The sequence below is a fragment of the Lacunisphaera limnophila genome (genome assembly GCF_001746835.1).
Classification (GTDB): domain Bacteria; phylum Verrucomicrobiota; class Verrucomicrobiia; order Opitutales; family Opitutaceae; genus Lacunisphaera; species Lacunisphaera limnophila.
On the sequence record NZ_CP016094.1, the window covers coordinates 919,453 to 977,123 of the forward strand.

A 57,671-nucleotide genomic window follows, 5' to 3' on the forward strand; every position below is an offset into this window, starting at 1 on the left:
CGGTGAGCGTGTCGATGCCCAGGCCACCGATGATGAAGTCGTCGCCGGCACCCGTGGTGATGGCGTCGCCGCCGCCGATGGCGAAGTCGGTCGAGACCGCCGACCGGAGGTCACCCTCGACGAAGTCGAGCGTGCCGTGGTCGCCGATCACCAGGTTGTTGCCATCGCCCGCGGCGATCGTGTCCGTGGCGGCGCCACCGATGATGAGGTCGTTGCCCGAACCGGTCGTGATGGTGTCATTGGCCCCGAAGGTCGCCTGGAGGCTGCGCGCCAGGTCGTACCGGCCGCTGGCGGTATAGTAGACCTCGCCATGGTCGCCCAGGACCACGTTGTCCCCCGCGCCGGCGGTCAGCGTGTCCGTGCCCAGGCCGCCGATGATGAAGTCGACCCCGGCGCCCGCGGTGATGGTGTCGTTGCCGCCGACGGCGAAGTCGGTCGAGACCGCCGAGCGGAGGAGGCCCTCGTCAAAGTCGAGCGTGCCATGGTCGCCGATCACCAGGTTGGCGCCGTCACCCGCGGTGATGTCATCGCCGGCCGCGCCGCCCAGGATCAGGTCGTTGCCGGCCCCGGTCGTGATGGAGTCGGCGGCACCGGCGGAGGCCTCAAGGGTCCGCGCCAGGTCGTACTTGCCGGCGGCCGTGTAGGTAACCTCGCCATGGTCGCCGAGGACGACGTTGTCCCCGGTCCCGGCGGTGAGGGTGTCGGAACCGAAGCCACCGATGATGAAGTCGACGCCGGTGCCCGCGGTGATGATGTCGTTCCCGCCGATGGCGAAGTCGGTCGAGATCGCCGAGCGGAGGAGACCCTCGTCGAAGTCGAGCGTGCCATGGTCACCGATCGCCAGGTTGGCGCCGTTGCCCGCGGTGATGTTATCGCCGCCCGCGCCGCCCAGGATCAGGTCGTTGCCGGCCCCGGTCGTGATGGTGTCGGCAGCACCGATGCTCGCCTGCAAGGTGCGCGCCAGGTCGTACTTGCCGGCGGCGGTGTAGGTGACCTCGCCATGGTCGCCCAGCACCACGTTGACGCCCTCACCGGCGGTGAGCGTGTCGGAACCAAGGCCGCCGATGATGAAGTCGTCGCCCGCGCCGGTGGTGATGTCGTCGTCCCCGCCGATCGTGAAGTCCGAGGAAATCGCCGAGCGCAGGAGACCCGCGTCGAAATCGAGCGTGCCGTGGTCGCCAAGGACCAGGTTGTTACCGTCACCCGCCGTGATGGTGTCACCGGCTGCGCCGCCCAGGATCAGGTCGTTGCCCGCTCCGGCCGTGATGGTGTCGGCGGCACCGGCCGTCGCCTCAAGGGTCCGCGCCAGGTCATACTCGCCGGCGGTCGTGTAGGTGACCTCACCATGATCGCCGAGCACCACGTTGTCGCCCTCGCCGGCGGTGATGGTATCCGTACCCAGGCCGCCGATGATGAAGTCGTCGCCGGCACCCGCGGTGATGGTGTCGTTGCCGCCAATCGCAAAGTCGGAGGAAAGCGCCGAGCGCAGGAGACCCGCGTCGAAGTCGAGCGTGCCATGGTCGCCGAGCACCAGGTTGTTCCCGGCACCGGCGGTGATGGCGTCGTTGCCCGCGCCACCCAGGATCAAGTCATTGCCGGCCCCGGTCGTGATGGTGTCGGCAGCGCCGGCGGAGGCCTCAAGGGTACGCGCCAGGTCGTACGCGCCGGCGGCGGTATAAGTGACCTCGCCATGGTCGCCCAGCACCACGTTGACGCCCTCACCGGCGGCGAGCGTGTCGGAACCGAGGCCGCCGATGATGAAGTCGTTGCCGGCACCCGTGGTAATCTCGTCGTCCCCGCCAATCGTGAAGTCGGAGGAAATGGCCGAGCGCAGCAGGCCGGCGTCGAAGTCGAACGTGCCATGGTCGCCGATCACCAGATTGGCGCCGGCGCCCGCGGTGATCTCGTCGCCGCCCGCGCCGCCCAGGATCAGGTCGTTGCCGGACCCGGTGGTGATGGTGTCGGCGGCACCGGCCGAGGCCTCAAGGGTCCGCGCCAGATCATAAGCGCCGGCGGCCGTATAAGTGACTTCGCCATGATCGCCGAGCACCACGTTGACACCCTCGCCGGCGGTGAGCGTGTCGGAACCGAGGCCACCGATGATGAAGTCGTCACCGGCACCCGCGGTGATGGTATCGTCGCCGCCGATCGTGAAGTCGGAGGAAAGGGCGCTGCGGAGGACCCCGGCGATGAAGTCGAGCGTGCCGATGTCGCCGATGATCAGGTTGTCGCCCTCGCCCGCGGTGATCTCGTCGCCGGCCGCGCCGCCGATGATCAGGTCGTCGCCGGCGCCCGCCGTGATGATATCACTGTCGCCGTCGGCCGGGGCGAGACTGCGGGCCAGGTCGTAGCCACCGTCGCTGGCGATGATGATCTCGCCGCTGTCGCCGAGGACCAGGTTGTCACCCTCGCCGGCCTCGATGATGTCCGCCGCCAGACCGCCGACGATGATGTCGTCGCCGCTGCCCGCCGTGATGAGATCGGCTCCGCCGACCGTCATGTCGAGCGAGGTCACCGTGATGGCATCACCCGTGCCGCGTTCAATTTGACCGTGGTCGCCGAGGATCACCGCAAAGCCGTCGCCGGCCTCGATGATGTCGTCGGCGTCGCCGCCGAGGATCCAGTGCGTGCCGGAGCCGGTGACAATCAGATCGAAGGAGCCGGTGGTGGCGTCCAGCGTGGTCGCGTCAACCAGCGTGGTGCCGGTGACGTTGACCCGGCCCTGATCGCCCACGAGGACGTTGGTGCCGCCGAGGGTGGTGATGCTGTCGGCGCCGAAGCCGCCGATGACGATGTTGTAGCCGTCGCCGGCCTCGATCAGGTCGCTGTCGCCGGTGCTGGTGGTCGAGGCCACCTGGCTCAGGATCCCCGCCGTGAAGGTGATCGTGCCGTGGTCGCCCAGGACCACGTTGGTGCCGTCGCCCGGGGTCAGGAGATCGCCGGCAATGAGGGTATCGGCCGCGCCGCCACCAAGGAGGTAATCCGTGCCGGTGCCGGCACCGCCGATGATCAGGTCGAGGTAATCGCCGGAGGAGGATTCGATGACAGTGAAGAGGAAGGAGGCGGTCTCGATGCGGCCTTCGTCACCGAGGACGACGTTGTCGCCTTCCCCGGCGTTGACGCCATCGGCACCCGCGCCGGCGATGATCAGGTCGGCGCCGAAGCCGCCGGTGATGAGGTCGTCGCCGCCGATGTCGAGGTCGCCGGAGGTGACCCGGGTCGTGGTAAGGACGGAGCCGTTGAGCGCGCGGAGGATCGCGCCATGGTCGCCGAGTACGGTGTTGGCGCCCTCGCTGAACGCGAACGGACCGACGCCGACGGTGAGCTGGTCGTGGCCGCCACCGCCGAGCACCACGTCGCTACCCGAGGCCGTGAAGATGATATCGTTGCCGTCAGCCGTGGCATCGGCGCTGACCAGGCTGGTGGCGTGGCCGGCGGTGAAGTCCACCTCGCCCTGGTCGCCGAAGGCGACGTTATCGCCCTCGCCGGCGTCGATGAAGTCGTCACCCCGGCCACCCAGGACGAAGTCATCGCCCGTGCCGGTGTAAATCTCATCCATGCCGCCGGAGGCGGAGGTTGCCTCGAGGTTGACCGTGAGGGCGCCGCTGAAGGTGGCGCTGCCGGTGTCGCCGAAGACGATATTGTCACCGTGGCCGGCGGTGATGAGGTCCGCGCCCTCGCCGCCGAGGATAGTGTCGTCGCCATCACCCGTGGTGATGATGTCGTCACCGCCGTCGGCCGGAGCGGTGGTCGCCATCGAGACCGGCAGACCGCCCTCGATGGTCACGGTGCCGGAATCGCCGAAGACGATGTTCGAACCCTCGCCGGCGTCGATCGTGTCATCGCCCATGCCACCGAGGATCACATCGAGGCCGGCTCCGGTCGTGATCTCGTCGTCATCGCCGGTGGCCTCATCGGTCGAGGTGGCGGTGATATCGTCCGTGGCGCTGTCGCGAGTCACATCGCCGTGATCACCCAGGACCACGTTATCACCATCACCCGCCGTGATCGTATCGAGACCGAGGCCGCCGATCAGGGTGTCGAGGCCCGCGCCGGTGGTGATCTCGTCGTTGCCGCCAATCGTGAAGTCGGTGGCCGTGAAGGTGAAGGCCGTGGCGGACGTGATGCTGAAGTCGCCATGGTCGCCGGCGACGGCGTTATCGCCCTCGCCCGCCGCGATGATGTCACCGGCCTCGCCGCCGAGGATGAAGTCGCGCCCGCCGAGGGTCGTGATCGTGTCCACATCGCCATCAACCGAGACCATCGAGACGGCGTCGGTGACGATGTTGGCCGCCAGGGTGAGGGTGCCATGGTCGCCGAGGACGACGTTGTCCCCTGCCCCGGCCTGAATGTTGTCAAGGCCGGTGCCACCGAGGATCAGGTCGCGGCCGCTGCCGGAGGTGATCGTGTCGCCGCCGCCACCGGTAAGGAGGGACTCGACGAGGGTGACGAGGCCATCCGTCAGCGTGACCTCGGCATGATCGCCGACCACGGTGTTGTCGCCCTCGCCGGCGGCGAGGATGTCCGCGCCGAGGCCGCCCAAGATGTAATCGGAACCGGTACCACCGGTGATGGTGTCGACGTCGCCGGTCGCCGAATCGACGGTGAAGGCGAACAGGTCGTCGCGGATGATGCCGTCGGTCAGGTCGTCCGGACCGCCGCCGCCGAGGATGGCGACCGCGTCGCCGTTGGTATCAAGGTAATGGACCCGGCCGCGGTCGCCGAAGAGGATGTCACCGCCGCTGCCACCCTCGATGGTGTCACTGCCGGCACCGCCGAAGATCACCAGCGGGAGGCTGGAGGCGGACGCGTCGACCGTGTCATCGCCATCTTCGGTGTTTAGGACGAAGAAGCCGTCAACCAGCGCGTCGAGGGTGACGGTGACGTCGTCGTCGCCCGTGTTGGTATTGAGGGTGGTGGTCGTCCGGGTGCCGGAGCGGGTGTCGGAGCCGGTCACGACGATCACATCGTCGCCGCGGCTGGTCCAGATGGTTACCCCCGGGGTGAAATCGCCGTCCGAGGCCGCGGCCTGGTAGGTGATGAGGGCCGGCGCCATGCCGCTGATGGAGTTGGCCGTGATCGTAAGGGCGGTGTCGCCCACGGTGGCCGCCTCGTCGCTGACCATGAGGAGATTACGGCCGGAGTCGGCGTAGAGGTTCAGCGTGCCGGTGATCAGGTCGAGGTGGCCGGTGAGGAAGTCGGTGCTGGTGCCGGTGGTGAGGGCGGCGGAGGAGGAGACGTAGATCCGGTCGTCGCCATCCTGGGTATTGAGGGTGGTGACCGCCGTGGTGCCCTGCACGTTGAAGACATCGTCCCCGGAGCCGAGGTCGATGTTCAGGGTCTCGATGCTGGTGTAGTCGATGCCCGCCGCCATGCCGAGGCCGCGGAGCGTGGAACCGGTCAGGGTGCCGGTGTTGCCGGCGGTGTCGTTGCGGTCGTCGACGTTCACCGTGTCGGTGCCGCCGCCGGTCAGCGTCAGGAGGGCGGAGATGTCGTTCAGGTGGCCACCGGTCGTCGGCATGTCGCTGCCAATATTGACGGTGTTGGTGTCCGTCCCGGTGTAGACGTTGGTGGCACCGGCGATGGTGCGGATGTTGGTCGTGTCGTCGCCGGCGTTCGTATAAAGGTTGGTCGTGCCGACATGCGTGCTTTCGATGCGGAAGGTGTCGCCGCCGGAGCCCAGCCGGATGTTCAGGGTCTCGATGCTGGTGTAGTCGATGCCGTTGCCCAGGCCGAGACCGGTCAGCAGGGAGGCGGTCAGATTGCCGGTGTTGCCGAGGGTGTCGCCGGTGTCGTCGACGTTCACCGTGTCGGTGCCGCCGCCGTCAAGGGTCAGCAGGTCGAGGCCGGAGATCGCGTTCACATTGCCGCCGGTGGTGGGCATCAGGCTGCCAACGTTGACGAGGTTGGTGCCGGTGCCGGTGGTGAGGTTGGTCAGGCCGGCGGTGGTCCGGATGTGGACGGTATCGTCGCCGTTGTTGGCGTTCAGGTTGGTCGTGCCGGCGTGAGTGCTCTCGATCGTGAAGGTGTCGCCGCCGGCGCCGAGGTGGAGGTTGGCGGTGGTCAGCGTACCGTAGGTGATGACGCCGGTCATGTTCAGGCCGCTCAGCACCGTGGAAGTCAGGTTACCCGTGTTGGCCAGGGTATCGCCGGTGTCGTCGACGTGGAGGATGCCGCCGTTGGCATTGCCATGGACATACAGGTTGGCGCCGATGCTGTTGACGTTGCCGCCGGTGTCACCGAGGCCAGCGTTGGTACCGACGTAGACGTTATCGACCCCGGCGCCGGTGTTGATGGTCGTCACCCCGGCAATGGTGCGCACATTGATTCGGTCGGCACCATTGTGCGAGTGCACCGTGGTCGTACCCGTGTGCGTGCTCTCGATGGTGAAGATGTCGTCGCCCGAACCGAGACTGATGTCGAGCTCCTCAATGCTGGAGTAGCTGATGCCGGAGGACATGCCCAGGCCGGTCAGGAGCGTGGAAGTCAGGTTGCCCGTAATGTTGGCGGCCGAGTCGGAAGTATCGTTCACGTTCACCGTGTCGGTGCCGCCGCCGGTCAGGGTCAGGAGGGCGGAGATGCCATTCACGTTGCCGTTGGTCGTGGGCATCGCGCTGCCGACGTTGACCGTGTTGGTGTCGGTGCCGGTGGTGACGTTGGTGGCGCCGGCAATGGTGCGGATGTTGATCGTGTCGTTGCCGGCGTTGGCGTTCAGGTTGGTCGTGCCGACGTGCGTGCTCTCGATCCGGAAGGTGTCGCCGCCCGAGCCCAGGTCGACGTTCAGGGTCTCGATGCTGGCGTAGGTGATGCCGGAGGCCATGCCCAGGCCGGTCAGGGCCGTGGCGGTCAAATTGCCGGTGTTGCCCGCCGTGTCGCCGGTGTCGTCCACGTTCAACGTGTCGGTGCCGCCGCCGGTCAGGGTGAGGAGAGCCGAGATGCTGTTCACGTTGCCACCGGTGGTGGGCATCGTGCTGCCGACGTTCACCGTGTTGGTGTCGGTGCCGGTGGTGATGTTGGTGGCGCCGGCGATGGTGCGGACGTTAATCGTGTCGTCGCCGGCGTTGGCGTTCAGGTTGGTCGTGCCGGCGTGCGAGCTCTCAATCGTGAAGGTGTCGCCGCCGGAGCCGAGGTGGAGATTGACCGTGGTCAGCGTGCCATAGGTCAGTGTGCCGGTCATGCCCAGGCCGCTCAGGACCGTGCTGGTCAGGTTGCCGGTGTTGCCGAGGGTGTCACCCGTGTCGTCGACGTGGAGGATGCCGCCGGTGGCGTCGCCATTGACGGTGAGGTTGGCGCCGATGCTGTTGACGTTGCCGCCGGTGTCACCCGCCCCGGCGTTGGTACCGACGTAGATGTTATCCGCGGCCGCCCCGGCGTTGATGGTCGTCACGCCGGCGATGGTGCGGACGTTCACGCGGTCGGCGCCGTTGTGGGTGTTCACCGTCGTGGCGCCGGTGTGGGTGGTCGCGACCGTGAGGGTGTCGGCGCCCGAGCCGAGGGAGACGTTGAGGGTGTCGACGCCGTAGTAGTTGATCCCGGCGATGCGCTGGGTGGTAGTGATGGCACCACCGGTGAGGGAGGCGGTGTCGAGGTCGAGGGTCACAGCCTCACCGGCCAGCGCGCCCTGGAAGTTGATGATGAACTCGTCGCCCACGCGCTCGGCGAAGGCGGAGCGATTGCCGTAAACGGAGCCGAGGGCCGTGCCGACGGTGCTGTCACCGTGAATGGTCGTCTGCTGCTCGGCGAAGTGGGCGCGGAAGAGGGCCCAGAGGGCGCCGGTGATGTCGTCGTCGGAGGCGTTCCAGGCCAAATCGGTCGTCCACTTGCCCTCGTAGCCGAGGCGGAAGGTACCGCCGGTGGCATCCACCCGGAAGCTGACGGCCTGGTTGACCGTGGCGAGGTCGGAGGTCATCTCGAGGCCGGTCAGGGTGGTGCGGGTGAGCAGACCCGTGTTGCCGTCGAGGTCGCCGCGGTGGTTGACGTTGGCAACATCGGTATCGGCGCCGCCGTCCATGGTCAGGTGGGCGGCAAGGCTGGTCAGCACGCCGGTCGCATCGGTGGCGGAACCCACGTTAAAGGTATCGTCGCCGGCGCCGCCGAGGAGGATGGTGTGGCCGGAAATAGTCCGGACATTGATGGTGTCACCGCCGCCCCCGGCGTCCAGGACCGTGCGGCCGGGCCCGGTGTTCTCGATGGTAAAGGTGTCGGCGCCCGAGCCCAGGTTGATCACGAACTCATCGAGATCGGAATAGTCCACATAACCCTCGCCGCCACCGCTGGCGGTCATGCCGAGGCCGGAAAGGCGGGTCGCCGTAAGCGTACCGGTATTGGTGACCGTGCTGCCCTCATTGCGGACCCAGAGACGGTCGATCGTCAGGTCCTCGTCCACCAGAAGGTTCACGTTGCCAACGTCGGGGAGCGGGCCGGTGTCTTCGCCCGGCAGGCCGATGCCGGCCTCAAGCGGCGGAACGCCATCGCCGACGCCGCCGACGATGGTGATAAAGGAGTCGATCGCAGTCAGCTCGTAGACCGGCGTGAAGGTCACGGTGTCAAGGATCGGGTCGCCGCTGCCATCGACTTCCGCCTCACCGCTGCTATTAACGCGAATGACCTGGACCGGGTCCGGCGCCCCGCCGAGGTGGATGGTGTCGGAACCGAGGCCGCCGACCACCTCGACCTCGAGGCCGAGGGGCGCGCCGAGGATCCAGATGTTGTCGTTGCCCTCGGCGGCGTAGATCGCGAGGCGCTCGATGTTCGTGAAGGTCACGTTCAGGCCCATGCCGTAAATGCCGGTGGGCGTGAGGATGATGGTGTCGGAGAACTCCGTGGCGATGGCCACGATCGTGTCGGTGCCACTGCCGCCATCGATCCTGACCGGCGCGTTGACGGCGTAGCTGACGTTGTTGGCACCGCCGCCGGTGGAGACATTAGTGGCGCCGCGCTGAGGGTCGTAGCCCTCCGGACCCTCGGAGGAGCCGGCCAAGGCGAAGGCGCGGATGGTAAAGGTGTCGTTGCCGTCGCCGCCGTCGAGTTCGAGGACCGCGCGGTTGTGGAAGATGACAAAATAGTCTTCGCCCGTGCCGCCGACGATCGTGAGCTTCTTGCTCACGCCGTGGCTGAGCAGGCCACGCGTGGTGGCCAGGAGGTCACCGGTCTCAAAGCCTTCGCCGGTGAAGCTGTTGCCGAAGACCTGGCCGATCCGGTAGAGGTCGCCGTCGTTGCCACCGTTGATGACGGTGATCGCGCTGTTGTCGTCGATGGCAAAGTCGTTGTCGCCGGCCAGCGCGTTGATCGTGAGCGTGCCGTTGATGTAGTTGGTCAGCGTGCTGCTGATGAACTCGTTGTAGTTGACGCGTTCGTAGGAGGACAGCTGGTTGTCGTCGACGTCGTACTGGAGCAGCACCACGAAGTGCTTACGGAGCAGGAAGGTGTCGGACCCCGGCGTGCCGTTCATGGTCAGGTTGTTCGTGCCGGCCGTGCCGGTGTCGCGGACATTGATCAGGGACGAGCCGGCGCCGGAGAACCAGATATGGAAGTGATCGCTGTCCTCGTTGCCGTCCAGGTTCAGGGTGGCGCCGATGGGGTTGGTGCCGACGGCATGGTCGGAATTGACGGTGATGGTATCATCACCCGCGTTGCCGTCGACGTTGGTCAGCGTGGAGGTGCTGACAATGTCCAAGGTGTCGTCGCCAGCGCCGAGCTCGAGATTCAGGGTCTCGATGCTGGAGTAGCTGATGCCCGCGGTCATGCCCAGGCCGGTCAGAGCCGTGGCGGTCAGGGTGCCGGTGTTGCCGGCGAGGTCGCCGGTATCGTCGACATTCAGTGTGTCCGTGCCGCCACCGGTCAGAGTCAGGAGGCCGGCTAGGCTGTTCAGGTTGCCGCCGGTGGTCGGCATCGTGCTGCCCACGTTGATGGTATTGGTGTTGGCGCCGGTATTGACGTTGGTGGCACCCGTGGTGGCCTGGACGTTGATGGTGTCGTTGCCGCCGTTGGTATTAAGGTTGGTCGTGCCGGCGTGCGTGCTGGCGATGGTGAAGGTGTCGCCGCCGGATCCGAGGTGGATATTGACCGTGGTCAGCGTACCGTAGGTCAGCGTGCCGGTCATGCCAAGGTTGCTCAGCACCGTGTCCGTGAGGTTGCCGGTGTTGCCGGCCGAATCGCCGGTGTCGTCCACATGCAGCGTGCCACCGTTCGCATCGCCGTTGACCGTGAGGTTGGCGCCAATGCTGTTGACGTTGCCGCCGGTGTCGCCGTTGCCGGCGTTCGTGCCGACATAGAAGTTGTCTGCCCCGGCCCCGCCGTTGAGGGTCGTCACGCCGGCGATGGTGCGCAGGTTGATGCGGTCGGCGCCGCCGCCGCTGTTGACCGTCGTCGTGCCGACGTGGGTGCTGATGATGGTGAAGGTGTCGTCGCCGGAGCCGAAGGTGAGGCCGAGGGTCTCAATGCTGCTGTAGGTGATGCCGCCGGCCATGCCCAGGCCGGTGATCGTCGTGCCGGTGAGCTGGCCGTCGGTCTTGGCGCCGCTGCCGGAGTCATTGAGGTTCACCGAGTCGGTGCCGCCGCCGTTGATCGTCAAGGCGCCATCAAGATTGTCGACCACGGCGCTGGAGTTGCCGAGATTGACGGTGTTGGTGCCGGTGCCGGTGTTGACCGTGGTGGCGGCGCTCAGCGCCCGCAGGTTAAAGATGTCGTCGTCCGCGTCGCCGTTCAGGGTCAGGGCGGCGGTGGACGCGGTGATGGTGACGGTGTCGTTGCCCGCACCGCCACTGAGGGTGAGCGAGGCGGAGTTGCCGTTGGCGGTGAAGGTGTCGGCGCCGGCGTCACCGTAGATGCTCGTGGCGACCGCGGTGCTGTTGATGGTGATGGCGTCGTCGTTGTCACCGGCGTTGAGCGTGAGGGTCTCGATGCCGGAATAGTTCACCACCTGGCTGCTGCGGCTGACGCTGCTGCTGGTGACGGTAAGCGTGTCGGCGCTGGTGGTGCCGTTGATGACCAGGGTGTCGGCGGCGCCGGCGGTGTCGGCCACGTTGGTGATGCCGCCGGTGGTGTTAAGGTTGATGGTGTAGGCGTCGTTGCCGCCCGCGCCATCGAGGGTGGCGGTGCCGGTCCAGCTGCTGACGCTGAAGGTGTTGGCGCTGCTGCCGCCGGTGAGGGTGGCGACCTCGATGCCGGTGAGGCTGAGGGAACCGCCGGTGCTGCGGGTGAGGGCGGTGTCGCTGAGCGTGAAGTTGGCGTTGTTGCTGGCGATGACGGTGTCGGTGCCGCCCTTGCCGTCGATGGAACCGCCGTTCGTCCAGCCCGAGATCGTGAACGAGTTGTCGTCCTCGTTGCCATAGAGTTCGGCGACCTGCATGCCACTGAGCGTGATCGTGACACCGCTCTCGATGATCGCGGTGTTGGTCAGCGTCAGGCTGGTCGCGGTCGTGGCGCGGATGGTGCCGGTGCTGCCCGAACCATTGAAGGTGGCGGTGCCAGTCCACGGATTCGGGTCGATGTCGGAATCCGTCCCGGAACCACCCAGGCTGGTGGTCTCGAAGACGGCATTCGCGGCACCGTCAAGCACGACGTTCTTGATGGAGTCGTTATCAAAAGTGAGGGTTTGGCTGTTGGCGCCGTCACCGTAAGTCAGGCTGCCATCGGTGAGGACATACTCGGTATAGCCCGGGGCCCGCACCGTCGTGTTGCCGTTAGCATGATCCTTGATCCGGCCCTCACCGTCGCCGGCATAGTAGGTGCCGCCGGCCGCGCCAAACTCGACCCAGTCGTCATTGGTGCCACCGTAGACGAGGGCGGTGCCGGAACCGACGATGAAGTGGTTCTTGCCGGAGACCGCCTTGCCGACGTTGATATCGACCGGAAGGTTCAGCGCCGGATCGACCTTGATATAGGTGTTCGAGGCGGCGGTGTCGGTGGCGACGATCTTGGTGACGTTGTCGAACTCCTTGGTGAAGCCCAGGGCATCGACCGTGACCTTCTTGCCCGTGGAGGTGCCGTTGCCAGCCGAGGTCAAGTTATAGCTCTCATCCGTGGCCGCCCCGTAGGCGGCACCGCGCAGGTAGGCATCGGCGCCGACGTTGAGATAGAGCGTGTTGCCCACCATGCGGGCGAGGTCCGGCGGCGGCGGGGGCGCGGGCACGGCCCCGCGCGTGCCGAAGGTCTTGCTCCAGGTGCCGCCGATGACGAGAGCGGGCACATTGATCCGGTAGGTTTTCCACGGGGTCCAGATCTTGATCGTGAACGCGGGCGTGATCTGGAGGCTGATGTAGACCGAGAGGCTGACGGTCCCATCGCTGGCGAAAGTGAAGTTGCCGCCGGCGCTGAGCTTGATGCCGAAGGCGCCGAAGGTGGCGCTGATGCTGCCGGAAACGGTGGCGACGCCGCTGAAGCTCTTGCTAAAGGAAACGGACACCGTGCCGGCGAAGCCGAAGATGTCGGGATTGAGGAACGTGACGCTGGCGGTGGCGGTGAAGCTGAACTCGCTGGAGCCGTCGGTCAGGATGGTCAGGTTGCCGTAGAAATTCAGGCTGAAGAACCCGAAGAAATCGAGGCTGAGCGGGCTGCCCGAGGGGATGACGATGCTGAACCCCGTAGAGGAGATGGAGATGGTGAGGGAGCCAGACGCCAGGGTGAACCCCATGATGTTGGCGGCCACGCTGGCGCCGATCGTGACCGAGTTGGCCGCGATGCCGCTGTTGGCAAAGTCGGTGGTGTTGATCTGCAAGGTGAACGTGCCGGTGAGGGACATGACGCTGGCCACCGGGCTCATCGTCACGTTGGTGTTCGTGCCCAGCCGCAACTGCAGGTTGAGCACGATACCGCGCTCGTCGCCGATCGTGCCGCCGTTGTCGGCGGTGATGATGCTCGCCGACCCGGTGACGTTGAGGCCGACGCCAAACACGCTCAGGGTGGCGTAGAGAGTAATGCTGGTGGAAGTGGGGCTGACCGTCAGGGCAAAGGTGCCACTCAGGCTGAAGGTGGAGAAGAGTTGGAGCTGCCCTGTGATGACAATCATCGTTCCGCCCGGCGCGATGGTCTGGTCGGCGAGGTTGGACAGGCCGGTCACCTCGTAGTTGGTGGACTTGGTGTTGATCGCGAAAAACAGCGTGCCACTGAAAGAGAAGCCGTAGGTCGAGCCCGCCGCGCTCTCGATCGAGAGCGTGAGCTGCGCCTGGAACCCGGTGTTGTCGCTGTCGAAGTTGCCGGTGGCGCGGAGGGTGCCGAGGAAACCGATGCTCAGCGTGGCATCGAATTCGATGTTGATGTTGGTGCCTGACTTCTGGAAATAGAAGTGGCCCGTGAAGGTGAAGGAGCCCAGCAACGTGAGCGTGCCGCTCATGTCGAGCATCACGGTGTCGGCGTCAATGGTCGCCGTGCCGGCATCGCCCGGGTCATCCTGACTGACATCGGTCGAGTTGACCTTGAGGCTGATGGTCGCGCTGTAGGTGATGTCGATCGCGGCGAGGTCGTCGTCGGATTCGAGGGTTACGACCAGGGAACCGACCGTGCCGCCCTCGTCCGTGCCGATGGTGCCGGGATTGTCCACGACGAAGAGCAGGTCCCCATCCACGTTCAGGGTGCCGAGGACCGGCAGGGTCATGATTGCGTTCACCGAGATGAGCGTCTTTTCGTTCACCCCCGAGCCGGACTTCTTGAAAATGAATTCGCCGATGAGCACCAGCTGGCTGCCGACGCTAATTGTGCCCCGCAGTTCGATCTGCACGAGATTGTCCTCAAGCACCAGTTGCTCGGTGTCGCCCAGCGTGACAAAATTTAAGGCCACTGCACGGGGCACCGTGTAGTCGGTGTCGTAGGTATTGAAGGCCAGGTAGATTTCGGCCTCGATCGCTACCCCGAGGTCCGCCTCGAGCGCGTCGAGGTCGATTTCTACCTCGAGGAGACCGACGGCACCTTCATCGGTAATTTCCAGGAAACCGTTCACCCCGATGGAGCCGAGGGCCACAAACTCAAGCTCGGCGTTAATCTGCAGCTGGACAAAGGTGTCCACCCCGCCGGAGCCGTCATCCTCCTGGGTGATGATCAGGAGGAAGTCGCCCTCGAAGGTTAGGCCGGCCGCGGCCAGGCTGCCTTCCGCCGAGATGATGTAGTAGTCCTGGGCAGTCGCGAGGTCACCCAACGTGACCGTATCATCGCTGGTCATCAGCTTGCCGTCTGGGCCCGCCGTGAGATCGAGATCGCCCTCGGCAATGGTCGGGTCGCCGCCGATCAGCGGCGCGGCCTGCGGGATGATCACCCCGAGCGGTCCGGTGTAGCCGGCGTCCCCGGTGATATACTCGGGCACCTCGATCTCCACGATCTTGCCGGTGGTGTTGATGATCAGGAAAAACTGGGCTTCAAACTCCAGGCCGGTGCCTTCCGGGAGATTGTCGGTCATCTCCATGTCCAGCCGCGCCGCAATGCCATCGTCGTTGATGCGCATGAAGCCGGTGGCGGTGAGGGCAAGAAGGGTGTTGCCGCCCGGGGCCAGCTCCACCGAAACGTCAAAGATGAGAGTGAGGCCATCCGAGTTGATCTCGATGGACACAAAACCATTCATCTTGAGGAAGGCGTCAGCCGGCTCACTGCCCGGCGCCCCGACGGAGAGATTGCCCTGCAGGGCGAGGGAGAAGGAATTGGCGCGGATATCGAACGTGGCTGTGTCGCCGTCAAAGTACTCCACCTCGACATCCTCCGCGAGATCGTCCGTGGTGTTGATTTGGAGGGTGACGGTGGCGGTCACGTCGATGCCGTAGTCCTTCAGGGTGTCGGGCTTGAAGAGCACTTCCACGGCACCGACCAGCTCGAGTTCGCCGTCATCGACGTTTTCAAAGATGGAGATGTAGCCGGCCATCTCGCCGAACTGCTCACCGAGCGGGTTGGGCGTAGGCGAGACAATGCCGACCTGGGCGTTGAACTTGAGCCGCACCCCCGTGGAGCCGATGAGGTCGACTTCCATGTCCACCGTGCCATCCACCTGGACGACCATGGCCCCACCCACGACAAACTTCACCGAGCCGCCGAACTCCAATTTGAGGGTGGCCTGCTCCGCGTCGGTGTAGTCGTCGGAATTCCACACGATGGGATTATCATCCCCGTCGAGCCGCAGTACCGCCCGGCCGGTGTCAGGGTCGATGTCACCCACCAGGGTTCGGACCTTCAGTGTCGCCTCGATTTCGAACTGCTTCGTGCCGGAGGCCGGGCCGTAGGAACCGTAGAAGGCGAAGCTGAAGTCGCCGTCACCGACGTTGGTCAGATTCGCATAAAGACCGGCGTTCAGCTTCACGCTGCCGCCGCCAAAGGTCAGGGCGCCGGCGAGCAGGATGCGGCCCTCGGTGTCGAAGCTGACGACCATCTCGCCATAGAGGGCTTCCGGCTGGGCGTAAATGGAGTAGAAGTCCGCCTTGATCGTGATGGTCATCGGCTGGCTCCACACATCGACCGACGCGCCCTCGGAATCGGGGGTCAGGGCCAGGGTCGCGGCCTTCAGGTTTTCCACCCAATCCTCCATGTCCATGGGCGCCACCGCACTATCGGGATTATTGGCGACGGTCTTGAGGGCGTCGAGGTCCACGTCGCCATCTTCCGTCTCGTAATCCTGGTCCAGCGTGTGGGCGAACTGCACACGACCGGCGAAGGCACCGAGCGTGAGGCCGGAGATGGGCTCGATCAGAATCGGGAAGGTAGCCCCCACCATCACCTCGAGAGGAACCACTTCCCCATCGATGTAGGCCAAGCCGATGCCGAACTGGACGCCGCCGCGGCCGAGCATCTCGGCCTTCACCGAGAGACCCGCAAAATAGATGGTGTCGATAATCTCGCCCAAACCGGTGTAATCGGGATCGTCCACATCGTCCCCATTCGCATCCACATCGATCATCCCGAGGACGAAACCGCCGCTGACTTCCAGGCCGAAAGCGGTCCCGCTGACGTAGAGCGCCGCGGCGTCGAAGCTCTTGATCGGGAAATCGCCCGCCACCAGGTCGCCGATATCGATGACGAGGTTCTCCACATAGCCGGAGACGGTGAAGAGGCCGGCAATTTTCGCGTCGATCGCCGCGGTGATCCGGAGGTCAAAATCATCGGGGTTCGCCCCGACATCTTCCCACTCCAGGGCGATGTGACGCAGCTTGAGCGGCATCCACGCTGGCCATTTGAAATCCAAATCGGCGGAATCGGGGGCCTCTTCACCGGTCTGGTCTACTTCGGAGACGGTTGTCACGTCGTCATCCGTGTCCATCTCACCGTCGGGGCCGGCGGTCACCGTGTTCTCCTTGAAGGTGCCGCCGAAGAAGACCTCGACTACAAACAGCTCGTCCGCATCCAAGTTCGCCAGATCTCCATCGGCCGTGACGGCAAGGTTGCGGGCGGAAACGGTGATGGGGCCGCCGAGCTCGAGGAGGTTGAGGGTGCCGGACAGCACTTCAGCGGAGAAGATCGGCTCAGCCCCGGTCGCACCGGTGTCGATCGTCACGCCCGTGGCAGTCAGCTCAAGCAGCGGATCATATTCATCCGTATCCGGGTCGTCGGCGATGCCAATGGTGATCGAGCCGCTGATGAGGACGAAGTCGTGGCGGTTGTCGCCGGTGAAGCTCAGCTCAACCACATCGTCCTCGCTTCCGGCATCGATCCCGTCGGGAATCGTGAATTCCACCTCCACATCCGCGCCCGTGTTGTTGAACTCAAGGTAGAAGTCGTCCACCGAGAGGAAGAAGGCGTCGCCCACGTCGACCGTGATGTCGCCCACCGACAGCTTGCCGGCGGAACCTTCGGGCAGGATGATGAAGTAGCCGTTGACATCCTCGATCTCGACTACGCCGAGGGTCAGTCCGCCGTCAGTCACGGCAACCTTGATGACCTCGGATTCGATGTCCGTATCCGGGTCAGTCACGGTCGCCTGCTCGAAGAAGAGAGTGCCCGTCAGCTCGACAGTCAGGCTGCCGGCCTCGATGCCGAGGACGACCGTACCTCCCAGCTGCAGGATGTTGGCGTCAAAGTCCAAGGTCACCTCGTCCGGCTCCGGGCCGGCGTCATCGCCGTCGGGCATCGTGAAGGTCTCCGCCGCAATATCCCCGGCGGTGTTCAGATTCAGGAAAAAATTGGTGACTTCGAAGGTCAGGAAGTCGAGACCATCCAGGCTCACCTCGCCAACCGACAGCTTCATGGCCAAGGTGCCGTCGTTGGTGTCCGCATCACCATCATCCACGCCCTCGTAAATCGCGAACAGGCCATCTACGTCGGAGATGAGAAGCGTGACGCCACCGGCTTCGAGTTCGATCCCGGCGTCCTGGATGCCAACCAGAATCTTGTCCGTGCCCTGCTCGAAGAAGAACCCACCCTGAATGCTCAACGAGAAGCCGCCTACCTCGAGGCCCAGCAGCACGGCACCACCGATCTGCAGGATGTCGTCGGCATAATCCATGGTGATCTCGTCGGGATCCTCGTCGCCATCGTCCCCGTCCGGCACGGTGAAGACCTCCGCATCGATGTCACCGGCGGTGTTCAATTTCAGGAAGAAGTCGGTGACCGTGAAGGTGAAGCCATCGATGCCCGTCAAAGCCACCTCGCCGATCGACAGCTGCATGGCCAGGGTGCCATCGTCGGTGTCCGCATCGCCGTCGGTGCCGTCATAAACCACAAACAGACCGTTCACCTCGGTGATGCTCAGGCCGACGTCACCCGCACCCACGGTCACACTGCCGTTCTGGATGGCGATCTTCATCTTGTCGGTGCCCTGCTCGAAGGAGAAGGAGCCGCCCAAGGTCGCGGTAAAGGATCCGACCGTCAGGGCGAGTTCCACCGTGCCACCGAGCTGGGTTAGGTTCTCGTCGAAGTCCATCGTCACCTCGTCCGGATCCGAGTCGCCGTCATCACCATCGGGCACCGTGAAGGTCTCCTCGTCGATGTCACCGGCGGTATTCAGTTTGAGGAAGAAATTGCTGACCGTGAAGGTGAGCGTGTCTTCAATGCCCGTCAGCGCGATCGACCCGATCGCCAACTGCATGGCCAGAGTGCCATCGTCGGTGTCCGGGTCCGCATCGATCCCATCGTAAAGCACGAACAGGCCGTTCACCCCCGTGATGGCCAGACCGACGTCGCCGACGCTCACGCTCATGCCGGCGTTCTGGATGGCGATCTTCATCTTGCCGGTGGTCTGCTCGAAGGAGAACGAACCATTGATGGTGGCAGTGAATGAGCCCACCGTCAGGGCCAACTCCACCGTGCCGCCCAACAGCGTGAGGTCCTCGGCATAGTCCATCGTGACCGTGTCCGGATCGCCATCTCCATCGTCGCCGTCGGGGATCGTGAACGTTTCCTGCGCAATGTCTCCGGCGGTGTTCAACTGCAGGAAGAAATTGGTGACCGTGAAGGTCAGGGCGTCGTCGATGCCGGTGAGGGCGATCGAGCCGATGGACAGTTTCATGGCCAGCGTGCCGTCGTCCGTGTCTGGGTCCGCATCGGCCCCATCATAGAGCACGAACAGGCCGTTCACATTGGTGATGGCCAGGCCAACGCCGTTCACGCCCACGCTCATGCTCGCGTTCTGAACCGCTACCTTCATCTTGCCGGCGCCCTGTTCGAAAGAGAACGAGCCCGTCAACGAGGCCGCGAATCCGCCCACGTCCAGTGACAGTGACAGAGTGCCGCCGAGGGCAAACAGGTCGTCAGTGAAGTCCAGCGCCACCACGTCGGGGTCGTTATCCAGATCACCGCCGTCAGGGAACGTGAAGTTCTCCTCCACGGCCCCGCCGGTGTTGTTCAGCTGCAGGAAGAAATTGGTGACCGTGAAGGTAAGGCCGTCGATGCCGGTCAGGCTGACTGTGGCGATGGACAATTTCATCGCGACGGTACCGTCCGCCTTGATCAGGATGCCACCCGTGATCCCGGAGGCCTCCAGCGTCAGGCTGTCCTCGCCGCCCACACTCAGGCCGAAGGAAGCCCCGCTGACCCCGATCCGGAGGGTAGAGACATCCGCCTCCTCCGCCGTGCCTTCATCGTAAGTGATGGTCGTGCTTTCGAAAGAGAAGCTGCCGCTGAGGGTGAACTCGAAGCCACCCAGCTCAACGGTCAGATTCAGCGTGCCGGCGATGGCAATGAAGTCGTGGCGGTTGGCGGCGGTGAAATCCAACTCGAAGTCGTCGGGATCACCCGCGTCATCCGGGTCGGTGTCGACGTCGCCCCGGACAATGACCGCAGCAATCTCATGACCAAAGGTGTTCACCTCAAAATTGAAATCCGTGACACTGATTTCCAAGCCAGTTACGCCCTCCAGAGTGGCCGCGCTGATCGATAGGCGGCCGGCGTAGCTGGCGACAGGCACCACGTCATCGTTCATGCCGAACAGGAAGAAACCGTCGGCATCGTCCACCACCAGCTTCAGGCCGTCCGTACCGACCGCGATCTCGAAGCTGACGTTTTCAAAACCAAACATAACCACATTCACCGCTGGATCACCACCGCCACCGTCGGCATCATACGAATACACCTCGAAGGCGAATGTGCCGGTCATATCCATCGCGAAACTGCCCCCGTTGTCGAAGGCGACTGTCATCGTGCCGTAGCCCCGGAAGAAGTTGGTTTCGTTGTCGTCGACGGTGTAGTCGAGGGTCTGGGTGACGCCACCGACCGACAGCTCCTCATTGATCACCTCGCCGGTGGTATTGAACTCAAAGGCGAAATCCGTGGCCTCAAAGGTGAAATCGGTGATGCCGTCGATGGTCAGCTCGTCGAAGGTGATCCGGCCAGCCACGCCGGAAATGTCCGCCACGGCATCATCCAGGAACAGCACAACGAAGCCGACGCCGGTCACGGAGGCGGTGATGTCTCCGACCGTCAGTTCGGCGGTGAGGCCCGATCCGCCCACCTTGACCACCTCGGCGCCATCCACGGTACCGGCAAAGAAGGCCAGGCTGGCATCGTTGAGGGCAAAGGAAGCGCCATCGGCTTCCACGCCGAAATCGATCGTGCCGCCGATGCTGACGAAGTCGGTCTGGGTGGCCCCGAAGTTGAAGGCGGCCGCCGGGCTGTCGCCCAGCCCGTCAAAGGAGACCGCCCCGGTGACCGCCCCGGTCGTGTTGATGGCGAAGGTAAAAGCGGAACCACTGAGGGTGACCCCATCAGGCAGCCCGTCGACATCCAGAGTGGTCGCCGACAACGAACCGGCGACACCGTCATCATTGATGATGAAACCACCGGAAAGGCCGGTGACCCCGATCTTGACCGAACCGGCGGTGAAGGAGGCACTGGTGCCGGAGGCCCCGCCGATGCCGACCTTGAAGACGCTGGTGTTGGGCGTGACCGCCCCGGCATCCCCGTCATGGTCATAAGAGTACTGCTCAAAGTAGAAGGTGCCGGCCACCGCCACCGCCACACCGCCGAAATCAAGGCCAAGGGTCAGGCCACCCGAGACCAGGAAGTACTTCCGCCGGTCGGCGCCGGAGAAGCTTAGCGTATTGCCGCCGGGCATCACCACGCTGGCCACATCGGCATCGGTCGTGTTGATCTCAAAAATCAGCCCGGACAGGCTCCCGAAGGTATAACCGGTCATCGCGAGGCCGCCCACCGTCGCCTTGCCGGCGAAACCCGTGCTGCGGATCAGGAAGTCGCCATCGACATCGGTGATCGCCAGACCGATGCCACCGGCGGTCACGCTGGCCGACAGGTCGGTGACAGTGAAGAGGAGATCATCCGCCTTCCAGGAAAAGGCCAGGGAACCGCTGAGGGTGGCTGAGACCGGGGCGGCGGTGATGGTGAGGGCGATGGTGGTCTCGACCGTAACGGTGGTGCCGGTGGTCGCCACGACCTTGAGGGTGCCGGTGGCACTGTTGCCCGAAACCCCGGTGGCCCCGATGATCTCAAGCGACGTGATCGCCACCTGACCGGACATGCCGGCGCTCGAAATCTGGAAGGTGTGGGTGATCGCGCCGCCGATCGTCAGCTTGGCCGTCCCGGTGCCTAGGGTAATTGTGGCGCTGGTCATGGCCAGGGTCAGGAGCTGGCCAGCCGCGGTGGCTCCATTCGTGTCTGTCACCGCAAATGTAAAATCACCCTGCAGCTTCAAGCCGGCCGAAGTAAGGGTGATATCGGCCTGGCCGGTGAAGCGGATGAAATTGGAGGCACCGTTGAAGTCCACGGAGAACGCGGTGCCACCGATCGTGGTGGACCAGGCGGTATCGCCGCCATTGTTCAACGCGGTCGCCGTGTTCACGGAAAGGATCGCATTACCGGTCCCACCGGTCCCGGTCAGGTTGGCAAAAGAAAAGGTATCGCCGGTACCGGCAGTCAGGCTGGTGATAGCGCTGATGACCATTTGGCCGGCCCCGCCACCCAGGTCATATTCACCCGGGACCCCAACACCCGGGCCGGTGTATTTGCCGCTGACCAGGAAGGCACCCTTGCTGGCCGTCAGGGTCAGGGTCGCCCCGCCGGAGGTAAAGGCGACCGTCGCCGCGGTCTCAAACCATACCCGGAAAACAAACCTGGTTCCGGTCGTATCAAAAGCCGGAGCGTTGCTGTCCGACACATCCAGGTTGCGCTCAAATTTGAAGGTGCCGGTGATCGTCAGTTCACCCAGCGAGTATTCGCCGGTGCCCGTGTCAGCCCGCTTCACCATCGTCCCGTACATCGTCACCGTGGAACCGGCACCCGTGTCGAGCAGCGTCTTGAGGGCCGTGTATTGCGTGTCTCTGGTGGACACCTGCAGACCGGCATCAACGCTCGGATCTAGCAATGCAGTAAAATTGAATCCACCGAACGGCGGATCCCAAGGATCGAGAACTTCTCCCGTAACTCCAACCGTGTAGCTAGTTACCGACTGGGGCGGGCCGTTTCCAGAGGTGAGAGTGATGACGGCAAGATCGGCGGCGCTCGGAACCTCGGGCGCGAGAGGGGCGGTCACGCTCGGGGCGGCCGCGATGGTCTCAGTCACCGGTGCGGTCTCGGATACGACCGTGACGACCTCGGTCGTGGCGGCCGGAACCGTGGTGACCGTGGTGTCCACCAGGCTATCGTCTGATGGCATGACCAGGGAATCCATGTCCCCGGAACCAGCGTTTTCCGTCAGCACTTCGGCGCTCAGGACAGGCGCGGAAGGCTCGTCAAACTTGATCAAACCGTCGCCCACCAGCCCATCACCGGACAACAGCATGCGCTGCTCCAGGGGCTCCAACATGAATTCTCTTTGACGAAAAACGGACATCTAAAGGTCGTGGCGTGGGCGTGGTTTTTGGACCCGGCGATAAACATCGCATTTACCGAAATGCGTCAAGTCCGGCTTTTCGCAAATTTGATACATCACCAAAAAAGTCGGCAAAAGATCTTAAGTCAAAGACCGGATCGACGCGGTCTGGAATCCGATTTTTCGCCCGCCTTGGCACGTTCCCGGCGGTCCTGGGTTGCCCCAAAAATCCCCGACCGGCGGACTCGGCGGACCCGTTCCGGAGGCTCGGGCGCCGTAAAAAAAATGCCCTCAAACGGAGTCGGAGCGTGACAGCGGATGCGCGAGTTCCCTTATTCCGAACCCGTGCAAGCCGTCCAACGATGCCGCCAGTATGAAGGTAATGAGGAAGGATTCTGGCCGCTTTTTACCGAAGCGCTGGCCGAAGCCACCGGGGCCACCCACGTCCTCTTGCTGCGCCGCCAGCTGGAGCCGAACGAGGGCTGGAAGCCCTTTTCCGCCTGGCCGGCCCGCGAGAAATTCCCCCTCGGAGCCCCCTTGGATGACCCCGGCCTGATGGCCACCTTGGAACGGGCGGTGAAGGAAGAACTCGCCGAATTCCGCCCGCCGGCGGACCCCAAATCCCCCCTCCCCGCCGTGTCTTTCGACGGCGGCATGCCCGGCTGGCAGTTCACGGCCCTGTTCCGGCTGCCCGCCCCCGTCCCGGAGGCGGGCGAGTTCGCCCGCCGCGCCGCCCGTCTCCTTGATCTACCCGTACTCTACCGCCGGACCCGCGCCCTGCGCCAGGCCGGGGAGAGCAACCGCGCCTTTGCCCAGACCTTCGACCTGCTGACCCTCCTGGACCGGCAGACCCGGTTCACGCCGGCCGTCATGACGGTCTGCAACGAGTTGGCCCGCCAGACCGGCTGCTCCCGCGTTTCCCTAGGCTGGCGTCAGGACGCCTACGTGCGCATCCGGGCCGTCAGCGACCTCCCCCGTTTCGAGCCCAAGATGGAGGTCGTGCGCCAGCTCGAGACCGCGATGGAGGAGGCCTGCGACCAGGACGAGGAGATCATCCTGCCCGAGCCCGACGACGCGACCTATGTGGCGCGCGACCACCAGCAATTTGCCCGGACCCAGGGCGTGGCCTACCTGGCCACCCTGCCCCTGCGCGTGGACGAACGCCCGGTGGGCGCCCTCCTGCTGGAACGCCAGGACCGCGCCTTCTCCGCGGGTGAGATCACCGCGCTGCGGGTCGTGCTCGACCGGGCCAGCCGGCGGATTGACGAACTCGAACGGCACGACGGCAGCCTGCCGCGCCGCGCCGCCCGGGCCACCCGGGCGCAACTCGCCAAGCTTCTCGGCCCCGAGCACACCTGGTGGAAGGCGGCCGGCGCCCTCACCGCCCTCCTGCTCCTGCTGTCTGTCGTCTGCACCTGGCCCCACCGGGTCGAGGGCAGCTTTGTGGTGCGCAGTGACACGCTGGTGAACCTCCCCGCCCCCTTTGAAGGTTATATTACCGAGGTGCCGGTGCGCGTGGGCGACCCGGTCCGGACGGGCGACCTGCTTATCCGCCTGGATAAGCGGCAGCTCCTCCTTGAGCAAGGTTCGCTGACCGCCGAACTCGCCCGCCATGAGGCCCAGCGGGCCCAGGCCGAGGTCGAACGCCGGCTGGCCGAGATGCGGGCCGCGGCCGCCGCCAAGGAGCAGGCCCAGGCCAGCCTCGATATCGTCCGCTTCCGTCTGAGCCGCGCCGACATCGTCGCCCCGGCCGACGGGGTGGTGGTCGAGGGCGACCTGCGCGAGCGCATCGGCACGCCGGTCAAGGCCGGCGACCTCCTCATGCGCGTGACCCGCATCGAGGCCATGTATGTCGAAATTGAGGTCCCCGAGCGCGACGCCCATGCCGTGCTCGCCAGCCGGCGCGGCGAGATCGCCTTCGCCACCCTGCCCGGTGAACGCCACCCCATTGTCATCGACCGCCTCGAGCCCGTCGCCCGCGTGAAACCCGAGGGCAATGTCTTCGTTCTCCGCGCCCGGATCACCGCCCCCAACGACCGGGCGGTCTGGTGGCGCCCCGGCATGAGCGGCGTGGCCAAGGTGGAGGCCGGGGACCGCCGCATTCTCTGGCTGCTGACCCATCGTCTCGTGGATTACATCCGCCTGAAGCTCTGGCTCTGACGCGATGGCCGACGCCCCGCAGATGTTCAGTGAGTCCTGGCACCGCATTGCGGCCCAGCGCCTGCAGCTGCGCCCCGGCGTCGAGGTGCGCCGCCAGCAATACCGGGGCGAACTCTGGTATGTCGTCCAGGATCCCTTCACCAACGCCTTCTACCGCATCCGGCCGGGGGCCCGGCGCCTGCTGCTGCATCTGACCGGCCGCGCCACCGTCGAGGAGGCCTGGCGCCGCTGCCTACGCGAGGACCGGGAGTCGGCGCCGGGGCAGTCCGAAGTGATCCAGCTGCTCGGCCAGCTGCACCAGGCCAGCCTGCTGCAATCCGACCTCGCCCCGGACAGCCGGCAGCTCTTCGAGCGCCTGCGCCGCCACCAGCAGGCCCAGGTCCGCAGCACGTTGAGCAGCGTGCTCTTCCTCCGCATCCCGCTGTGGGATCCGGATCGTTTCCTGCAACGGCTCCTGCCGCTCGTCCGCCCCGCCTTCGGCTGGGCGGGCTTCGCGGTGTGGGCGGTCGTCGTGCTGCTCGCCGCCAAGACGGCCATCGACCACCGCGACCAGCTCTTCACCCGCGGCCAGGAAGTGCTCGCCCCGGGCAACCTCGCGCTGCTGTTCGGCGCCTTCTTTGTCACCAAGCTCCTCCACGAATTCGGCCACGCCTTCGCCTGCCGGGTCTTTGGCGGGCAGGTGCACCAGATGGGCATCATGCTGCTGGTGTTCAGCCCCGTGCCCTATGTGGACGCCACCGCCAGCTGGGCCTTCCGGGAGCGCTGGCGGCGGGTGTGGGTCGGCGCCGCCGGTATGTATGTGGAACTCTTCGTCGCCTCGCTGGCGGTCTTCGTCTGGGCGAACACCGGCAGCGGGATGACCAACAGCCTCGCCTACAATATCCTCTTCGTGGCCTCCGTCAGCACGCTGCTCTTCAACCTTAACCCGCTGCTGCGCTTCGACGGGTATTACCTGCTCTCCGACCTGACCGAGACCCCCAACCTGCACCAGCGCAGCCGCACCCAGATGTTCAGCTGGGCGGAGCGGGGGCTGTTCGGCCTGGCCGACACCCCGCAACCGGCCTCGACCCGCCGCGAGGCCGCCTTCCTCGGCCTGTTCGGCATCGCCTCCGGCATCTACCGGATCTTTGTCTTCACCGTCATCATCCTGTTTGTGGCCGACAAGTTCTTCGGGCTCGGCCTGCTGGCCGCCGCCGTGGGCGCCTTCTCGCTGCTGGTGCTGCCGGTCTGGAAATTCGGGCGCTACCTGGCGCGGGAGCCGCGGCTCGGCCGGCAGCGCCCGCGCGCCATCGCGGTGACCCTGGGCGCGCTGGCGTTGGTCACGGCCTTCCTGGCTCTCTACCCGTGGCCCCACCACACCTACGCCCCCGGCGTCCTCCAAACCCGGGAACAGGCGCGGGTCTACACCGCCGCCGACGGGTACCTCACGGAGATGACCGCCGTGTCGGGCTCGACGGTGCGGGCGGGCGATCTGCTGGTCCGGATGACCAACCCCGAGCTCGAGTTGCGCCTCGTCTCCGCCGAGGCGCGCGTCCGGCAGGTGCGCCTGCAGGAAAATGTGGCCCTCGAGCAAGGCGGCGCCGGCCTGCGCGTGCTGCAGCGCCAGCGCGAGTCGGCAGAGGCCGAGCTGGCCGACCTGCGGCAACGGCGGGGCGAGCTCGAGATCCGCGCGCCGATGGATGGCGTCTGGGTCGCGCCCCGCGCCGCTGACTTGGTGGGCGAACTCACCTCCCGCGGCCGGCAGCTCGGGATCGTGATCGATCCGCCGGACTTTGAATTCACCGCCATCGTGGCGCAGGACGACTCCGCCCGGCTGTTCGCGTATGCCGGCACCGCCGCCGAGATCCGCCTGCCGGGCCAGGCCGCCCGGCCCATTGCGGTCAGCCAGGTGCAGCTCGTGCCCGGCCGGCAGAACCTCCTCCCCACGGCCGCCCTCGGCTGGTCCGCCGGCGGACCCGTGAAGATCCAGCCCGGGGATCCCGACGGCGTACAGACGGCGGAGCCCTACTTCAAGGCGATCGCCCGGGTCGGCGTGCCGGGTGACGCCGCATTGCTGCACGGGCAAACCGGCCTCATCCGCTTCACCACCGGCACGGAACCCCTCCTGCAACAGGGCTGGCGCCGTTTCCGCCAGCTCTTGCAGCAGCGCTACCAGCTCTGACCGGCCGCGATGACCCCGACCGCCGAGCATGTCCGCACCCGGGTGATGCCCCCGCCGCCCCTGCATGAAGGGGCCGATGCCTGGGTCCACCAAGGGATCGGCTGGTGGCGGCGCCGGCAGTATGCGCGCCCGGACTTCGCCGCGCTGGCCGCCCGGCTGCATGCCGAGCACGCCACGCTCGCCAGTCTGCCTGACAAGACCCTCGACGAGCGCCTGGAATCGCACCGCCGGCAGGTCCGACGCCACCGGCACGACTGCCTCGCCCAGGCCACCGCGGCGCTGCCGATCGTGGCCGAGGCGGCCCGGCGTGAACTCGGCCTTGATCCCTACCCCGCCCAGTTTCAAGGCGCCCTGGCGCTCTTGCATGGCACGTTGGCCGAGATGGCCACCGGCGAAGGCAAGACCCTCACCATCGCCCTTGCCGCCGCCCCGCTCGGCTGGACCCAGCTGCCGGTGCACATCCTCACCGCCAACGACTACCTCGCCCGGCGCGATGCCGCCAACCTGGCCCGTTTCTACGCCCGCTGCGGTCTCGACAGCGGGCGCGTGCTGGCCCCGATGGCCCCCCCGGAGCGCGCGGAAAACTACGCCGCGGGGATCGTCTACACCACCGGCAAGGAACTGCTCGCCGACTTTTTGCGCGACCGCCTGCTGCTCGGTCCCTGGCAGGATGCCGCCCGGCGCGTTGCGCGCCGGCACTTCGGCGCGTCGCTGCCCGCCTCCGTCGGCCGCACGGTGCTGCGCGGCCTCCACCACGTCATCGTCGACGAAGCCGACAACCTGCTCATCGATGAGGCCGTCACCCCGCTGATCATCAGCCGCGAGTCGGAAAATCCCGCACTGGTGGAAGCCGTACAGGCCGCGCACCGGCTGGCCGCCGCGCTCGCGGAAGGCTCCGACTACAAGGTGGACGAACGCCGACGGCAGGTTGAACTCACCGAGGCCGGGCTGGACCGGCTCGCCCGCGAGGCGGGGTCCACCGGCAGCGCGCTGCTTGAGCACCGCCACTGGCGCCGGGAACTGGTCGAAACCGCCCTGAAGGCGCGCCACTTCTACCACCGCGACAAGCAGTACGTGGTGGCCGACGGCACCGTGGTGATCGTGGATGAATTCACCGGCCGGCTCATGCCCGGCCGCCAGTGGAAGCAGGGTCTCCACCAGGCCGTCGAGGCCAAGGAGGGCGTGCCGGTGACCCAGCCCTCCGAGTCGATCGCCCAGCTGAGCTACCAGTCCTTTTTCCGTCTCCTGCCCCGGGTCAGCGGCATCACCGGCACCGCGCGGGAATGCGCCCGCGAGATCTGGGCCGTGCACCGCCGGCCGTTCTGCGTGATTCCCCGGCACCGGCCCGGCCGTTTCCGGCCCGAGGCGACGCGGGTGTTTGCGCGGGCAGCCGGGAAATGGGACGCCGTGGTCGCCGCCATTGCCGAGTGTCACGCCACCGGCCGGCCGGTTCTGGTCGGCACCCGCAACATCGCGGCCAGCGAGGAACTCGCGCAGCGGTTGCGCGAACGCGCCATCCCGTTCCACCTGCTGAACGCCAACCGCCATCAGGAGGAGGCGATGATCGTCGAGCGGGCCGGCGAGCGCGGCTCGGTCACCCTCGCGACCAACATGGCCGGCCGCGGCACCGACATCCGGCTGGGCGAGGAGTCGGCCGCCCTCGGCGGGCTCCTGGTCATCGCCACCGAACCCCATCGCTCGGGCCGTATCGACCGGCAGCTCTTCGGCCGCGCGGCCCGCCAAGGTGATCCGGGCAGCGGCCAGCTCTTCCTGAGTTGTGAGGATGAGCTCCTGACCGACTTTTTGCCGGTCACCATAAACCGTCTGCTCCGGCTCGCGCTTGCCCAACGCTGGCCGGGAGCCCGTCTGGCGGGAGTCGCGGCTTGTCGGTGGGCCCAGTCGCGCGCCGAGCGCGCCGCCTATCGCCAACGGCTCGCGGTTTTCCAGCAGGATCGCTGGATTCAAGACAATTTGAGTGCGGGACGCCCTGATTTTTCACCCTGAATAAGTCGGGAGACTTTCCCTTTTTGCTTCCCTCGGTGGGATTTACCCTGATGCTCCCGCAGTCAAATCCACGTAAAAGCCTACAGGTTTGTCCCTCGCTTGTGATGCATCAACGTCTCCTTCCCGCTGTCCTCGCCCTTGGTCTCGTCACGGTCTCCGCCTCCGGGCAGCCTGATCCGACACCCGCGGGCAACGCCCCCTTGGTCCTGACCATGAACGAGGCCGTGGTCCGGGCCCTCGACGCCAACCTGGAGGTCTCCATCGAACGCCTGAAACCGCAAATCGCGGAGCAGCGCCGGATGCAGGCCCTGAGCGCCTTCGACCCGCGGCTGGACGTCAGCACTGTCGTGGAGTCGCTCGAGCGCCCGCAAAACACCCGCGACTTCTTCGCCACCGGCCGCGCCGTGGAGATCATGAGCGAGGACAACGTCCGCATCGAAGGCAGCCTGGGCGGCCTGCTCCCCACCGGCACGCGCTACAATGTCACGATCCGCTCCTACCAGCTGAAGAACACCCTCAATCGGGAGGCGCTCGCCCGTTTCTATCCCGAGTACACCAGCAGCACCACGTTCACGGTGTCCCAGCCCTTGCTGCGCGGCGCCGGTCTGAAGGCCAACATGGCCGAGACCCGCATCGCCGAGATGGAACTGCGCGGCGCCGAGCAGGGCCTGCGCGGGCGTGTCGACCAGATCGCCACGAGCGTCCTCGACGCCTACATTGAATCGCTCTACGCCCGCGAGCTGGTGCGGGTGATCACCGATCGCATCGCGCTGGCCGAGCAGCTGCGCGTCGAGAATGACAAGCGCCTCCGCCAGGGCCTCATGGCCCCGATCGACGTGATGCAGGCCGAGTCCACCAAGGCCGCGGCCGAGATCGAGCTCATCCGCGCCCAGTCCTTCCTGGTGGAGACCGAGAACCGCCTCCGCGAACTGATCTTCAGCGACTTCGTCGCCGCGGTGGACACGGACTTCGACCTGGTGGACCGCCTCGGGGTGGTTGCCCTGAATGAATCCCTGCCCGCCCTGCGCAACCTCGCGCTGGAGCACAACGCCGAGTACCAGGTCGCCCTGCAACGCGTGGAGGCCGAGAAGCTGCGCGTGCGCCACGCCCGCAACCAGTTCCTGCCCCGGCTGGACCTGCAGGCCTCCGTCGGCCTCAACGGCCTCGGCGGCGACATCGGCACGAGCTTCAGCGATTACGGCGAGCGGACCCAGCCTGACTTCACGGTCGGTTTCGTCGGTTCCCTGCCCATCACCTTCACCGCCGAGCGGGCCCGGCTGCGCGAGATGCTCTTCCGCCTGCGCGAGGCGGAGACGGAGGTGCGCCGCACGACCAACCGCCTCTACGCGCAGGTGCACACCGCCCACACCCGCGTTTCCTCCGCCATGCTGCGCGCCGCCTCCTCGGCCCGCGCCGTGGCCGCAGCCGAGGCCTCCCTCGACGCCGAGCAGAAGCGCCTGGCGAACGGCCTCACCACCAGCTTCAACGTGCTGCGCCTGCAGGATGAACTGGCCCAGGCTCGCGTGAACCAACTCGAGGCCGTGGCCGAGGGCCAGAAGGCGCTCGCCATCCTCTGGGGCGTCACCGGCGTGCTCTTCGAACGCTATCAGATCAACCTCGTGGAAGCGCCCGGCGCCGCCCGCCGCTCATGAAGCTGCTGCCGCTGTTCGCCGCCCTGCTCACCCCGGTGCTCCTGCCGGCGGCGCCCGCCGCCGAGGGCGTGCTCCTGCCGTTCCGGGAAGTGACCGTCAGCTCGGCGGTCCAGGGGATCCTCGCGGCCGTCAATGTCCGGGAAGGCGACGCGGTCGCCACCGATGCCCTGCTCGCGACGCTCATCGACCGGGTCGAGGCCGCCGAGGTGGCCCGCTTCGCCAAGATCCTCGAGCAGCGCGAATTCGCCGCCCTCGGCACGCAGAACCTTTTCCGCGACCAGGTCGTGAGCGAGGGTGAAGCCATCGAGAAGCGCATCGAGCGCGATATCGCGAAACTCCAACACCAGATCGCCCTGGAGCAGCTCGACCGCCGCAAGATCCGCTCGCCCATCGACGGCCTGGTCGTCGAGAAGAAGAAGGAAGCCGGCGAGGCCGTGGACGAGAACGAACCCGTTTTCCACCTCGTCGACATCAGCCGCGTCTACCTCCAGGTGTTTGTCGACGCCAGCGAGGCGCTGAAGCTCAAGGCCGGCCAGCGCCTGCCCGTCGCTTTTCCCGAACACCAGATCCCGCCGCACGACGGCATCATCGACTTCATCGACCCGCGCATCGACGGCGCCAGCGGCCTCGTCCGGATCAAGATCCTCATCGACAATGCCGGGCGCACCCTCATCGCCGGCATGCGCGGCCGCGTGAACCTCGCCGAGGCCTCCGCGCCGACCACCCCTTGAACCATCGTCCGTCCACCACCATGAACAAACTCCCCCGCCTCCTGCTCTGCGGCTTTTTGCTGCTGTCCGTTACCGCCTGCACCTTCGTGCCCAAAACCGGCATGCGGGAACGCCGGTGGCTCAAAAACACCATCGGCTCGGACCTCGTCTACATTGAGGGCGACGTGAAGGCCTACCGCTCCTCGGGCAGCTACTACTACTTCAAGGGCGGCCGCCTGGCGGTCGTCACCCCGAACCTGCTTTCGGCCGACAAGATCACGGCCGGGCAATAAGCCGGCGGGGGCACCCGCCCCCCCCTTTCGCGGAAAATGCCGGCCCATCCCCTGTTCGGGCTGTGGCCGGCAATCGGTTCAGGCTTAATTCGCGGCCTAAACCTCTCTTCCATCTCACTGATCCAAGGCGATTAGCGGCATCCGCTCGCCGGTGAAAAATGCCCGTTGACAGGGGCGGGGTGATTCCCAACCTTCCGCCCTCCACTTTCCAACATGAGCACGACCGAAACGAAGACCCAGACCCTCACGCCGCAGCAGGTTCCCCTGACCAGCCCCCAGCTTTACAGCCGCTTCATCACCGACACCGGCAAGATCCTGCCGCGCAAGTACACCCATCTGTCGGCCAAGGAGCAGCGCGCGATCACCTCGAAGATCAAGACCGCGCGCAACATGCTGACGATGCAATAAGCCGTTGCTCACGCAGCGCCTTCCGCCGGAGCTTCTGCTCCGGCTTTTTTGTGTCCGGCTCCAATCACCCTGGCTTGACCGCGGATAACACGGATCAAGGCACGGATTCCGATCTGACTCGCCATGCGACAAAGCCATCCGCGTTCGTCCGCGTGATCCGCGGATAAAATCCTGGTGTCCGTTTTTCCTTACTGAGTTTTAGTGGCCAATAGTGGTTAACTGCGCTGAACCGATGCCGGCCAAGATCCACGCCCCCACTCCCACCAATCTGCGCCGGCTGGCCGCCGTCCTGCGGCGCGGCGGACTGGTCGCGATCCCGACCGAGACGGTCTACGGGCTGGCGGCCCACGCCTTGGATGCCCGGGCCTGCCGCGCGATCTTCCGGGCCAAGGGCCGTCCCGCCAACGACCCGCTCATCGTCCATGTGCTCGGCCTCGCCCAAGCCGAGGAACTCGCGGAGTTCAATGACGCAGCGCGCCTGCTCACCCGGGCCTTCTGGCCGGGACCGCTGACCCTCGTGCTGCCGAAAAAGCCCGTGGTGCCCGGCATCGTGACGTCCGGCGGAGCGACCGTGGCCCTGCGCGCGCCCGCGCATCCGCTTGCGCGCCGCCTGCTGCGACTCGCCGGCGTGCCCTTGGCGGCACCGAGCGCCAATCCTTTCAGCTACATCAGCCCGACCACCGCGGCCCACGTGCAGCAGGGCCTGGGCGCGCGCATCGCGCACATTCTCGATGGCGGCGATTGCGCCATCGGCGTCGAATCCACCGTGGTCGATCTCACCACCCCGGCCAGACCACGGGTACTGCGACCCGGCGCGATCAGCGCGGCGCAGCTCGCCCGCGTGCTGGGGCGCCCGGTCGTCACCCGGCGGCGCGCCGCCCCTCCCGGCACCACCCTCTCAGCCCCGGGCTTGCTCGAGAAACACTACAGCCCGCGCACACCCTTGCACCGCATGGTACACCCGGGGAAACCGGCCGCCGGCACGGCCGTAATCCGGTTGCGCCAACCGGCCGGTCCCATGCTACCCGCCGTGTATTGGCTCAGCCGGCGCGGCTCCCTGTCTGAAATCGCGCGGAATCTCTATCGGGTGCTGCGTCAGGCCGATGCCGGCGGTCATCGCCGGATCGTGATCGAGCCGCTGCCGCCCACGGCGGGAGGACTCGCCGCGGCGATCAACGACCGGATCGGCCGGGCCGCGGCCAAACGGCCGGCCTAGCGGGCGTCGGGCTCGCCGTCCTGCTTCGCCATCGTCACGTAGTAGTCCTTGTAGGACTTGTCGTAATACTGGGCGTAGTAGTAGCCGGAGACCGCGAGATTCAGGCCGTTGAGCACGGCGCCGAAGCAAGGCACGTTCGCCTCCAGGAGCTTGCGGGCGCTGAACTGCGCGGCCTTGCGGCGGACGCGGTTGAAGAAAATGGTGAAGATCGAGCCATCCACCAGCGGGAGGATGATCAGCGCATCGCTGACCGCGGCCAGCGGCGGGGTGTCGATGAAGACGCGGTCGTAGCGCTTGCGCAGATCGGCGAGCAGGTGCTCGAAATTGCGGCTATTGAGAATCTGGGTCGGGTTTTTCGCGCGGCCACCGGCCGGGATGACATCGAGGTTCGGGTGCACGCCCTTGATCACGACCTGGTCGATGGTGTGGGTGCCGGCGCAGACATCGATGACGCCCTTGATGTTCTCGAGGCGGAAGGATTTATGGATGTTCGGCTTCCGGAGATCGCAATCGATGACGACGACCTTCTCCCCGTGGGCGGCAAAGGTGAGCGCCAGATTCGTGGTGGTGAAGGATTTGCCCTCACCCGGGATGGTGCTGGTGACCAGGATGGCCTGCGCGGCCTTGCTCTCGTCCTTGAGCCGCAAGCTGGAGTGCAGGGTGAGGAAGGACTCGACCACCTGCTTGTCCTGATTGTTGATGACAATCTGCGCCTTGTCCGGCTGGTCCATGCGCTTGATCTCGGGGATGATGCCGACCAGCGGCAGGCCGATCACCGACTCGATGTCGAACGAGCTCTTCACGCGGTCGTCCACGTAGGCGACGAAGAAGGCGAACGCAGTGCCGAGGGCCAGGCCGCCAAGGAAACCGAGGGCCAGGTTCAGCAGGACGTTGGGGGAGGCGGGCTTCAGTGCCGGGCTGGCGCGGTCCACCACGCGGGCGCTTTGTGTCTCGATGGTGCTGCTCATCGAGGTCTCGCGCATGCGGGAGAGCAGCGTGTTCAGGAGGTGTTCGTTGATCGCGAGGTCGCGCTCGAGATTGGAGTACTCCACGGCATCACGGTCGAGGTCGAGCGACTCCTTTTCCTGGCGCGCGAGGTTGGCCCGGGCGTCCTCGTCGTTGCGGCGCGCGGTCTGGAAGTCGGCTTCCACCGTCGCGGCCATGGAATCAATTGCCCGGCCGAGTTCCTTTTCGGTCTGGGTCAGGGAATTGTGCGCCTCGATCATCCGCGGGTGCTTGTCGCGGTAGCGCTCCCGCATCTGGGCGAGCACGATCTTCTGGGCGGCGACCTGCTGCACCAGCTGCACGATCAGGGACTGGCTGGCGATGAAAGGGAGTTCCAGCAGGAGGGCCGGCGTCGCCTTGCGTTCCTGCACCTGGCGCCAGCGGACCTCGGCCTCGTTGAGCCGCGAGGTGGTCTGGGTGACATAGGCGTTCAGCGCCTTGAGCTTCTCGGTGACGATGTCCTTGCGCTGGTCGAGCGAGACCTGCTGGTTCTTCTCGCGGTAGTTTTGGAGGATGATGGCCATCTCCTCGACGCGCTTTTTCTGCTGGTCGGCGCGCTCCTTGAGATCATCCACGGCCTTCATCGAATCCTCGATGCGCAGGCGGGAGTTGTAGGCGATGTACTCGTCGATGAAGAGATTGGCCACCTTCGCGGCCATGAGTTTGTCCGGGTGGGAGAACTGGACCTGCAGCACGAGGCTGAGGCGCACGGGGACGATCTTGCGGTTGAGGTAAACCACCTCGGCGGCGGTGATGGGGACCTCGGCGCCCGGGCTCTTGAACGGAGCCATGAACAGTTCCAGGTCGGCCCCGGTCAGCCGGTCCGCGACCCGCTGCACGATGGCCAGGCTCTCGAGCACCTTCACCTGGGTGTTCAAATCCTCGGCGGAGCGGATCTCGTTGTTGACGACGCTCTGCACCTGCATGACGACGGGGTCGTTGCGGAAGACCTGCACGCTGGCCACCGAGGTGTAGCGGGGGACGCGGGTAAAGGTGAAGATGACCGCGGCCGAGAAGACCAGGGCGAAGACCAGCACGATATACCAGACGCGCTCCCGCAGGATCAGCAGGTAGTCCTGCATGCTGCGGTGCATCTGGCTCTCGCCCTGCCCCAGGACCCCGTAGCCGCCCTGGCCGCCGCCATAATAGGCCGGATAGGCCTCGCCGGGACCCTGTACCTTGTCTGCCTTGGGTGCGTTTTCCATGGGATGCAGGTTAGAGCAGGCGCTCGGGCACGAAGATGACGTCGCCCTTGGTGAGGTACCACTGTTCACCCGAACCTTGCTTCATCAGCTCGTCGACATTGACGGTAAAATTCTCGGTCCGGCCGTCGGTGGTGGTGCGCGACAGGCGCACCTTGCGCAGGTCCGCGATGCGAGACTGGCCGCCGGCACGGGCGATGGCCTCGACCAGGGTCAGTTTCTGCTCCGGCGGGAAGGGCACCGCGCCGGGCCGGTTAACCGCCCCGACCACCTGCACCGTGCTCTCGGAGTACTCCATCACGGTCAGGTTCACCTGCGGGTTGACGAGGTAATCCTTGTCGTAAAGGGCGCGAATCAGCTCCTCGGTCTGGCGCACGGTGCGGTCCTTGACCTCCACAGTGCCGATCAGGGGCAGCGTAATCGTGTTTTCCTGCGTGATGCGCACCACCCGCTCCAGATCCTCCTCCTGGAAGATCTGCACGCGGACCAGGTCGGACGGACGCAGGATGTAGTCGGTGTTAGCCTGCGTCTGGGCGGACAGGGAAACCACCAGACCGAGCATGAGCCCGGCGGTGCGCAGGGTACGGGAGACGAGACGGCTCATGATTGGATTCAGGAAATAAAAAACGGAAGAAGATCAACGACCTTCTTCCGTTGGACAAGGGGAAATCCGACTCAGTAGCGGACGTTGGCGCCGAACGTGAACACGCTGTTGTCGAACTCGGCGAGCGCGGAGGTCGAGCTGTTGTCGCGCATGGCGTAGGAGGCGGAGAAGCTCACGAATTGGTTATACTTGTAACCGACGGAGAGCATGCCGTTGACGAAATCATCATCACGCGTCGAGTACTCGGTGGAATCAACGCTCAGGGAGGCCTGGGCGAACCACTGCTCGGTCAGGTTGCTGGTGACGCTGCCACCCCAACGGAAGGTCTTGGTGGAGTCACCGGTGCCGGAGTTGCCGAAATCGTTGCTCAGGAAGAGCTGGATGCTGGTCTTCTCCGAGGCGGCGAAGCTGAGGCTGCTGTCGACGCCGAGGCCGGTGTCGTCGCCACCCGCATCGAACTCGCGGGTGTTGTAACCAACCCGAACTTGGCCGGTCAGCTTCGGCGAGAACTCGCCGCGCGCGCCGATATTGACGAAGTGGTCGGTGAAATCAGCCGCGAGACCATCCTGGCTGGTGGTGCGGTAACGGTAACCAAAGCTCCAGTCGAGCTTCTCGGTCGCCTCATAGTAGACATCGACGGGCAGGCTCGAGATTTCGTTGTCGGTGTAGGAGGCGACGCTATAGTCGGTGCCGGCGTAGGTGAGGCCGATGGCGAGCGAGGTCTTGGCGGTGAGGTCGAATTCCGCCTTGGCGCCGAGATTGGAAACATCGCGACGGACGATCAGGCCGGCGATGCGGATATCATTATCGTTCTGCGCGATCTGGGCGTAGGAACCGTTCAGGTTGAACTTGGAGCCACCGGTGTCGGTGCTGGAATTGAACCCGACGGAAGAGAGCTCGGCGTCCTGATTGCCGTTGTCGCTGTAGCGACGGATTTCCTCGCGATAGTAAAGGTTGCCCGTGGTGGCGGAACCCTTGCCAAAAACCAGGTCGACGCCCGGCGTAAAGCTGATGATCGAATCATCACTTTCGTTGGCGCTATCAAGGAAAACGTTGTCGTCGAACGCGACCGAAAGACCAGCGGTAACGAAGAGTTCGGCTCCGTCACCCACCGCCATAAAGGGAGCGGCTTTGGCGGAAAGGCTGACAAGGGCGGCAATGACTGCCAGGCGTGCGGTGTGTTTCATAGTGTTCCTAAGTTGGCCCGATGTTAGATCGGTTTTTTATAAGAGATGCAAACCACTGACGTGTTCAAGCCTATACTTTACTTTTACTCGACCTGTTCTTTGCGCCATTGGTGTTCATATATATATTGTCCAGTGTTTTATGATACCTGAAGTCGGATTATCCCGACTCGGATTTCAGGGTGGAAGCATCTATCATTCCACCAGCGACCGGCAGGCCTGTTTTTTGGCCTCGGCTGGCGCTTTCCTGCCGGCCACTGCGCCATCATGGCCGGTTCGGTCTGACTCTCTTGGGGAACCAACCGATGATGACCGGACGGCCCATTGCCAATGACCTAGGGGTTTCCCTGACCGGCCCATACGCCGGCGGCGCTCCCCCCCCGGGAGTCTTAACGGGACACGGCCGCGGCCAATTCAGCGAGCAAGCGCGTATTCTGTGCCGGGGTACCCACCGTCACCCGCAGCCATTCGGGGAGCCCATAACCCTTCACCGGGCGGGTGATCACCCCGCGGCGCTGCAAGGCATCGAACACCGCCAGTCCGTCCCCGACCTTCACGAGCTGAAAATTGCCGTGTCCCGGCACAAACTCCAGACCGAGCGCCTGGAACCCCGCCGCCAGCTGCGCGAGCCCGGCGAAATTCTCCCGCCGGCAGTCCGCGACAAACTCCTCATCGTCGAGCGCCGCCGTGGCGGCCGCCGCCGCGATGGCGTTCACGTTGAACGGCTGCCGGGCCCGCTGCACGATGGCGATGAGTTCCGCCGCCGCGTAGCCGTAGCCGATCCGGAGGGCCGCGAGGCCGTAGATCTTGGAAAAGGTGCGCAGGCAGACCACCTTGCGCCCCTCGGCGATCAGGGGCCGGAGGTCGGGGGGATTTTCCAGATACTCCGCATAGGCCTCGTCCATCACCAGGATGACATGGGGCGGCAGCGCCCGCACCAACGCGCTGATCTCCTCCGCGCTGCTGGCCACCCCGGTCGGATTGGCGGGACTGGCCAGAAACACGAGCCGGGTCCGCGGCGTAACCGCCGCCAGCAACGCCGGCAGATCCTGCCGCAAGCCTGGTCCGAGCGGTACTTCCACCGGCGTGGCGCCGAACATCAGTGTCACCAGCTTGTAGACCACAAACGCGGAACGGTGCATCACGCACTCCTTCCCGGGCGACAGAAACGCATGCCCGAGCAGTTCCAGCAGCTCGTTGGAACCGTCGCCGATCACAAACTGTTCCAGCCCGAGACCGAGCCGCGCCGCCAGTTTCTGCCGCAGGGCATAATAACCGCCATCCGGGTAAAGGTGCGCCTCCGCCAACGCGCGCTGCGCCGCCGCCAGGCCACGGGGCGACGGCCCGCGCGGATTCTCGTTGGAGGCGAGCTTGATGATGCCGGCGGGATCCAGGCCGAGTTCCCGGGCCACCGTCTCGATCGGTTTGCCCGGCTCGTAGACTGGCTGCGTCAGGATGCCGGGGTTGGCCAGCTCGGCGAAAGTCATGCCGCCAAACGATGCGGGTTGCCCGGTCGGTTCAAATCAAATCCTTCAGCCCACCCGGCTCGGCACCCGCACAAACTGCATGCCCGCCGCGATCGCCGCCTCAAAGCCCGGACCCGCATCCTCGAAGACCAGACAGCGCTCCGGCGGCACACCCATCTTTTTGGCGGCGAGGAGGAACATGTCGGGCGCAGGCTTGCCGTGCGCCACATCCTCGGGCGTCACCACCACCGGGAACAGGTCGGCGAGATGCATCAGCTCGAGCGTCGTCTTCACCACCGGCTTCGGTCCGCCCGAGGCCACGCTCATCGGGACCCGGCCGTGAAATTTCCGCGCAAAATCCACCACCGGCTTGATCACCTTCATCTCGGCCTGCATCTCGAGGAACAACTCCTCCTTGTGGTGGAAGACCCAGTCCACGTCGATGGTCAGGCCGTAGTGTTGGGCGAAGACCGCGGCCACCTTCCGCGTCGGCATGCCGCCGAGCGAGTAGAACAGTTCCTCGCTCAACGTGCCCTTGAGCCCGGCCTGCTGCATGGCCCGGTCCCACGCACGGTAGTGCAGCGGCATCGTGTCCACCAAGGTGCCGTCACAGTCAAAGATGTAACCGGCGAAATCGCCGGCCGGGATGTCGAGTTTCATACGGAACGGACAGCCAAGCGCCCTCCGGGTACCGGGCAACGTCAATCTCGGCCCGGGCGCTCCTGCGGGCGCGCGGTTGACCTCCGCCGCCCGGTCACCAAGGATCTAATGATTATGAACAAACTGCTTGGCAAACGCGCGCTCGTGACCGCCGGCGCCCAGGGCATCGGGCTGGCGATCTCCCGGCAGCTGCTCGCCGCCGGCTGCGATGTCTTCGTGCACTACCACCGCAGCACCGCGGGCGCGCAGGAGCTCGCGGCCACGGCTGCCGGGCTCGGCCGCCGCTGCGCGCACGCCAGCGCCGACCTGACCGGGCCGGCGGGTTGCGACTCCCTCGTCGCCACCGCCGTCGGTTTCCTCGGCGGCCTCGATATCCTGATCAACAACGCCGGCTCGCTCGTGGCGCGCCGGTCCCTCGCGGAGGGCGACGAGGCGTTCTGGGCCGAGGTCATGGAACTCAACGTCGGCAGCGCGCGCCGCGTCAGCCGGGCCGCCCTGCCCCACCTGGTCGCCGCCGCCACCACCGGCGGCGGGGCCAGCATCGTGAACCTGGCCTCCCTCGCCGGCCGCAAGGGCGGGCACGCCGGCTCGCTCGCTTACTCCACCGCCAAGGGTGCCATCCTCACCTTCACCCGCTCGCTGGCCGGTGAACTCGGACCCCAGGGCGTGCGGGTCAATGCCCTCGCCCCCGGACTCATCCTCGGCACCAGCTTTCACACCACCCACACGACCCGGCAGTCGGCCGATGCCACCATCGCCGGCATCCCGCTGGGCCGCGGCGGCACGGCGGAGGATGTCGCGCGCGCCGCCGTCTACCTGGCGAGCGAGTACGACGGCTTCATCACGGGGGCCACCCTCGACATCAACGGCGGCGTCTACGGCTGCTGAACGGCCGCCCGGCCCAGACCTCCAACCCGGTCCAATGTGCCTGATGAAATCATCTCGTGGGATCAGGACCTGATGGGCTTTGATTTGCAGTGAAAACAAGGACTCCTCAGTCGCTGTCGATCACCCTTTCCGAAGCGGCGAGTCGTTCGGGGTGGGCGGCGGACCGCGGGAGGGCGAGGGCGATGCCGGCCGCGACGACCGCGAAGCCGAAGGTTCCCCACAGGCAACCGGCCAGGCCCGCCGTCTGGTAGAGCACGCCGGAAAGCAGGCAGCCGATCAGCCGCCCGCCGGCGTTCGCCATGTAGTAGAACCCCACGTTCAGCGCGACCTTGTCGCCGTCGGTGTAGTCGAGAATCAGGTAGGAGTGGATCGCCGAGTTCAGCGCGAACACGGCGCCGAAGAGCGCGAGCCCTCCGACCATCACGGGGCCGGGCGCCAGACCGGCCGCGAGCAGGAGCGGGATAACCGCGGCCACCGCAGCCAGCAGGAAGCCCGCGAGCGCCGCGGTCCCGCCGGCCGGCACCCGTCCGCGCAGCAGGGCCGGGGCCCCGGACTGGATCACGCCGTAGCCGATGACCCAGCTGGCCATGAAGCCGCCGACCTGCGCCCCGCTCCAACCCAGCGTCGTGCTCAGGAACACCGGTACGCCGACCACAAACCAAATGTCGCGCGCCCCAAACAGGAACAGACGCGCGGCGGACAGCACATTGATCGCCCGGCTTTTGGCGAAGAGCTGGGAGAATCCCACCTTCGTCTTCGCCTTGCCCAATTCCGCCGGCAACGATGCCCAGGCGACCAGCCAGACCGCGAGCAGCCCGCCGGCCATCGCCAGCAGGGCCCCCGTGTAGCCGAGCCCCACGAGCAGCCACCCACCGAGAAAGAATCCGACTCCCTTGAGCGCGTTCTTCGAACCGGTGAGCACCGCCACCCACCGGAACAGCGTGCCGCGCGCATCGGCCGGCACGAGGACCTTGATGGCGCTCTTTGAACTCATCTTGGTCAGGTCCTTGGCGATGCCCGACAGCGCCTGGGCCCCCATCACCCAGGCCACCGACCAGGCCTCGGGCCACGCGGGATTGAGCCCGGCCAGCAAACCCAGGGCCGTCACCTGCAGAAAAAGGCCCGCGAGCAGCGTGATCCGTAATCCCATGCGGCTCGCCAACCAGCCCCCCAGCAGGTTCGTGAGGATGCCGCAGAATTCGTACAGGAGAAACAGGAAGGCCAGTTGAACCGGGCTGTAACCCAAGCGCGCGAAGTGCAGCAGCACGAGCATGCGCAGGGCGCCGTCCGTGAGCGTGAAGGCCCAGTAGGCGCCGGTGACGAGGCTGTAGTGACGCAGGTTCACGAACGGAGGCGAAGCGGTCGGTGCCGGATTAAAGCGCGGCCGCGACTTTGCGGGTCAGTTCCGCCATGCGATTGGAATAGCCCCACTCGTTGTCATACCAAGCGTAGATCTTCACGAGACGCTTGTTCACCACCATCGTGGAGAGGGCGTCGATCGTCGCAGAGGCGGGGTTGCCCTTGAAATCGATGGAGACGAGGGGCCTCGTCTCGTAGCCGAGGATGCCCCGGAGCGGACCGGTTTCGCTGGCGGCGCGGAGCAGCGCGTTCACCTCCTCCACCGTGGTGTCGCGTTTGACCTGGAACACGCAATCCGTGAGCGAGCCCGTCAGGAGCGGCACGCGAATGGCGTGACCGTTGAGCCGGCCCAGCAATTCCGGATAGATGAGCCCGATGGCCGTGGCGCTGCCGGTGGTCGTGGGGATCAGCGAGAGTCCGGCCGCGCGGGCGCGACGCAGGTCCTTGTGCGGGGCATCGATGATGGTCTGTGTGTTGGTGGCGTCATGCACCGTGGTGATGGCCCCGTGTTCGATGCCCAGCCCCTCATGGATCACCTTCACCACCGGCGCCAGGCAGTTGGTGGTGCAGGAGGCGTTGGTGATCAGGTGGTGCCGCGCCGGCTCGTAGAGGTGGTCGTTGACGCCCATCACGATATTCAGGGCATCGCCGCCTTTCACCGGGGCGGCCACGATGACTTTCTTCACCCCGCGCGTAAAATAAGGGGCCAGTTGCTCCGGCGTGCGAAACTTGCCGCTGCACTCCAGCACGATGTCCACGCCGTGGGCCGACCAGTCCACCTCGCCAGGCTTGGCGTGCTCGGTGAAGGCGAGGCGGTGCTCGCCGATGCGGATGCCATCCGCCCCGTCCGCCACCGCCTCGCGCGGCCAGCGGCCCTGCACGGAATCAAACGTGAGCAGGTGCGCCGCTCCCTCCGCCCCGGCCTTGGGGTCGTTGATCAGGACCCAGTCGAATTCCGGCCAGTCCCAGGCGGCGCGGAAGGTGAGGCGGCCGATGCGGCCGAATCCGTTGATGGCGATGCGGGCTTTTTTCATGAGGAAACGGGGCGGGCGGCGCGCGGGCGGCGCCGGGCTACCGCCGCACAACCGCAGGAACCGGCCGCGGGCGGTTGCGGGGCGAGGCGGCGGAGCCGGGCCAGATCGTGGCGGAAGACCGGGTTTTCCCGGACGCAATCCTGCAAACAAGCGAGGTTCGCACGCAGTTCGGGCGCCACCTTCGCGGGCAGGGCATAGACCATCCACTTGCCTTCGCGCGTGGCCTCCACCAACCCGCGCGCCCGCAGGTAGGCGAGGTGCTTGGAGATCTTCACCTGCGGCTCATCGAGCACCGTCTGGAAGTGGCACACGCAGAGCGGCCCCTGCCCCAGCACGTGCAGCAAACGCAGACGGGTGACGTCGCACAGGCAGGCATAGATTTCGACCAGCTCCATGCCTGTTCGTATTCCTCGAGAGGCATATGATTCAAGCTTCAATCCGGTCGTTGCCGGATTGTGACACAAACCTCAGGCGCGGCGACGGAGCCGCGGCCACAGCACAGCCAGGCCGCCCAAGGCGAGCAGCGCCCAGGTGGAAGGCTCGGGCACCGGCGTGAAGCGCAGGTACAAATCACCCGTGCCGAAGCCGGCAAACGCCCCGCTCCCGCCACCCACAAACGTATCAAATTTGCCGCCGGCCCAGATGCCGTTGCTCACCAGCAGGGGATTCAACGTCCCGGGCGTCAGCTGGTTGGTGCCCAGGCCGGAGAAATCAATCACCAGCCAGGTCTGGCTGATCTGCCAGAAGGGATCATTCGCGGTCAGCACGGGTTGGGTCGGACGGCTGCTGATCGCGATCAGGCTGAGGTCCACGGTCAGGATCGCGCCCGGGTTGACGTCCAGCACATCGCCGGCGGAGCTGCTGATCGCCACGCGGTCCCATTGCGCGCTGTCGGCGCTGGTCAGCGCGCCGAGTTGCCAATGCAATGTGCTGCCGCCCGCCATCTGCAGGGCCGGGGTGCTAAATTGGCCGAGGGGATCACCCGGGCTGAAGGTCGCCCCGCTGCCGAGCACCACCCCCGTGGTTTCCGTCGTGCTCGAGTGGGACAGGGGCACGTCACCCGAAAGGATCGCGCCGGAACTGACCGCAATGGGATCAGCCAAAATCACACTGCCTCCAGCCAGCAAAACTTCCCCCTGTTGCACCAAGATGCCGCCGCCTCGAAGATCCAGGCCCTGGCTGAACACCGCCTTGCCGGCTCCCGTCTTCCCAATCCCACCCCCGCCATAACCGTCACTAAAAAGCTCGTTGAAGGTGAGTTGGCCGCCCGGGCCGACTGACACGATAACACTGCGCTGGATGTAGACCTCCTCCGCGAAGGTCGCGCTGCCGGTGCCATACAGGCCGAGGGTGGTCTGTCCGCCGTCGTCATTCTCGTTATAGACATCCACATAATGCATGAGCGTCACACCGTCCTTCAGCAAAAGGCTGAGATCATCGTTGTAGCTCGTGCGCGAAGTGCCGACCTCCAGCTCAGGCTCACTGGCGATGCCGAGGGCGTTGTTATTCCCGATGATGAGGGTTCCGTTGGTGAGGTACGTGTCTCCGTCGAAAGTATTGTCGCCGGTCAGGACCAGCGTACCCGGGCCCGTTTTCTCGAAATCGTGCAAACCGGTGCTGCCGGACGAGGAGATCACGCCGGTCAGCGTCAGGGTGCTGGCGCTATTCTCAACCCCGACCGAGCCCGTATTCCCGGATATCTGGATGGTACGGTTCGAAGTGTTGGTTCCGCCGGTGTACAGCACTTCGCCGTCATAGACGGAACCCGGGCCGAGATCCTGGCCGAGTTCCAGGCCGCTTCCGGCGCCCAGCGAACCGGCGGCCAGTTCGTTGTTAAACGTCGCGACCTTCACGCGACCGTCGAACCCGTCGCCGACGATCACTTTCCCGGTGAACGTGTTTGCCCCGGAGAGCGCAACCTCACCTCCAATTTTCACATTCCTGCCCACCCCGGAAATGACTCCGGAAGCAGCCAGGAGGGCCGTGCCAGAATCGTTGATTGTGCCACCATAGAGCCGGCCATCCGTCAGGAGGCTGATCGGGCCGGTCAGCGTCACGGAACGACTCCCGGACATCTCAAATTCAACGTAGATCGTGCCGCCATTGATGCCATTGATCGTGATGGGGTTGTTGACCGTGTAGCTAAAGTTTCCACCGCTGACATAATCGAAGCGGAGCTGCCCTTTGTTGAGGATGCTCGTCCCTGAATCATTGCTGATGGCATCGGGATGGTTGTAGGTCAGGCTGTGGGTATTCGTGATCACGCCGGTCAAATTCGGACTCGCTGTGTTGAGGTAGAAATCACCTGCAAAATCCAAGCCGGCGCTGTTCAGCGCGGCATTGAGGTTGACCGCAAACTGGGAAGAAACTGTGCCGCCGGTCAGAGTCAGTTCCGTGCCGCCCGTGAGCGTATAGTAGTTTCCATCAAAATGCAGGGTGGAGGCCTGAACACCCGAACCCAAGGTGATGGTGGCGGGTGCTCCCGTGTTAAACCAAGCGGGTCGATTGTTGATCCACTGGATGGTATTAATGTCTCCCGCGGAACTGGTCGACCAATTGAACGCGGAAAGGTCCCAAGTACCGTCACCCCCCGCTCCACCGGTCGCTCCATTCGCATCCCAATAAAGGACCTGGGCCCGAAGCATGGCCGGGGCGAAACCGGCCAGCAGGAACAACAGCCCCATGATCTTTCCCGTCAGTCGCATGCGCCATGGCAAATCATGCCCCACCGACGGTCAAACCTGTACCGGTAAATGAGTGGTAAACGTGACCGCTCAGCGCCGGCCGCCACGCATCAGGCGGCTCTTCGGCTTCTCCGGGGCGACCTGCGGCATGCCGCCGCCGTCGAAGATGCCCGAGTAGGTGTAGTTGAAGCCCTCCACCTTCTTCCACTCGATGCTCATGCCGATGAAACGCTCGATGCTGCGGGCGTCGCGCCACGTCTCTTCGGTCACGAGGGTGAAAGCGTCACCGGTCTTCTGCGCGCGGCCGGTGCGGCCGATGCGGTGCACGTAGTCCTCGGGATTTTCCGGCACGTCGAAGTTAATCACGTGCGACACGTCGGCGATGTCGAGGCCGCGGGCCGCGATGTCCGTGGCGACCAGCACCTCGTGCTTGCCCGATTTGAACCCCTTGAGCGCGTCGACGCGCTCCTGCTGGCTGCGGTCGGAATGCATCACGGCACAGGTGTGGCCGGCCTGCTTGAGCCGGCTGGCGACGTAGTCCGCGCCGCTCTTGGTGCGGGAGAAGATGATGACGCTGTGGTACTGCGTCTGCTCGAGCAGGTGGGCGAGCAGGTCGAACTTCTGCGCCTGCACCACGGGGTAGAACGCATGCGTGATCGTCTCGGCGGTGGAACGCTCGCGGCTCACGGAGATCTTGAACGGGTCGCGCAGGGCCCAGGCGGCCAGCTGCTCGATCTCGGGCGGGAGCGTGGCGGTGAAGAACAGCGTCTGCCGCGTCTTCGGCACCTTCGCCACGATGCGCTTCACATCGGGGAGGAAACCCATGTCCAGCATGCGGTCCACCTCGTCGAGCACCAGGGTCTCGATGTGGTCGAGGCGGATCTCACCCTGCTCCATGAAGTCGAGCAGGCGACCGGGCGTGGCCACCAGGATGTCCATGCCCCGCGCGAGGTCGTCGCGCTGTTTGCCGTATCCGACGCCGCCGTAGATCACGGTGGTGCGCAGGTCGGTGTATTTCGAATACTCCTTGAAGGACTCCTCGACCTGCAGCGCGAGCTCGCGCGTGGGCTCGAGCACGAGGCAGCGGATCGGACCGTGGGCGCCGAGGCGCTGGAGAATGGGCAGCGAGAAGGCCGCCGTCTTGCCCGTGCCAGTCTGGGCCGAGCCAATCACATCCTTGCCCGCCAACACCACCGGGATGGCCTGAGCCTGGATCGGCGTCGGGTTCTCGTAACCCTTCTGCTGCACCGCGTAGGCGATGCGGTCGCCAAGACCGAGCGCCGTGAAAGTCGTGTCCATTTTCGGCACCTCGGGCAGCGGCTGGGGGGCCCGGGCCGCAAGCCGGGGGCCGCCGGCGTCGGCCGGGGCTGACCAGCCGCGGCGGCGCGGGGGGCTGCGGCCGCGGGGGCCGGCTTGCGATCCTGACGCGGGTGACTGTCGCGGCCGCCTGGCCGCGCCGGGCGGGACGGGGGGGTGGACTTGGCGGCCTCGGCGGGCTTGGCACCGGGCTTGAAGGTCTGGGTTATCTTGGAGAGGAGCTTGCGGAACATGAAGGGAAGGCGTGCTTATCACGGTCCCCGCCAGGCATTGCAACCTCGCAAAACCAGCCCACGTCGCCCCGGGGTCACTCCAGCTCAGCCCGGATCTGGTCGAGCAGGGTCAAGGACAGGACCTGATCCCCCACCAGACCGACCCGGATCCCTACCCGGGTGAGGCGGGCCGTGACTTTCTCCAGTTTGATCTCGACCCGCTTGTCGAGCGCGGTGCGGTACACCAACTGGGCATCCTGACCGCTCTTCCGCTCCTCGATCCTGGCGAATTCCTGCCGGGCCAGCACCGTCTGCGCCGCGCGGTACACGGCATCGAGGTCGTGCTCCACGTTGGTGGCCAGCTCACCCCGCACGAAGGCCACAGCCCCAGCCCCGACGGCACCGGCCGCGATGACCACGCAACCGCTGAGCGCGGGCCAGACGGCCAACGCCAGCAAGGCGGCCAGCAGGCGCAGGGACGGGAACTTCCGGGCAGGGTGGGTTTGGTTATGCATGATCTCCACCGACCCAGGCTCCGTGGTTTTGTGCACCAAAAAGAATGTCAAAATCCTAGGCCGCGCCATCCGGCCGCTCGAGCACCTCGTTCATGGACTTGCCCAATTCCGCCAGACCATAAGGTTTCGGCAGCACGGCCTTGAAGCCATGAGCCCGGTGGTTCGCCATGACCGGATCGCGCGAATAGCCGCTGGATACGATCACCCGCACCTCCGGATCGAGCCGGCGCAGATGCTCCATCGCCTCGCGCCCACCCATGCCTCCCGGCACGGTGAGATCCATCACCACCGCATCGTAAGCGCGGCCGGCCTCCCTCGCCTCCCGGTATTTGCGCAGCGCCTCGGCGCCGTCCGCCGCCGTCTCGCATTCGAAGCCCAGCCGGTCCATGAAGATCGTGGCCATGCTGCGGATCGGCTCCTCGTCATCCATGAACAACACGCGGGCCCGGCGCGGGGCGGGGGGCTCCGGCTCGGCCGGGCCGGCACCCGCGGCCGGCGTGCCACCCGCGGGCAACCAGCAGCGGAACACCGTGCCCTGGCCCGGCTCGGACTCGGCATGGATATAACCACCGTGCTTGCGGATGATGGAATACACCGTGGCCAGTCCCAACCCGCTGCCCTGGGTCTTGGTGGTGAAATACGGATCGAAGATCTTCGCCAGGTGCTCGCGGGCGATCCCGACGCCGTTGTCCGCCACGCTCAACCGGACGTAGCGACCCGGCGCGAGCGGCAGCACCCCGGCGTCATCGCCACCCACTTCCGCGTTGTCGGCGGTCAGCACGACCAGGCCGCCGCCCGGCATCGCCTGCACGGCGTTGATCACGAGGTTCTGCACCACCTGGCCGAGCTGGCCCTTGTCCGCATTCACGGGCCAGAGTCCGGGGGCGATCTTGAAGTCGGCGCGGGCCTTGGCCCCGTGCAGGGCGAAGGCGGCCGATTCCCGGAGCAGTTCCGGCAGCTCGACGGCCGCCTTCAGCGGCTCGCCCCCCTTGGCAAAGGTTAGCAGCTGCAACGTGAGGTCGCGCGCGCGCAAGGTGGCCCGCCGCGCGTCGGCCAGCCGCGCGCTGATCGCGCTGTCCGCCTCGGTGTCGGCCTCGGCCAGCGTGACGTTGCCCAGCACCACGGTGAGGATGTTGTTGAAATCATGGGCGATCCCGCCGGCGAGGATGCCCACGGCCTCCAGCTTGGAGGCGCGGCCCATCTCAGCCTCCAGCTGGAGCCGGGCGGTGATGTCAGCCACGAACCCCTCGTAATAGAGCAACCGGCCGGAGGCATCGCGCACCTCGCGCGCGTCCTCCGAGATCCAGATCGTGCGGCCGTCGCGCACCAGCACTTCCGACTCGAAATCGTTCAGCTGTCCGGCCGGCCCGAACGCCGTCCGGAATTCATCGCGCCGGCCTGGTTTCACATACAGCGATTGCGCGGCGTGTTGCTCGGCCCAGGCGATCATCTCCTCCGCCCGCACGAAGCCGAACATGCGCGCGAGAGCGGGGTTCACGGTCAGGAACTGCCCCTCCGGCGTCGAACGATAGATCCCGCCGACCGCCTGCTCGAACAGTTCGCGGTAGCGTGTCTCGCTCTCCCGCAGCGCGCGCTCCGCCGCCAGCTTCTCGGTGATGTCCACCAGCACGGTCTGGGTGCGGCCGAAGTTCGCCCGGTCCTGCGCGCCCAGCATCCGCCAGTGGAAGGCCAGCGTACGACGCTCCCCGTCCAGCCGCCGGACCTCGAATTCGCCGCTGCCATGAAAGATCCCCTGCCACATGCGTGCGGCGTTGTCGCAGCGCGCCTGGCGGGTGCTTTCCGTGTAGACGTCGCGCAAGCGGGCGACCAGCTCCGCCTTGGACCGCGCGCCCATCAGCCGCAGCGTGGACTGGTTGGCATCCACCAGGGGCGACCGCGCGATCAGCGGTTCGCGATCCTCGGGATGTGCGGCGAGGTGGGCCGCGAGGTCCGTCACACCCCGGGCGCGCAGCTCATCGAACCACGGGCCCAGCGCTGCGTGGTCGAACTCCACCACCGCCAGCGGGGCCTCCTCGAACAACATCCGGTAACGCTCCTCACTGGCGCGCAGGGCCAGCTCCGCCCGTCGGAGGGACGTGATCTCAGTGAAGACGAGCCGGACGTTGGACAGGTCGCGCCGGCCGTCGGGCCGGCGCCCCACCTCCCAGTTAAGCAAGGCGTGGAGGCGCTCGCCGCCCTTCACCACGTAGCTGGTTTCCAGGGTCAGCTGGTCCCGCCCGTCCCAGAGGGCGGTCAGCTCCTCCTGGAATTGCTGGTAGCCCTGCTCGGTCATGATGTCCGGCAGGTTGCGGTCCATGTCCTCGACCGTGACGAACCCGTTCCGGGCGAGCGTCTGGCGATTGGCCGCGACGATGCGCTTCAGCCGGTGCAGCCCCCGCAGCAGCTCGGGCCGGGCCTGCAGGTGGGCGCGCAGGTCCGTGACGCCGGCCTCGCGCAGCCGCCGCAGCTCCGGCTCCAAGGCGGTGTAGTCCTCGATCACGATCGGGGCTGGGGCATAATCGAAATACTCGCGCTGGCGCTGCTCCGACTCGCGGAGCTCCTCGGTGCGCCGCGCCACCAGGGACTGCAACCGACGGCTGGTCAGCACGGCCCCCACCGCCACGACCACCGCGGCGGCCAAGCCCCACAACAGCCAGGGCGCGATCTGTTGGAGCCGCTGGAAGCGGTCGAGGGGGGGCACATAAAGCATGCCCTCAATCCGGTCCAGGCTCCCCGTCCCGTCATAACCGTGGATCACCTCCGCCATGCGCGACCAGCGGCCGGGATTGACCCGGCCCAGCTCGATCAGGTCCGCACTGATCAGCATGGCCATCTGGCCCGCCTCATAGACCAGCGCCTCCCGGTCCGGTTCGGCCCGCTGCTGCAGCACGACGCCCGCCGGATAGCGGGCCATGATCAGGTTCACCGTCTCGTCGGGGTGCTGGAGCGCATGACTCCAACCGCGCAACAGCGCCCGGCGCATGCCCGCCACGAGCTCCGGCCGCGTGCGGGCGGTGAGGCCGCTGGTGAAAAGACAGTCCCCGTAGAAATCCACCCCGTAGTCCGCGGGTCGGATGACATGGACGCGCATTCCCGCGCGTTTCATCGCATAGGGCATGTCGATGACAAACACGCTCATGGCGTCGGCCGTGCCATCGATCAGCTCGTTGCGTTCCCAGGTATTGGGCACGACCGTGATCCGGTCGTAGCCCACCCCCTCACGCTCCAGCATCAGGCGGACCTCGGATTGCAGTGAGGTCTGGTCGATGGCAACGCGCCGACCCACGAGATCATGGGGATTCCGGAGATCATGCTCCTCCCGGGTGACCAGCACCTGCGGGGAATGCTGCATGATGGCCGCCAGGACCACGATGTCCTGGCCTTCCAAGCGCCCGGCAATCAGCTGCGGCCCCTGCGCAATGCCGAAATCCGCCTTGCCGGCCCCCACTTCCTCCAAGGGCGCGTGATGCTGCTCGGAAGTCTGCCGCACCACCACCTCCAGCCCCTCCTCCCGAAAATAACCCTGCTCAATCGCGACGTAGGCTCCCGCAAACTGGAACTGGTGGGTGTACGGCAGCTGCAGCACCACCTGCTCCGTCCCGCCGTTCGCCGCCTGGGCCGCCAGCACCCAGCCCCCGATAAACATCCCGCCGAGGAGGTGCCTGATGTGGTGACCGGGAATCATGAAGGACGGGCGGCGGATTCGGCCGAGATTGCGACGGGCGACTTGGGGAAGTCGAGGCGCAAACCCCGCCCACACAGCCCCAGCCATCGTCCGCCGGCACAACCGGAACGCATTCGCCAACGCGACCGGGGCACCCCAGCGTGTCGGACCGCGCCCCCACCCGACCAGCCGTCCCTCGTCCCGCCCACCCATTCCGCCATGAAACTGCCCCTCTATTGGATCGACGCCTTCGCCTCGCAGGTCTTCACCGGCAATCCCGCCGCCGTCGTCCCGCTCGACACCTGGTTGCCGGACGGGCTGATGCAGCGCATCGCCTTCGAGAACGGCCTGGCCGAGACCGCCTTCTTTGTCCCCGTCGGCGCGGGGCGCTACCACCTGCGCTGGTTCACCCCCGGCGCCGAGGTGGATCTCTGCGGCCATGCGACCGTCGCCACCGCCTTCACCCTCTTCACCGCCCTTGGGTTCAGCGGCCCCGTCATCACCTTCGATTCCCGCTCGGGCCCGCTGCCCGTTCGGCGTCTACCCGACGGGAAAATCGAGCTCGATTTTCCCGCGCGCCCCGCGTTGCCCGTGCCGCCACCCGCGGCGCTGGTGCAGGGCCTCGGCGCCACCCCCGCCTACTACGCCCAGGCCCAGGCCAACCTCGCCGTCTTTAACACTGCGGCCGAGGTCCGCGCCCTGCGCCCCGATTTTGGCGCCCTCGCCACCCTCGAGCAATATGGCACCATCGTGACCGCGCCCGGGGAGGACTGCGACTTTGTCTCCCGCTTCTTCGCGCCGCGTGTCGGCGTGCCCGAGGACCCCGTGACCGGCAGCGCCCACTGCGTGCTCACGCCTTATTGGGCCGCCCGCCTCGGCAAAACCAAGCTGCACGCCCGCCAGCTCTCCGCCCGCGGCGGCGAACTGTGGTGCGAGCAAGCCGGCGACCGCGTCAAAATCGCCGGCCATGCCGTGCTCTACCTCAAGGGCGAGATCGCGGTCTGAACCACCGGCCCGCGAATTTTTGCATACGCCGGCTCCTTTGGCCCGTATGCCTGTCACCATGAGCCTGCCTTCGCTGCTTCGCCCCCTCTCCCTGCTGTGTCTCGGGCTGGTCACCGTCCACGCCCAGCCCGCCCCGGTGCCCGGGGCCGAGTTCACCGTGCTATACTCGCGGTCCGCGGATAACGCCTTGGCCCTTCGCGGCACCAATGTCGGTTCGGTCGCCGTCGATGCGACCCAGCTGTCCTGGCGCAGCTCGGTCCCGCTCTCTTCCGTCACCCGCTTCACCTACGGGCTGGATTGGAATCGCTTCGACTTCCAGCGGCCCGCCGCCTCGGCCGTACCCGGCACGCTGCAGGAAATTGCCCTCGCCCTCGGCGCCAGCCACCGCCTGGGCCGGGAATGGCTGCTCATCGGCAACCTCAGCCCAGGTCTGTATGGCGACCTGAAGGGCGACAGCGGCGACGCCTTTAACGCCCCGCTCCTCCTGCTCGCCACCTGGCTCCGCAGCCCCACCCTCGCCTGGGCCTTCGGCTTGCGCGTCGACGGGCTGGCCGACCGGCCGGTCATCCCCTTCATCGGCGTGAATTGGAAATTCGCCCCGGATTGGGAATTCTCCCTCGGCATGCCGCGCGCCGGCGTGAGCTACGCCGCTACCCCTGATCTGAAATGGACGCTCGGGCTCTCCGTGCCGGGTGGCAGCTTCCACATCGCGCGCGACCCGCGCCCGGTCTCCGCCGGCCCCCGCCTCGACGACACCACGCTTAATTTCCACGAGATCCGCGTCGGCCTCTCGGCCGACTGGCGCCTCAACAGAACGTTTTCCCTCAACGCGGAAGCGGGGCTCATTACCGACCAAAAATTCGATTACTTCGACCGGGGCTATGTGCTCAACGGGGACGCCGCCGGCTTCTTCACTTTGGGTCTGACCGGCCGCTTCTAAAGCGTCCCTCACGGCGAGGTCGCCGGACCGCCCTGGCGCTGGCGAGCGCGGAACCCCGCCCGCGGGGTGGTGCAGCACCCGCCCGTCCCGCTTCTGGGAAAATTGTCACGGTTACAGAATTGATTTACAGCAACTGTGCTGGTTTCAATCTGAGCCGGCTGGGGCTACTGGGCGGACGCCGGTTCCGCTATAGTCCGGGCCGCATCCTTCCACGCCATGATCGAGACCGCCCCCCCCAAGCCCGTCGCCCCCACCCGCGCCGATTCCCGCCCGCTCTACGTCGAGCTGGCCGATTCCCTCCAGCATCTCGTCGAGCAGGGCACGCTGCGTCCCGGCCATCGCGTGCCATCGGTCCGCATCATGTCCCGCCAGCGCGACGTGAGCATCGCCACCGTCCTCCAAGCCTACACCGTGCTGGAAAACCGCGGCTTCCTTGAGGCCCGGCCCCAGTCCGGTTACTACGTTCGCCCCCGCCCACCCAGCCTGGCGCCCGAGCCCCGCATGGCCAAGCCCATGGCCAAGCCCTCCTACGTCGGCGTCAACGACCTGACCGCCGAGGTCATGGACTACGCCCAGAATGCCGATTACATCCCCTTCGGCTCGGCCTGCCCGCACCACAGCCTCTTCCCGACCAAGAAGCTCGCCCGCATCCTCGGCTCGGTCGCGCGGCGCGACCCCGCGCTGCTGGTCCGCTCCAGCCTCAACCGCGGGTACGAGCCCCTCGCCCGCGAGATCGCGCGCCGCTACCTCCAGGCCGGCGTGCCCCTTGCCCACGACGAGCTCGTCGTCTCCACCGGTTGCACCGAGGCCCTGAACCTCTGCCTGCGCGCCGTCACCAAGCCCGGTGACACCGTGGCCATCGAGACGCCCGCGTACTTTGGTTTCCTCGAGATCATCCAGAGCCTCAACCTGCGCGCCCTGGAGATCCCCACCTCGTCGCGCGAGGGGATGTGCCTCGACGCGCTCCGCACCGCCATCGAGCAGAACGACATCAAGGCCGTCATGGTCATGCCCGGGCTCCACAACCCGCTCGGCTCCGTCATGCCCGACGAGAAGAAGCAGCGCCTCTACGACCTGCTGTGCGAGTACGACCTCCCCGTCATCGAGGACGACATCTACGGCGACACCCACTTCGGCGAGGTCCGCCCCAAGCCGCTCAAGGCCTGGGACAAGGACGGCCGGGTCCTCCTCTGCTCTTCGTTCGGCAAGACCCTCGCCCCCGGCTTCCACGTCGGCTGGACGGCGCCCGGCCGCTACCTCGAGCGCGTGCGCCGCCTCAAGTTCACCAACACCATGGGCACGCCGCTCGTCCTGCAGAAGGCGATCGCCGAGTTCCTGCGCGACGGCGGCTACGACCACCACCTGCGGTCGCTGCGGCGCGCCTACCATCAGGACCTGCATCTCTTCGCGCAGGGCATGCAGAAGTACTTCCCCGAGGGCACGCGCTACAGCCGGCCCCAGGGCGGCAACTTCATCTGGGTGGAACTGCCCGCGAAAGTGGACGCGCTCCGCCTGCGCAAGGACGCCTTGAACAAACGCATCAACATCGCGCCGGGTTCCCTCTTCACCCTCAAGGACCGCTACAAGCACTGCCTGCGCATGAGTTGCAGCGTGCCCTGGTCCGACGAGATCGACGCCGCCCTGCGCACCCTCGGCGACCTCATCAAGCAGCAGCTGTGAGCGGGTTTTCTTTGTCGGAGCCTGTTTACAGGCGACCTCAAAGCATCGCTCGCCAACCAGCTCCGGCAAAATCCCCTGCCCGTTTTCCGCCCTTCCTCCTCCTATCGTTCTCGTTCTCTTAATCCTAATCTTTCTCCCCCATCCAAGTTTACGACAACGAGAACGATCCCACCTGCCACCCTCTCCCTGCACTCCTCCCCCATGCGCACCGTTGCCATCCTCCTTTTCGACGACGTCGAGGTCCTCGACTTCGCCGGCCCGTTCGAAGTGTTTTCCGTCACCCGCGAACTCGCCGGCGACCAGCTGTTCACGGTCCACACCGTCGGCCTCAATCCCGGGACCGTGCGGGCGCGCAACGGCCTGAAGGTCGTCCCGGAGCACACCCTGGAATCAGTCCCCCAACCCGATCTGCTGATTGTCCCCGGCGGCTACGGCACCCGCGCGCTCCTGCATCAGCCCGGCGTGCTCGACTGGATCCGCCGCAAGGCCCCCAAGTGCGAACTGGTCGCCTCGGTCTGCACCGGTTCGCTCGTGCTCGCCAAGGCCGGTCTGCTCGCCGGCCTGCCCGCGACGACGCACTACGAATGTTTCGACCAACTGCGGGCCCTCGAGCCCACCGCCACCGTGCGCGAGGACGTCCGCTTCACCGAAGCCGACCGCGTACTGACCGCCGCCGGCATCTCGGCCGGCATCGACCTGTCCCTGCATCTGGTGGCCCGCCTCCATGGCGTGGCCACCGCCCAAAAAACCGCCGCCTACATGGAATACCACTGGACCAACGACGGCGGCGCCCGGCGCTAGGTCCTCAGGTTTCGTCCTTCTTAATTCATCCTTCTTCCTTCCCTTGAGCGCTCCCTCCCGCACCGCCCTGATCGCTGCCTTCGCCGCGATCTACCTCATCTGGGGTTCCACGTATCTCGGCATCCGCATCGCCGTGGAATCCATGCCGGCTTTCCTCATGGCCAGCTCGCGCTTCATCATCGCCGGCGGCATCGTGGCGGCCTTCATCGCGCTCACCCGCGGCTTCCGGGCGACCCCCAAGCAATGGCGTGACAACGCCATCATCGGCGGCTTCCTGTGCCTGGGTGGCAACGGTCTCGTGTCGTGGGCCGAAGAGAAGGTGCCCTCCGGCATCGCCACGCTCATCATCTCCGCGGGCCCGGTGTTCATCGTCCTGATGGACTGGGCCGTCCACACGTGGTCCAAGGACGGTTCCCGCGGCACCCGCCCGAACGCCCTGACCTTTGCCGGCCTCGCACTCGGCTTCATCGGCCTGGCCATCCTCGTCGCCCCCGACGTGATGGCCACCGGCGTGGGCAGCTTGGATCCCTGGCGTCTGCTCGGCTTGCTCGGCGCCACCTTCTTCTGGGGCGTGGGCATGATGATCATGCGCTACACGCGCGACCCCGCCGAACCCTTCACCGCCTCAGGCATCCAGATGATCTGCGGCAGCGGCTGGCTCCTGCTCGCCAGCTTCGCGACCGGCGAACTGGGCCGCTTCGATCCCGCGCTGATCACCAGCCGTTCGGTCCTCGCCTGGGCCTACCTCGTTGTCTTCGGATCGCTGATCGGTTTCAGCACCTTCACGTGGCTGATGAAGCACAGCACGCCCGCCCGGGTCTCGACCTACGCCTACGTCAATCCCGTCGTCGCCGTCTTCCTCGGCTGGTTGGTGCTGCACGAGCCCCTGAGCCCGCGCCTCTTCCTGGCCGCCACCATTATCATCGCCGGCGTGGCCCTCATCACGATAGCCAAGACCAAAAAGACCCTCGCCAACCCGCCGCGCCCAGCCGTGGCCGCCTTGGCGGCCTCCGGGAAAGCGGAGTGACCGGGCGCCCCCCGGCCGAGCCCAACCTCTTCCGGGTCAACGGGTGGTAACCTCCCCGGCCGCCTGGGACCGCATTCGCATTTCTTGGCCAAGCCTTCGCATTGGCTGGCGATGACGGAATATCCCGTTGCGCGCCGGCCTCACCGGCGCAACTATCCCGGCTCATGAAGCGCCTCGTCTGGCTCCTGATCGCCGTCTTCGGCACCGCGTTCGCGCAGGTGTCGCCGGTGGTTTCGCCGTTCGCTCAGGACGAGGCCTGCTGTTGCTGCGAGGGCCCGGCGGGCACCTGTGGCATGCCCGATTGCGCCCCTGCCGCCACGGCCTGCCCGAGCACGCCGACGCTCCAGGTTTCGGCCGTCCAGCGCATCGAGGCCCGCCGGGTCGCGCCCACCCCGCCGGCCCGGGTTGAATCCTATTTTGTGAAGTTCGAGTCCCGCCCGGCCCTGACGCCGGCGGTCCGCGTGTCCCACCGGGGAACGCCCGCAGCCCGTGTGCCCCTGTACAAGGCGCACGTCTGCTTTCTGATCTAAGTCCGGAGAGTCGTGTGTCCGCGCCTCGCCTTGCGAGGCCTTTACGTTGTTGTCCGCCGCTTGTTGGCGCGCGGGTAAGATCTTCCACCCACGTCCGTCTCCTTGGATTCCGTCATGAAAACTTTCCTCACTTTCCTTGCCTTTGCTTTCGCCGCGCTGTCCCTCGCCGCCGCGGAACCCGGCCCCGTCCACCAGTGCCCGATGCACCCGTGGATCAAGTCCGATAAACCCGACGCCAAGTGCACCATCTGCGGCATGGCCCTCGTCGCCGCCACTCAGGCCCCCGGCGGCTCCGACCAACCCCTCGACCCCAATCTCGTCACTCTCACCGCGAGCCAGGCGTCCGTCACCGGCGTGCAGTCCGCCCCGGTTACGCGCGGCCCGCTGGTCCGCTCGCTGCGGGTTAACGGCGTGATCGACGACGACGAGACCCGCCACCGCATCCTCGCCGCCCGCGTGCCGGGCCGCGTCGAACGGCTCCACGTCAACTATGTCGGCGCCGAGGTGAAGCAGGGCGAGCCGCTCGCCACCATCTTCAGCCCCGAGATGCTCACCGCCCAGCGGCAGTTCGTCGAGCGCCTCAAGGCGGGCAGCATTGCCTTCTCCGCCTCCGACCGCGCTGCCGCCCGCGAGCGTCTGCTCGAACTCGGCCTGACCGAGGAGGAGATCCGCATCCTCGAGGGGACGCTGCAACCAACCGCCCTGGTCAATATCCGCGCCCCGATGTCGGGGACGGTCGTGTCCCGCGACGTCTACGAGGGCCAGTATGTCGAGACCAACGACAAGCTCTTCGAGATCGGCGACTTTTCCCGCATGTGGTTCGTCTTTGATGTCTACGAATCCGATCTCGGATGGGTCCGGCCGGGCCAGACCGTCGAGCTCGCCCTGCCCTCCCTGCCCGGCCGCATCCTGACCGCCCCGGTCACCTTCATCGATCCCAACCTCAACGAGACGACCCGCACCGCCCGCGCCCGGGTCGTGCTCGACAACACTGACCGCCAACTCCTACACCGTCAGACTGGGATCGCCCGTGTCATCATCGAGACCCCCGAGACCCTACTCGTGCCCCGGTCCGCCGTGCTCCAGCACCGCGGTCATCCGGTGGTCTTCGTGGATGGCGGC

29 protein-coding genes (2 of these 29 only partly in view) are annotated in these 57,671 nt (G+C 66.1%); 16 read left to right on the plus strand and 13 right to left on the minus strand.

What is annotated here, in order from left to right; all coding sequences use genetic code 11:
- Positions 1-22,189, minus strand: the 5' portion of a protein-coding gene (locus tag Verru16B_RS03840) for an LEPR-XLL domain-containing protein (protein WP_083270082.1). The gene continues 4,640 nt to the left of window position 1, outside the view; the window shows 22,189 of its 26,829 coding nt (coding positions 1-22,189); the start codon lies at positions 22,187-22,189; the stop codon falls past the left edge of the window.
- A 324-nt stretch (positions 22,190-22,513) separates the two neighbouring features.
- Here Verru16B_RS03840 and Verru16B_RS03845 point away from each other — a divergent pair, with 324 nt between their 5' ends.
- The 8 genes from Verru16B_RS03845 to Verru16B_RS03880 all read left to right on the plus strand — a co-directional run bounded on the left by Verru16B_RS03845 (position 22,514) and on the right by Verru16B_RS03880 (position 32,772).
- Positions 22,514-24,328 carry a GAF domain-containing protein gene (locus tag Verru16B_RS03845; RefSeq protein ID WP_169829270.1) on the plus strand — a complete coding sequence of 605 codons (1,815 nt, stop codon included), beginning with the start codon at positions 22,514-22,516 and terminating at the stop codon, positions 24,326-24,328.
- A gap of 4 nt (positions 24,329-24,332) precedes the next feature.
- The gene (locus tag Verru16B_RS03850; protein ID WP_069961048.1) at positions 24,333-26,489 is read left to right on the plus strand and encodes a hypothetical protein; all 2,157 of its coding nucleotides are present in this window, start codon (positions 24,333-24,335) and stop codon (positions 26,487-26,489) included.
- 9 nt (positions 26,490-26,498) lie between these two features.
- On the plus strand, positions 26,499-28,493 hold the full coding sequence (locus Verru16B_RS03855; protein ID WP_069961049.1) for a preprotein translocase subunit SecA: 1,995 nt from the start codon (positions 26,499-26,501) through the stop codon (positions 28,491-28,493).
- 104 nt (positions 28,494-28,597) lie between these two features.
- Positions 28,598-30,145 carry a TolC family protein gene (locus tag Verru16B_RS03860; RefSeq protein ID WP_169829271.1) on the plus strand — a complete coding sequence of 516 codons (1,548 nt, stop codon included), beginning with the start codon at positions 28,598-28,600 and terminating at the stop codon, positions 30,143-30,145.
- On the plus strand, positions 30,142-30,876 hold the full coding sequence (locus tag Verru16B_RS03865; RefSeq protein ID WP_069961051.1) for an efflux RND transporter periplasmic adaptor subunit: 735 nt from the start codon (positions 30,142-30,144) through the stop codon (positions 30,874-30,876). The genes Verru16B_RS03860 and Verru16B_RS03865 overlap by 4 nt, the downstream gene beginning before the upstream one ends.
- 20 nt (positions 30,877-30,896) lie before the next feature.
- Positions 30,897-31,148: a hypothetical protein gene (locus Verru16B_RS03870; RefSeq protein WP_069961052.1), complete on the plus strand. Its 252-nt coding sequence runs from the start codon at positions 30,897-30,899 to the stop codon at positions 31,146-31,148.
- 213 nt (positions 31,149-31,361) lie between these two features.
- Positions 31,362-31,556 carry a bS18 family ribosomal protein gene (gene rpsR / locus Verru16B_RS03875; protein ID WP_069961053.1) on the plus strand — a complete coding sequence of 65 codons (195 nt, stop codon included), beginning with the start codon at positions 31,362-31,364 and terminating at the stop codon, positions 31,554-31,556.
- A gap of 232 nt (positions 31,557-31,788) precedes the next feature.
- Complete coding sequence (locus tag Verru16B_RS03880) at positions 31,789-32,772, plus strand: L-threonylcarbamoyladenylate synthase (RefSeq protein WP_069961054.1); 984 nt, start codon at positions 31,789-31,791, stop codon at positions 32,770-32,772.
- Here the strand turns inward: Verru16B_RS03880 and Verru16B_RS03885 are convergent.
- The 5 genes from Verru16B_RS03885 to Verru16B_RS03905 form a co-directional block, all read right to left on the minus strand.
- The gene (locus tag Verru16B_RS03885) at positions 32,769-34,982 is read right to left on the minus strand and encodes a GumC family protein (RefSeq protein WP_069961055.1); all 2,214 of its coding nucleotides are present in this window, start codon (positions 34,980-34,982) and stop codon (positions 32,769-32,771) included. The genes Verru16B_RS03880 and Verru16B_RS03885 overlap by 4 nt on opposite strands.
- 10 nt (positions 34,983-34,992) lie before the next feature.
- Positions 34,993-35,583, minus strand: coding sequence for a polysaccharide biosynthesis/export family protein (locus Verru16B_RS03890; RefSeq protein ID WP_069961056.1), 591 nt, complete (start codon positions 35,581-35,583; stop codon positions 34,993-34,995).
- Between the two features lie 71 nt (positions 35,584-35,654).
- The gene (locus Verru16B_RS03895) at positions 35,655-36,770 is read right to left on the minus strand and encodes an outer membrane beta-barrel protein (protein ID WP_069961057.1); all 1,116 of its coding nucleotides are present in this window, start codon (positions 36,768-36,770) and stop codon (positions 35,655-35,657) included.
- Between the two features lie 386 nt (positions 36,771-37,156).
- Positions 37,157-38,254, minus strand: a complete 1,098-nt coding sequence (gene hisC / locus Verru16B_RS03900) for a histidinol-phosphate transaminase (RefSeq protein ID WP_069961058.1) — start codon at positions 38,252-38,254, stop codon at positions 37,157-37,159.
- Positions 38,255-38,299: 45 nt separating this feature from the next.
- Positions 38,300-38,893: an HAD family hydrolase gene (locus tag Verru16B_RS03905; protein ID WP_069961059.1), complete on the minus strand. Its 594-nt coding sequence runs from the start codon at positions 38,891-38,893 to the stop codon at positions 38,300-38,302.
- A gap of 114 nt (positions 38,894-39,007) precedes the next feature.
- On the opposite strand from Verru16B_RS03905, the gene Verru16B_RS03910 reads away from it, so the two are divergent.
- The gene (locus tag Verru16B_RS03910; RefSeq protein WP_069961060.1) at positions 39,008-39,781 is read left to right on the plus strand and encodes an SDR family NAD(P)-dependent oxidoreductase; all 774 of its coding nucleotides are present in this window, start codon (positions 39,008-39,010) and stop codon (positions 39,779-39,781) included.
- Between the two features lie 106 nt (positions 39,782-39,887).
- Here Verru16B_RS03910 and arsJ read toward each other — a convergent pair whose 3' ends face one another.
- From arsJ to Verru16B_RS03945, 7 genes are all read right to left on the minus strand, one after another.
- Positions 39,888-41,126, minus strand: coding sequence for an organoarsenical effux MFS transporter ArsJ (arsJ, locus tag Verru16B_RS03915; RefSeq protein ID WP_069961061.1), 1,239 nt, complete (start codon positions 41,124-41,126; stop codon positions 39,888-39,890).
- 28 nt (positions 41,127-41,154) lie between these two features.
- Positions 41,155-42,174 (minus strand): ArsJ-associated glyceraldehyde-3-phosphate dehydrogenase, encoded by a 1,020-nt coding sequence (locus Verru16B_RS03920; RefSeq protein ID WP_069961062.1) that lies wholly within the window; start codon positions 42,172-42,174, stop codon positions 41,155-41,157.
- The gene (locus Verru16B_RS03925; RefSeq protein WP_069961063.1) at positions 42,171-42,569 is read right to left on the minus strand and encodes an ArsR/SmtB family transcription factor; all 399 of its coding nucleotides are present in this window, start codon (positions 42,567-42,569) and stop codon (positions 42,171-42,173) included. Before Verru16B_RS03925 ends, Verru16B_RS03920 begins: the two co-directional genes overlap by 4 nt.
- Positions 42,570-42,641: 72 nt before the next feature.
- Complete coding sequence (locus Verru16B_RS03930; protein ID WP_083270084.1) at positions 42,642-44,879, minus strand: autotransporter-associated beta strand repeat-containing protein; 2,238 nt, start codon at positions 44,877-44,879, stop codon at positions 42,642-42,644.
- Between the two features lie 69 nt (positions 44,880-44,948).
- Positions 44,949-46,157, minus strand: a complete 1,209-nt coding sequence (locus tag Verru16B_RS03935; protein ID WP_069961065.1) for a DEAD/DEAH box helicase — start codon at positions 46,155-46,157, stop codon at positions 44,949-44,951.
- Between the two features lie 325 nt (positions 46,158-46,482).
- On the minus strand, positions 46,483-46,902 hold the full coding sequence (locus tag Verru16B_RS03940) for a DUF3568 family protein (protein WP_157772186.1): 420 nt from the start codon (positions 46,900-46,902) through the stop codon (positions 46,483-46,485).
- A 55-nt stretch (positions 46,903-46,957) separates the two neighbouring features.
- Positions 46,958-50,587, minus strand: a complete 3,630-nt coding sequence (locus Verru16B_RS03945; RefSeq protein WP_169829272.1) for an ABC transporter substrate-binding protein — start codon at positions 50,585-50,587, stop codon at positions 46,958-46,960.
- Between the two features lie 198 nt (positions 50,588-50,785).
- On the opposite strand from Verru16B_RS03945, the gene Verru16B_RS03950 reads away from it, so the two are divergent.
- The 7 genes from Verru16B_RS03950 to Verru16B_RS03980 form a co-directional block, all read left to right on the plus strand.
- A complete protein-coding gene (locus Verru16B_RS03950; RefSeq protein ID WP_069961068.1) occupies positions 50,786-51,571 on the plus strand; it encodes a PhzF family phenazine biosynthesis protein in 786 nt (261 codons plus the stop codon).
- Between the two features lie 58 nt (positions 51,572-51,629).
- Positions 51,630-52,511 carry a DUF6268 family outer membrane beta-barrel protein gene (locus tag Verru16B_RS03955; RefSeq protein WP_157772188.1) on the plus strand — a complete coding sequence of 294 codons (882 nt, stop codon included), beginning with the start codon at positions 51,630-51,632 and terminating at the stop codon, positions 52,509-52,511.
- A gap of 216 nt (positions 52,512-52,727) precedes the next feature.
- Positions 52,728-54,191: an aminotransferase-like domain-containing protein gene (locus Verru16B_RS03960; protein ID WP_069961070.1), complete on the plus strand. Its 1,464-nt coding sequence runs from the start codon at positions 52,728-52,730 to the stop codon at positions 54,189-54,191.
- A gap of 201 nt (positions 54,192-54,392) precedes the next feature.
- Positions 54,393-54,992 (plus strand): DJ-1/PfpI family protein, encoded by a 600-nt coding sequence (locus tag Verru16B_RS03965; RefSeq protein ID WP_069961071.1) that lies wholly within the window; start codon positions 54,393-54,395, stop codon positions 54,990-54,992.
- A gap of 43 nt (positions 54,993-55,035) precedes the next feature.
- Positions 55,036-56,019 carry an EamA family transporter gene (locus Verru16B_RS03970; RefSeq protein ID WP_069961072.1) on the plus strand — a complete coding sequence of 328 codons (984 nt, stop codon included), beginning with the start codon at positions 55,036-55,038 and terminating at the stop codon, positions 56,017-56,019.
- A gap of 164 nt (positions 56,020-56,183) precedes the next feature.
- Complete coding sequence (locus Verru16B_RS03975; RefSeq protein WP_069961073.1) at positions 56,184-56,549, plus strand: hypothetical protein; 366 nt, start codon at positions 56,184-56,186, stop codon at positions 56,547-56,549.
- Positions 56,550-56,663: 114 nt separating this feature from the next.
- Positions 56,664-57,671, plus strand: the 5' portion of a protein-coding gene (locus tag Verru16B_RS03980) for an efflux RND transporter periplasmic adaptor subunit (RefSeq protein ID WP_069961074.1). It continues 630 nt past the right edge of the window; only the first 1,008 of its 1,638 coding nucleotides appear in the window; its start codon is at positions 56,664-56,666; the stop codon falls past the right edge of the window.

What these genes read in the sequence shown, in the direction of transcription:
- Verru16B_RS03850 (WP_069961048.1), top strand. Translation starts at nt 24,333, where the DNA reads ATGGCCGACGCCCCGCAGATGTTCAGTGAGTCCTGGCACCGCATTGCG.
- Verru16B_RS03855 (WP_069961049.1), top strand. Translation starts at nt 26,499, where the DNA reads ATGACCCCGACCGCCGAGCATGTCCGCACCCGGGTGATGCCCCCGCCG.
- Verru16B_RS03860 (WP_169829271.1), top strand. Translation starts at nt 28,598, where the DNA reads ATGCATCAACGTCTCCTTCCCGCTGTCCTCGCCCTTGGTCTCGTCACG.
- Verru16B_RS03865 (WP_069961051.1), top strand. Translation starts at nt 30,142, where the DNA reads ATGAAGCTGCTGCCGCTGTTCGCCGCCCTGCTCACCCCGGTGCTCCTG.
- Verru16B_RS03870 (WP_069961052.1), top strand. Translation starts at nt 30,897, where the DNA reads ATGAACAAACTCCCCCGCCTCCTGCTCTGCGGCTTTTTGCTGCTGTCC.
- rpsR (WP_069961053.1), top strand. Translation starts at nt 31,362, where the DNA reads ATGAGCACGACCGAAACGAAGACCCAGACCCTCACGCCGCAGCAGGTT.
- Verru16B_RS03880 (WP_069961054.1), top strand. Translation starts at nt 31,789, where the DNA reads ATGCCGGCCAAGATCCACGCCCCCACTCCCACCAATCTGCGCCGGCTG.
- Verru16B_RS03885 (WP_069961055.1), bottom strand. Translation starts at nt 34,982, where the DNA reads ATGGAAAACGCACCCAAGGCAGACAAGGTACAGGGTCCCGGCGAGGCC.
- Verru16B_RS03890 (WP_069961056.1), bottom strand. Translation starts at nt 35,583, where the DNA reads ATGAGCCGTCTCGTCTCCCGTACCCTGCGCACCGCCGGGCTCATGCTC.
- Verru16B_RS03895 (WP_069961057.1), bottom strand. Translation starts at nt 36,770, where the DNA reads ATGAAACACACCGCACGCCTGGCAGTCATTGCCGCCCTTGTCAGCCTT.
- hisC (WP_069961058.1), bottom strand. Translation starts at nt 38,254, where the DNA reads ATGACTTTCGCCGAGCTGGCCAACCCCGGCATCCTGACGCAGCCAGTC.
- Verru16B_RS03905 (WP_069961059.1), bottom strand. Translation starts at nt 38,893, where the DNA reads ATGAAACTCGACATCCCGGCCGGCGATTTCGCCGGTTACATCTTTGAC.
- Verru16B_RS03910 (WP_069961060.1), top strand. Translation starts at nt 39,008, where the DNA reads ATGAACAAACTGCTTGGCAAACGCGCGCTCGTGACCGCCGGCGCCCAG.
- Verru16B_RS03920 (WP_069961062.1), bottom strand. Translation starts at nt 42,174, where the DNA reads ATGAAAAAAGCCCGCATCGCCATCAACGGATTCGGCCGCATCGGCCGC.
- Verru16B_RS03925 (WP_069961063.1), bottom strand. Translation starts at nt 42,569, where the DNA reads ATGGAGCTGGTCGAAATCTATGCCTGCCTGTGCGACGTCACCCGTCTG.
- Verru16B_RS03930 (WP_083270084.1), bottom strand. Translation starts at nt 44,879, where the DNA reads ATGCGACTGACGGGAAAGATCATGGGGCTGTTGTTCCTGCTGGCCGGT.
- Verru16B_RS03935 (WP_069961065.1), bottom strand. Translation starts at nt 46,157, where the DNA reads ATGGACACGACTTTCACGGCGCTCGGTCTTGGCGACCGCATCGCCTAC.
- Verru16B_RS03940 (WP_157772186.1), bottom strand. Translation starts at nt 46,902, where the DNA reads ATGCATAACCAAACCCACCCTGCCCGGAAGTTCCCGTCCCTGCGCCTG.
- Verru16B_RS03945 (WP_169829272.1), bottom strand. Translation starts at nt 50,587, where the DNA reads ATGATTCCCGGTCACCACATCAGGCACCTCCTCGGCGGGATGTTTATC.
- Verru16B_RS03950 (WP_069961068.1), top strand. Translation starts at nt 50,786, where the DNA reads ATGAAACTGCCCCTCTATTGGATCGACGCCTTCGCCTCGCAGGTCTTC.
- Verru16B_RS03955 (WP_157772188.1), top strand. Translation starts at nt 51,630, where the DNA reads ATGAGCCTGCCTTCGCTGCTTCGCCCCCTCTCCCTGCTGTGTCTCGGG.
- Verru16B_RS03960 (WP_069961070.1), top strand. Translation starts at nt 52,728, where the DNA reads ATGATCGAGACCGCCCCCCCCAAGCCCGTCGCCCCCACCCGCGCCGAT.
- Verru16B_RS03965 (WP_069961071.1), top strand. Translation starts at nt 54,393, where the DNA reads ATGCGCACCGTTGCCATCCTCCTTTTCGACGACGTCGAGGTCCTCGAC.
- Verru16B_RS03975 (WP_069961073.1), top strand. Translation starts at nt 56,184, where the DNA reads ATGAAGCGCCTCGTCTGGCTCCTGATCGCCGTCTTCGGCACCGCGTTC.